62 protein-coding genes (1 of these 62 only partly in view) are annotated in these 54,486 nt (G+C 63.6%); 22 read left to right on the forward strand and 40 right to left on the reverse strand.

From position 1 onward, the window contains the following. From FJW05_RS16070 to FJW05_RS16095, 6 genes are all read right to left on the reverse strand, one after another. The coding region (locus FJW05_RS16070) for an E3 binding domain-containing protein (protein ID WP_140633824.1) at positions 1-809 on the reverse strand (809 nt) is incomplete at its 3' end. Between the two features lie 3 nt (positions 810-812). After that, a complete protein-coding gene (locus FJW05_RS16075) occupies positions 813-1,811 on the reverse strand; it encodes an alpha-ketoacid dehydrogenase subunit beta (RefSeq protein ID WP_140633826.1) in 999 nt (332 codons plus the stop codon). Beyond that, a complete protein-coding gene (locus tag FJW05_RS16080) occupies positions 1,811-2,842 on the reverse strand; it encodes a thiamine pyrophosphate-dependent dehydrogenase E1 component subunit alpha (protein WP_140541304.1) in 1,032 nt (343 codons plus the stop codon). The genes FJW05_RS16075 and FJW05_RS16080 overlap by 1 nt, the downstream gene beginning before the upstream one ends. A 2-nt stretch (positions 2,843-2,844) precedes the next feature. After that, positions 2,845-4,173 carry an NAD(P)H-dependent oxidoreductase gene (locus tag FJW05_RS16085; RefSeq protein ID WP_140633828.1) on the reverse strand — a complete coding sequence of 443 codons (1,329 nt, stop codon included), beginning with the start codon at positions 4,171-4,173 and terminating at the stop codon, positions 2,845-2,847. A 248-nt stretch (positions 4,174-4,421) separates the two neighbouring features. Further along, a complete protein-coding gene (locus FJW05_RS16090) occupies positions 4,422-4,880 on the reverse strand; it encodes a YbaK/EbsC family protein (RefSeq protein ID WP_140633830.1) in 459 nt (152 codons plus the stop codon). A gap of 203 nt (positions 4,881-5,083) precedes the next feature. Further along, positions 5,084-5,350, reverse strand: a complete 267-nt coding sequence (locus tag FJW05_RS16095) for a helix-turn-helix transcriptional regulator (RefSeq protein WP_095767666.1) — start codon at positions 5,348-5,350, stop codon at positions 5,084-5,086. Between the two features lie 301 nt (positions 5,351-5,651). Here FJW05_RS16095 and FJW05_RS16100 point away from each other — a divergent pair, with 301 nt between their 5' ends. Next, on the forward strand, positions 5,652-6,260 hold the full coding sequence (locus FJW05_RS16100; protein WP_140633832.1) for a hypothetical protein: 609 nt from the start codon (positions 5,652-5,654) through the stop codon (positions 6,258-6,260). 202 nt (positions 6,261-6,462) lie between these two features. Here the strand turns inward: FJW05_RS16100 and FJW05_RS16105 are convergent, their stop codons facing one another. From FJW05_RS16105 to FJW05_RS16135, 7 genes are all read right to left on the reverse strand, one after another. After that, entirely contained in the window at positions 6,463-6,765 is a 303-nt protein-coding gene (locus FJW05_RS16105) for a DUF883 family protein (RefSeq protein WP_140633835.1), read from the reverse strand. 93 nt (positions 6,766-6,858) lie between these two features. Then, positions 6,859-7,398 (reverse strand): MerR family transcriptional regulator, encoded by a 540-nt coding sequence (locus FJW05_RS16110; RefSeq protein WP_040983239.1) that lies wholly within the window; start codon positions 7,396-7,398, stop codon positions 6,859-6,861. Positions 7,399-7,528: 130 nt separating this feature from the next. Then, positions 7,529-7,852 carry an integration host factor subunit alpha gene (locus FJW05_RS16115; RefSeq protein ID WP_040983242.1) on the reverse strand — a complete coding sequence of 108 codons (324 nt, stop codon included), beginning with the start codon at positions 7,850-7,852 and terminating at the stop codon, positions 7,529-7,531. 104 nt (positions 7,853-7,956) lie between these two features. Beyond that, the gene (locus tag FJW05_RS16120; protein WP_140633838.1) at positions 7,957-8,928 is read right to left on the reverse strand and encodes a beta-ketoacyl-ACP synthase III; all 972 of its coding nucleotides are present in this window, start codon (positions 8,926-8,928) and stop codon (positions 7,957-7,959) included. A 9-nt stretch (positions 8,929-8,937) separates the two neighbouring features. After that, positions 8,938-10,005, reverse strand: a complete 1,068-nt coding sequence (gene plsX / locus FJW05_RS16125) for a phosphate acyltransferase PlsX (protein WP_140633841.1) — start codon at positions 10,003-10,005, stop codon at positions 8,938-8,940. A gap of 129 nt (positions 10,006-10,134) precedes the next feature. Further along, a complete protein-coding gene (locus FJW05_RS16130) occupies positions 10,135-10,683 on the reverse strand; it encodes a YceD family protein (RefSeq protein ID WP_140633844.1) in 549 nt (182 codons plus the stop codon). Between the two features lie 11 nt (positions 10,684-10,694). Next, complete coding sequence (locus FJW05_RS16135) at positions 10,695-11,237, reverse strand: ubiquinol-cytochrome C chaperone family protein (RefSeq protein WP_140633848.1); 543 nt, start codon at positions 11,235-11,237, stop codon at positions 10,695-10,697. Between the two features lie 117 nt (positions 11,238-11,354). Between FJW05_RS16135 and FJW05_RS16140 the strand changes: the two genes are divergently transcribed. The 3 genes from FJW05_RS16140 to FJW05_RS16150 all read left to right on the forward strand — a co-directional run bounded on the left by FJW05_RS16140 (position 11,355) and on the right by FJW05_RS16150 (position 13,554). Further along, complete coding sequence (locus tag FJW05_RS16140) at positions 11,355-11,879, forward strand: outer membrane protein assembly factor BamE (RefSeq protein ID WP_140541295.1); 525 nt, start codon at positions 11,355-11,357, stop codon at positions 11,877-11,879. A 138-nt stretch (positions 11,880-12,017) separates the two neighbouring features. Then, entirely contained in the window at positions 12,018-12,563 is a 546-nt protein-coding gene (locus FJW05_RS16145; protein WP_181164967.1) for a dTDP-4-dehydrorhamnose 3,5-epimerase family protein, read from the forward strand. Between the two features lies 1 nt (position 12,564). After that, positions 12,565-13,554 (forward strand): glycosyltransferase family 2 protein, encoded by a 990-nt coding sequence (locus FJW05_RS16150; protein WP_246673471.1) that lies wholly within the window; start codon positions 12,565-12,567, stop codon positions 13,552-13,554. Between the two features lie 82 nt (positions 13,555-13,636). Here the strand turns inward: FJW05_RS16150 and FJW05_RS16155 are convergent, their stop codons facing one another. Beyond that, a complete protein-coding gene (locus FJW05_RS16155) occupies positions 13,637-15,778 on the reverse strand; it encodes a sodium-translocating pyrophosphatase (protein ID WP_140633852.1) in 2,142 nt (713 codons plus the stop codon). A gap of 359 nt (positions 15,779-16,137) precedes the next feature. Here FJW05_RS16155 and FJW05_RS16160 point away from each other — a divergent pair, with 359 nt between their 5' ends. After that, complete coding sequence (locus FJW05_RS16160) at positions 16,138-16,341, forward strand: type II toxin-antitoxin system HicB family antitoxin (RefSeq protein WP_140633856.1); 204 nt, start codon at positions 16,138-16,140, stop codon at positions 16,339-16,341. Positions 16,342-16,548: 207 nt separating this feature from the next. Here FJW05_RS16160 and FJW05_RS16170 read toward each other — a convergent pair whose 3' ends face one another. The 19 genes from FJW05_RS16170 to FJW05_RS16270 form a co-directional block, all read right to left on the reverse strand. Next, positions 16,549-17,298 (reverse strand): ABC transporter permease, encoded by a 750-nt coding sequence (locus FJW05_RS16170; RefSeq protein ID WP_140633859.1) that lies wholly within the window; start codon positions 17,296-17,298, stop codon positions 16,549-16,551. Then, complete coding sequence (locus FJW05_RS16175; protein WP_140541289.1) at positions 17,295-18,233, reverse strand: ABC transporter ATP-binding protein; 939 nt, start codon at positions 18,231-18,233, stop codon at positions 17,295-17,297. Before FJW05_RS16175 ends, FJW05_RS16170 begins: the two co-directional genes overlap by 4 nt. Continuing rightward, positions 18,230-19,393, reverse strand: coding sequence for an ABC transporter permease (locus FJW05_RS16180; RefSeq protein ID WP_140633862.1), 1,164 nt, complete (start codon positions 19,391-19,393; stop codon positions 18,230-18,232). Before FJW05_RS16180 ends, FJW05_RS16175 begins: the two co-directional genes overlap by 4 nt. 210 nt (positions 19,394-19,603) lie before the next feature. Next, the gene (locus FJW05_RS16190) at positions 19,604-20,515 is read right to left on the reverse strand and encodes an ABC transporter substrate-binding protein (RefSeq protein WP_140541286.1); all 912 of its coding nucleotides are present in this window, start codon (positions 20,513-20,515) and stop codon (positions 19,604-19,606) included. Between the two features lie 159 nt (positions 20,516-20,674). Further along, the gene (locus FJW05_RS16195) at positions 20,675-21,886 is read right to left on the reverse strand and encodes an MFS transporter (RefSeq protein ID WP_140634173.1); all 1,212 of its coding nucleotides are present in this window, start codon (positions 21,884-21,886) and stop codon (positions 20,675-20,677) included. An 8-nt stretch (positions 21,887-21,894) separates the two neighbouring features. Then, on the reverse strand, positions 21,895-22,389 hold the full coding sequence (nusB, locus tag FJW05_RS16200; protein ID WP_140541285.1) for a transcription antitermination factor NusB: 495 nt from the start codon (positions 22,387-22,389) through the stop codon (positions 21,895-21,897). After that, on the reverse strand, positions 22,386-22,880 hold the full coding sequence (locus FJW05_RS16205) for a 6,7-dimethyl-8-ribityllumazine synthase (protein WP_140541284.1): 495 nt from the start codon (positions 22,878-22,880) through the stop codon (positions 22,386-22,388). The genes nusB and FJW05_RS16205 overlap by 4 nt, the downstream gene beginning before the upstream one ends. 255 nt (positions 22,881-23,135) lie before the next feature. Next, on the reverse strand, positions 23,136-23,648 hold the full coding sequence (locus FJW05_RS16215; RefSeq protein ID WP_140633865.1) for a GNAT family N-acetyltransferase: 513 nt from the start codon (positions 23,646-23,648) through the stop codon (positions 23,136-23,138). A gap of 2 nt (positions 23,649-23,650) precedes the next feature. After that, complete coding sequence (locus tag FJW05_RS16220) at positions 23,651-23,950, reverse strand: DUF1778 domain-containing protein (protein ID WP_140541372.1); 300 nt, start codon at positions 23,948-23,950, stop codon at positions 23,651-23,653. Positions 23,951-24,007: 57 nt separating this feature from the next. After that, on the reverse strand, positions 24,008-24,625 hold the full coding sequence (locus tag FJW05_RS16225) for a riboflavin synthase (protein WP_140633868.1): 618 nt from the start codon (positions 24,623-24,625) through the stop codon (positions 24,008-24,010). Between the two features lie 61 nt (positions 24,626-24,686). Continuing rightward, entirely contained in the window at positions 24,687-25,814 is a 1,128-nt protein-coding gene (ribD, locus tag FJW05_RS16230) for a bifunctional diaminohydroxyphosphoribosylaminopyrimidine deaminase/5-amino-6-(5-phosphoribosylamino)uracil reductase RibD (protein WP_181164968.1), read from the reverse strand. Positions 25,815-25,816: 2 nt separating this feature from the next. Next, the gene (gene nrdR, locus FJW05_RS16235; RefSeq protein WP_140541281.1) at positions 25,817-26,296 is read right to left on the reverse strand and encodes a transcriptional regulator NrdR; all 480 of its coding nucleotides are present in this window, start codon (positions 26,294-26,296) and stop codon (positions 25,817-25,819) included. Positions 26,297-26,437: 141 nt separating this feature from the next. Further along, entirely contained in the window at positions 26,438-27,028 is a 591-nt protein-coding gene (locus tag FJW05_RS16240) for a hypothetical protein (RefSeq protein ID WP_246673472.1), read from the reverse strand. 73 nt (positions 27,029-27,101) lie between these two features. Then, on the reverse strand, positions 27,102-28,415 hold the full coding sequence (gene glyA / locus FJW05_RS16245) for a serine hydroxymethyltransferase (RefSeq protein WP_140633871.1): 1,314 nt from the start codon (positions 28,413-28,415) through the stop codon (positions 27,102-27,104). Next, a complete protein-coding gene (locus FJW05_RS16250; protein ID WP_181164969.1) occupies positions 28,408-28,680 on the reverse strand; it encodes a hypothetical protein in 273 nt (90 codons plus the stop codon). Before FJW05_RS16250 ends, glyA begins: the two co-directional genes overlap by 8 nt. 154 nt (positions 28,681-28,834) lie before the next feature. Further along, a complete protein-coding gene (locus tag FJW05_RS16255; RefSeq protein ID WP_140633877.1) occupies positions 28,835-30,088 on the reverse strand; it encodes a L,D-transpeptidase family protein in 1,254 nt (417 codons plus the stop codon). A 473-nt stretch (positions 30,089-30,561) separates the two neighbouring features. After that, positions 30,562-31,077, reverse strand: coding sequence for a MarR family winged helix-turn-helix transcriptional regulator (locus FJW05_RS16260; RefSeq protein ID WP_040983294.1), 516 nt, complete (start codon positions 31,075-31,077; stop codon positions 30,562-30,564). Between the two features lie 301 nt (positions 31,078-31,378). Further along, positions 31,379-31,801, reverse strand: coding sequence for a DUF6163 family protein (locus tag FJW05_RS16265; RefSeq protein ID WP_140541278.1), 423 nt, complete (start codon positions 31,799-31,801; stop codon positions 31,379-31,381). Continuing rightward, complete coding sequence (locus FJW05_RS16270) at positions 31,798-32,841, reverse strand: enoyl-CoA hydratase/isomerase family protein (RefSeq protein ID WP_140633880.1); 1,044 nt, start codon at positions 32,839-32,841, stop codon at positions 31,798-31,800. The genes FJW05_RS16265 and FJW05_RS16270 overlap by 4 nt, the downstream gene beginning before the upstream one ends. A 176-nt stretch (positions 32,842-33,017) precedes the next feature. On the opposite strand from FJW05_RS16270, the gene FJW05_RS16275 reads away from it, so the two are divergent. From FJW05_RS16275 to FJW05_RS16295, 5 genes are all read left to right on the forward strand, one after another. Beyond that, positions 33,018-33,830 (forward strand): DUF2066 domain-containing protein, encoded by an 813-nt coding sequence (locus FJW05_RS16275; protein ID WP_140633945.1) that lies wholly within the window; start codon positions 33,018-33,020, stop codon positions 33,828-33,830. A gap of 82 nt (positions 33,831-33,912) precedes the next feature. Further along, positions 33,913-34,944 carry a porphobilinogen synthase gene (hemB, locus tag FJW05_RS16280; RefSeq protein ID WP_140633947.1) on the forward strand — a complete coding sequence of 344 codons (1,032 nt, stop codon included), beginning with the start codon at positions 33,913-33,915 and terminating at the stop codon, positions 34,942-34,944. A 50-nt stretch (positions 34,945-34,994) separates the two neighbouring features. After that, on the forward strand, positions 34,995-35,291 hold the full coding sequence (locus tag FJW05_RS16285; RefSeq protein WP_140633949.1) for a nucleotidyltransferase domain-containing protein: 297 nt from the start codon (positions 34,995-34,997) through the stop codon (positions 35,289-35,291). Further along, entirely contained in the window at positions 35,291-35,650 is a 360-nt protein-coding gene (locus FJW05_RS16290) for a HepT-like ribonuclease domain-containing protein (RefSeq protein WP_140541273.1), read from the forward strand. Before FJW05_RS16285 ends, FJW05_RS16290 begins: the two co-directional genes overlap by 1 nt. Positions 35,651-35,843: 193 nt before the next feature. Continuing rightward, positions 35,844-36,488 (forward strand): dihydrofolate reductase family protein, encoded by a 645-nt coding sequence (locus FJW05_RS16295; RefSeq protein WP_140633951.1) that lies wholly within the window; start codon positions 35,844-35,846, stop codon positions 36,486-36,488. 179 nt (positions 36,489-36,667) lie between these two features. Here the strand turns inward: FJW05_RS16295 and ppk2 are convergent, their stop codons facing one another. After that, positions 36,668-37,588 (reverse strand): polyphosphate kinase 2, encoded by a 921-nt coding sequence (gene ppk2, locus FJW05_RS16300; RefSeq protein ID WP_140633953.1) that lies wholly within the window; start codon positions 37,586-37,588, stop codon positions 36,668-36,670. 253 nt (positions 37,589-37,841) lie between these two features. Between ppk2 and FJW05_RS16305 the strand changes: the two genes are divergently transcribed. Next, entirely contained in the window at positions 37,842-38,885 is a 1,044-nt protein-coding gene (locus FJW05_RS16305) for an aldo/keto reductase (protein ID WP_140633955.1), read from the forward strand. A gap of 5 nt (positions 38,886-38,890) precedes the next feature. Here the strand turns inward: FJW05_RS16305 and FJW05_RS16310 are convergent, their stop codons facing one another. Together FJW05_RS16310 and FJW05_RS16315 are read right to left on the reverse strand one after the other, a co-directional pair. Then, the gene (locus tag FJW05_RS16310; protein WP_140633957.1) at positions 38,891-39,862 is read right to left on the reverse strand and encodes a glycosyl transferase family 90; all 972 of its coding nucleotides are present in this window, start codon (positions 39,860-39,862) and stop codon (positions 38,891-38,893) included. Positions 39,863-39,962: 100 nt separating this feature from the next. After that, entirely contained in the window at positions 39,963-40,628 is a 666-nt protein-coding gene (locus FJW05_RS16315; protein WP_140633959.1) for a GntR family transcriptional regulator, read from the reverse strand. 131 nt (positions 40,629-40,759) lie between these two features. Here FJW05_RS16315 and FJW05_RS16320 point away from each other — a divergent pair, with 131 nt between their 5' ends. After that, positions 40,760-42,007 carry an MFS transporter gene (locus FJW05_RS16320; RefSeq protein WP_140633961.1) on the forward strand — a complete coding sequence of 416 codons (1,248 nt, stop codon included), beginning with the start codon at positions 40,760-40,762 and terminating at the stop codon, positions 42,005-42,007. A 38-nt stretch (positions 42,008-42,045) separates the two neighbouring features. Beyond that, positions 42,046-42,420, forward strand: a complete 375-nt coding sequence (locus FJW05_RS16325) for a DUF423 domain-containing protein (protein WP_140633963.1) — start codon at positions 42,046-42,048, stop codon at positions 42,418-42,420. Between the two features lie 19 nt (positions 42,421-42,439). Here FJW05_RS16325 and FJW05_RS27930 read toward each other — a convergent pair whose 3' ends face one another. Both FJW05_RS27930 and FJW05_RS27460 read right to left on the reverse strand, forming a co-directional pair. Continuing rightward, a complete protein-coding gene (locus FJW05_RS27930; RefSeq protein WP_281405779.1) occupies positions 42,440-42,571 on the reverse strand; it encodes a hypothetical protein in 132 nt (43 codons plus the stop codon). Between the two features lie 58 nt (positions 42,572-42,629). Then, positions 42,630-42,773, reverse strand: coding sequence for a hypothetical protein (locus FJW05_RS27460; RefSeq protein WP_181164970.1), 144 nt, complete (start codon positions 42,771-42,773; stop codon positions 42,630-42,632). 175 nt (positions 42,774-42,948) lie between these two features. Between FJW05_RS27460 and FJW05_RS16330 the strand changes: the two genes are divergently transcribed. Then, on the forward strand, positions 42,949-44,028 hold the full coding sequence (locus FJW05_RS16330; RefSeq protein ID WP_140633965.1) for a LacI family DNA-binding transcriptional regulator: 1,080 nt from the start codon (positions 42,949-42,951) through the stop codon (positions 44,026-44,028). Positions 44,029-44,078: 50 nt separating this feature from the next. Here the strand turns inward: FJW05_RS16330 and opgC are convergent, their stop codons facing one another. Next, on the reverse strand, positions 44,079-45,317 hold the full coding sequence (gene opgC / locus FJW05_RS16335) for an OpgC domain-containing protein (RefSeq protein WP_140633967.1): 1,239 nt from the start codon (positions 45,315-45,317) through the stop codon (positions 44,079-44,081). Between opgC and FJW05_RS16340 the strand changes: the two genes are divergently transcribed. From FJW05_RS16340 to FJW05_RS16360, 5 genes are all read left to right on the forward strand, one after another. Continuing rightward, positions 45,310-46,182: an alpha/beta hydrolase gene (locus FJW05_RS16340; protein ID WP_348639818.1), complete on the forward strand. Its 873-nt coding sequence runs from the start codon at positions 45,310-45,312 to the stop codon at positions 46,180-46,182. The genes opgC and FJW05_RS16340 overlap by 8 nt on opposite strands. 135 nt (positions 46,183-46,317) lie before the next feature. After that, positions 46,318-47,397 (forward strand): toxic anion resistance protein, encoded by a 1,080-nt coding sequence (locus tag FJW05_RS16345; RefSeq protein WP_140633969.1) that lies wholly within the window; start codon positions 46,318-46,320, stop codon positions 47,395-47,397. A gap of 118 nt (positions 47,398-47,515) precedes the next feature. After that, complete coding sequence (locus FJW05_RS16350; protein WP_140633971.1) at positions 47,516-49,087, forward strand: VWA domain-containing protein; 1,572 nt, start codon at positions 47,516-47,518, stop codon at positions 49,085-49,087. Between the two features lie 8 nt (positions 49,088-49,095). After that, on the forward strand, positions 49,096-49,713 hold the full coding sequence (locus tag FJW05_RS16355; RefSeq protein ID WP_140541260.1) for a 5-bromo-4-chloroindolyl phosphate hydrolysis family protein: 618 nt from the start codon (positions 49,096-49,098) through the stop codon (positions 49,711-49,713). After that, a complete protein-coding gene (locus tag FJW05_RS16360; RefSeq protein WP_140633973.1) occupies positions 49,713-50,819 on the forward strand; it encodes a hypothetical protein in 1,107 nt (368 codons plus the stop codon). The genes FJW05_RS16355 and FJW05_RS16360 overlap by 1 nt, the downstream gene beginning before the upstream one ends. A 37-nt stretch (positions 50,820-50,856) precedes the next feature. Here FJW05_RS16360 and sthA read toward each other — a convergent pair whose 3' ends face one another. Next, entirely contained in the window at positions 50,857-52,245 is a 1,389-nt protein-coding gene (gene sthA, locus FJW05_RS16365) for a Si-specific NAD(P)(+) transhydrogenase (protein ID WP_140541258.1), read from the reverse strand. Between the two features lie 179 nt (positions 52,246-52,424). Between sthA and FJW05_RS16370 the strand changes: the two genes are divergently transcribed. The 3 genes from FJW05_RS16370 to FJW05_RS16380 form a co-directional block, all read left to right on the forward strand. Further along, on the forward strand, positions 52,425-53,108 hold the full coding sequence (locus tag FJW05_RS16370) for an isoprenylcysteine carboxylmethyltransferase family protein (RefSeq protein WP_246673474.1): 684 nt from the start codon (positions 52,425-52,427) through the stop codon (positions 53,106-53,108). A gap of 105 nt (positions 53,109-53,213) precedes the next feature. Further along, positions 53,214-53,684: an RDD family protein gene (locus FJW05_RS16375; RefSeq protein WP_073989170.1), complete on the forward strand. Its 471-nt coding sequence runs from the start codon at positions 53,214-53,216 to the stop codon at positions 53,682-53,684. 147 nt (positions 53,685-53,831) lie between these two features. Continuing rightward, positions 53,832-54,486, forward strand: partial view of an arginyltransferase gene (locus FJW05_RS16380; protein WP_095767708.1) — the 5' portion only. 110 nt of this gene lie beyond the right edge of the window; 655 of the gene's 765 nt are visible here — the first part of the coding sequence; its start codon is at positions 53,832-53,834; its stop codon lies beyond the right edge, outside the window.

Here is a 54,486-nt window from a genome sequence, read left to right on the forward strand (position 1 = left end):
GCGGCATTGAGCTGCGTGCGCAGCGCAAGCAGCGCGTCGAGCTCGCAGTCCAGCGTCAAATAGAAATGCGGGATGGTCGACTTCGCCTCGACCAAGCGGCGCGCGATGGTCTTGCGCATGTTGTCGTGCGGCACCAGCTCGTAGGAGCCTTCGGCGAACAGCTTCAGCACCTGGTCGTCCGACACCGGCTTGGCTGCGGCCGGAGCGGACGGGGCGGCGGCCGAGACCTCGGCGGCCGGTCGAGCAGGGACGGCAGCGCCTTTTGCGGCGACTGCGGCCTCAACGTCGGCACGCACGACGCGACCACGCGGACCGCTGCCTTGTATTTCGGCTATCTTAAGACCGGCTTCGCGAGCCAAACGGCGCGCCAGCGGCGTTGCGCGCTCGCCCTGCGATTGGCCGATCTCCCCCCTTGTGGGGGAGATGCCCGGCAGGGCAGAGGGGGGCGCGACGGGATGAGAGGTTGGCGGGACAGCGCCCCCCTCTGTCGGCTTCGCCGACATCTCCCCCACGAGGGGGGAGATTGGCGCCCCGTTCTGCGGCGTCGTTGTTCCTGATTCATAGACCTCGTCGTCTGCATAGATCCATGCCACCGGTTCACCGACCGGAATGTCGACGCGCTCCTTGCCGGTGACGTCGCGCAGCGTGCCGCTGGCCGGCGCATCGATCTCCATCGCCGCCTTGTCGGTCTCGATCTCGAAAAGCACGTCGCCTTTCTTGACGTGCGCGCCCTCCTCGGCGAACCAGCGCGAGATCTGTCCGGTCGCCATATCCATGTCGACCTTGGGAAGAATGACTTCGGTCGGCATCGCTCAGCGAACCCCTTTCACGAGGTCGCGCGCGACGGCAATGATGTCGGGAACCTGCGGCACCGTCGCCTTTTCCAGGTCCGGATTGTAGGGGATCGGCGTCTCGGCGCCGCCAAGGCGCACGATCGGCGCATCGAGATAGTCGAACGCCTCGCTTTCGGCGACGAGCGCGCTCACTTCCGCACCGATGCCGAGCGTTTTCACCGCTTCGTAGACGCAGAGCAATCTCGATGTCTTCTTCACGCTGTCGATGACGGTCTGCCTGTCGATCGGGCGGATCGTGCGCAGATCGACCACCTCGATGTCGATGCCCTCGCCTTCAAGCACAGCCGCGGCGTCGAGCGCCTTCTGCACCATGATCGATGTGGCGACGATGGTGAGGTCGCGGCCTTCGCGGCGGATCTCGGCCTTGCCGATCGGCACGGTGTAATGGCCTTCAGGCACATGGCCCTTCATCTTATAGAGAAGCTTGTGCTCGAAGATCATGACCGGGTCCGGATCGGCGACCGCGGCAAGCAGCATGCCCTTGGCATCGTGCGGCGTCGCAGGCTGGATGACCTTGAGGCCAGGCACATGGCCGAGCCAAGCTTCTAAGCTCTGGCTGTGCTGCGCGGCAGCACCCGTGCCCGAGCCCGCCGGGAAACGCATCACCACGGGTACCGAGACCTCGCCGCCGAGCATGAAGCGCATCTTGGCCGCCTGGTTGACGATCTGCTCCATGCCGAGCGTGGCGAAATCCGAGAACTGGAATTCGAAGATCGGCCGCATGCCGGTGACCGCCGCGCCCACCGCGACGCCAGCGCCGCCCAGTTCGGAGATCGGCGTGTCTATAACCCGCTCGGTGCCGTAGCGCTCGACCAGGTCGCCGGTCACCTGAAAGGCGCCGCCATAGACGCCGATATCCTCGCCCATCAGGAAGACACGTTCGTCCATGTCCATGGCGATCGCCATGGCTTCCTGGATCGCCTGGGCGTAGCTCAGTTCACGCAGCGCGGCGTCCATCACGCAGGCTCCGTGTAAACGTAGTTCTGCAGGGTGGCGATCTCGGGCGCCGGGCTCGCCTTGGCGAACTCGATGCCGTCGGCGATCTCCTTGGCGACCGCGTCGCGGATTGCCTGGATACCCTGGTCGTCGATGAAGCCGAAATCGCGCAGCTCGGTCTCGAACAACGTGATCGGATCGCGGTTCGCCATCCAATCCTCGATCTCTTCCTTGGTGCGGTAACGGTTGCGGTCGCTCTTGGAATGGCCGCGATGACGGTAGGTCTTGGATTCGATCAGCGTCGGCCCCTCGCCGGCCCGCGCCCGCTCCACCGCCTTGAAGGACGCCTCGGCCACCTCGGAGAAGATATTGCCGTTGACGATGACGCCGGGCATCGAATAGGCGGCCGCCCGTTCGGCGATGTTCTTCACCGCGGTCGAGCGCGCCGTCGAGGTCGACATGCCGTAGCCGTTGTTCTCGCACACGAAGATCACCGGCAGCTTCCAGACCGCCGCCATGTTCAGCGCCTCGTGGAAGGCGCCTTCGTTGTTGGCGCCGTCGCCGAAGAAGGAAACCACGACCTTGCCGGTCTTCATCATCTTGGACGAGAGCGCGGCACCCACCGCAATCGGGATGCCGCCGGCAACGATGCCGTTGGCGCCGAGATTGCCCTTGGCGACATCGGCAATATGCATGGAGCCGCCGCGACCCTTGCAGTAGCCCGTGGTCTTGCCGAAGAACTCCGCGAACATCCGGCTGACTTCGGCGCCCTTGGCGATGCAATGGCCATGGCCGCGATGCGTCGAGGTGATCTGGTCGTCCTCGGCGAGCGGCATGCAGATGCCCATGGCGCTGGCTTCCTGGCCGATCGACAGGTGCATGGTGCCGTGGATGAGGCCGCGCGTGTAGCACTCTTCCGCGCCCTCTTCGAAGCGGCGGATGAGGTACATCTTGTGAAGCACCTCCCTCAGCTGCTCCGGGCTGTACTGGCGATAGACGAAAGGCAGGTTGGCCCGGCTATCCACGACTGCGGCTTTGCTGGCTCCAGCCATGATCACGCCTCCACGGCGCCATAAACGAGCTTGTCCTGGCGGGCACGCAGCTCGGCGATCTTCGAGCCCGGCGCGGGCGCCGCGTTGGCATAGGTGATAAGCTCGCCCTTCTTGATGGGCGTAGTCACGGAGCCGCCCTGCAGCAGGCCGCAGGGAACGGCGCGCGCCGCATGGGCTTCCGGCGCCGTCATGATCCAGGCGCGGTAGCAATATTCGCCGATGGCGTCGAGCTTGTCGCCGGGCTTCAGATCCTTCTTGGCAACGGCGCAGACTTCGGCCACGGGCTTGGCCAGCGGCACCATGTCCGCCTTGCCGTAGAGCACGACACGGGCGCAGGTGAGCGGCACTTCCAGCGAGGTGAGGTGATAGGGACGATGGAAGGTGAAATATGGGCCCTTGCCCATCTTCAGGTCTTCCATGCGCTCCGAGATGCGCGGATGCGACATGTCGGCGACGACGAAGACGCCGGGCGCCACACCTTTGCCGATCGAATAGTCGACGACGCCGACCTTCGACAGCACGCCGCCGTCCTTCTCAGGCACCAGCACCTTCGATAATTCGCCGAGCGTCGCGGACGGGCCGTGCATGCCGGGCTTGTCGGGAACCAGCCCGGTCGCATTGGCGATCGCCGCCATCTCGACCATGGTCTTCGAACCATCGACGAATTCGACCAGCATGCGCACGTTCATGTGCCGGCGCTTGGCCTCCTCCTCATAGTCGGGAGGCGTGGCATCGATGTTGAGCGGGTTGTTCTTGCCCTTGCCGGCGGCAACGATCGGGTGGCCCATGGCGGAGACGAACTCGATCAGCTCCATGCAGGAAGACGGCTCGTCGCCGGCGCCCAGCGAGTAGGTCACGCCGAGGCGGTCGGCTTCGCTCTTGAGATAGGCGCCAATGGTGACGTCGGCTTCGACATTCATCATCACCAGATGCTTGCCATGCTCCATGGCGCGCAGGCCGATCTCGGCGCCGACGGCCGGAACGCCAGTCGCGTCGATCACGACGTCGATGAGGTCGTTGCCGATGACAAGGCTGGAATCGTTGGTGACGGCGATTTTGCCGGCCTCCATGGCCGACGTCATCGCCGAGGCACTCGAAACTTCGCGCGCATGACCGGTTGCCTGGAAGGCGATATCGACGGCCTTGCCGGCCGCCGGCAGGTTGAGTTCGGAAATGGCGCCGATCTCGATGCCGGACATGTGGGCGACGCGGGTAACGATGTCGGTTCCCATTTCGCCCGAGCCGATCAGGCCGATGCGGATCGGCTTGCCGGACTTGGCGCGCTCCTCGAGGTCACGGGCGAGGCCCGTCAACGAAATATTGGAAGCCATGCCGCTTATTCCTCCCACATCGCATGCTGTTTGATCGCTTGACGGGTATTGAACATCTGTATTTCTGTCAAGACTAATGTCCAAATCTTTGGCCGTCCTCGACGCTTTTCGAGTTGGTTGACGCGCAACGGCGAAAGGCGCGGATGCCTATATCAAACCAAATGGAAGCGAGCGGGCGGCGCCGAATGTCGGTCAAAGCCGGACCACGGCCTGCGACGAACCATGACGAGATATCTAGGCGGCAATTGCTACTGGCAAACGTCGACCCATACGGCGCCGACCAGATCGGCCATGCGCGCCGGCGTGATGCGCACCGCGGCATTGGTGGCGCCGGCTGCGGGAACGACCTCATCGAAGGCCTTGAGCGACAGATCGCAATAGACGGGTAGCGGCGACGGCAGGCCGAACGGGCAGACGCCGCCAGGCGGATGGCTGGTGATTGCCAGCACCTCCTCGCCGCCCAGCATGCGCGGCTTGCCGCCCATGCTGTCCTTGAATTTGCGGTTGTCGAGCCTGGCGATGCCGCTGGTCACGACCAGCATGGCCTCGTCGCCGACGCGCAGGCAGATCGTCTTGGCGATCTGCGCCGGCATGACACCGTGCGCCTCCGCCGCCAGCGCCACTGTTGCGGAACTTGCCTCGGTGACGATGACTTCGATGTCGGGCGCGTGCTCGGCAAAAAAAGCGCGAACCGATTCCAAACTCATAGGACCCCTCGTCAGACTGTCGAACACCGGCTCGCGAATCGCATGGCGACGCGGTCATTGACAAGAGCCACGGCCGCGCGTTGCGCACCCTTGTCTTGATGCCTGTCGTTTCCCAAAACCTCAGCGCACAGTTGGGCGACATGCATCAAAAAGCCCGCCAGGCATGCCTTGGCGGGCTTTCACATGGACGCTTGCTTGCGTCCCTATTGCTGCGTGGGCCGGTTCTCGGCGGCCGGCACTCTGATCAATTCCTCTTCCGGCACCTGCAGGGCGGAAGCGATGCGCCGAAGCTTGGCGGGGTCGGCGTCCTTGCCGTCCTCAATGTCGACGATCTCGCCCACGGCCAGGCCGCAGGTCAAAGAGAGCTCCTCGATCGTGTACCCCCTGGTTTCGCGGGCGGCTTTGAACGGGTTGAGGCCGGACGCGGCAATAATGTCGTTGGAAACAGCGTTTCGTACGGTGTTGGGCATGGCAACTCCTTGAGATGAAACAGGGTCGGATGAAATGTGGTGTTGCCTGAGACGGGCGGGAGAATGCTCGTTAACAAATGATTTGCCAAGAGCACCCATGCGGCGTCACGCCATCGTGAAGCTGCGTTTCGGCTGATGCCTCGGGCTGCGTATATGTAAGACCGCGGAGCGCTCAATCAAGTTCTTTTGAAGGTCCTCGGCCGGATCCTCCGGCATTTTCGGCGTCTCGGTTCGTTAGCTTGCCGTCACCGGTGGTGGCCAACAGACCAGCGCCGGGCGTTTCTCGGAAGGATCAGATGCCATGACTTTGAAATCGTTCGCAATTGTGCTTGGCACAGTCTCAAGCGCCATCGGCGCGACGCAAGCGTGGGCCGCAGATGCCATACGTGTTCGAGGCACTGTCGTCAGCGTTGCCGGATCGACGCTGACGGTGAAGGATCGCGATGGCAAAACCGATGCGATCACGCTCGCCAACGGATGGAAGATTTCTGGCGTCGCCAAGGCGTCGGCAGCCGATATCAAACGAGGCGATTTTCTCGGCATCGCCTCGACGTCCAAGGCCGACGGCGGCAGCGGCGCGCTGGAAGTCGTGATCTTTCCAGCCGCGCTGAAGGGTACCGGAGAAGGCGATCGCGACTGGGATCTGCAGCCCAACAGCCGCATGACCAACGGCACCGTCGCCGACGTCACCGAGATCGAAGGCCGCACCGTCACGCTTACCTATGACAACGGCCAGAAGAAGCAGATCGCTATCCCGCAGACGACACCGATCGTGACATTCGCCACCGCCACGCCGGCAGATCTCACGCCGGGCATCGCAGTGTTCGTCAATGCCGAGCGCGGCGGCGACGGCAATCTGATCGCGAAACGGATCGTTGTCGGGAATCACGGCATCGCGCCGCCGATGTGAGGCAGGCGAGCGGTTCGAACAGCTTTGGTGGCTTGAAGACTCGGCCTATCTGAGGCGGCGGTGTCGCGAAGCGAGCCGCTTCCATGCCGAGGAGCCGCGCGCCGGATGCGTGGCGCGCCGAGGAGAGCCGCGCCGGCTTTCCCAATCCGCCGATATCGCCGGCCGCAACGCGGCCGCCATTTCCATAGCGGTGCCGAAATGATCAGCGCCGGCTGATAAGGAGGCCGGCAAGCAGTCCGACCACGACCAGCCCGACGGCGGCGGCCGTCGCCGGATGATCGCGCGCCGTGCGCTCGATCGCCCTGCCCCTGCGCCTTATTGCCGGCAGCGCCTCGTGGAGGAGATCGGCAAGTTGCGAATAATAGTCGGACGCCGCCTCGCGGCCATCCTCGTAATAGGCGTCACCGCGCCTGGCCAAAACCTTCTTCAGGTCGTGCAGTTGTCGCGAAAGCGCCGCGACCTGCTTGTCGATATCAACGTCGGAGAGGGTCGAAAACGATGCCATGCTTGTTGTCCTTCTCTTCGAGAAGGCCTAACGCACGGACGAAGAGCCCGTTCCGGCCGACCGACCGAGCGCGGTCAAGTCGAATATGACCGTTCAACGAACCTGGTCGAGCAGGCGCTTGCATTCCAGCAAGTCGAACAGCGCCTCCTGCAGCAGGGCGCGATTGTCACGCGACAATTTCGACGAGTCGGGTTGAACCGGGCCTTCGTCGTCGCTCTTGCCGAGGCCGAAGAAACGGCGGCTGGGCTTCACCTTCGGCTGGCCAACCAGCGCGTCCTCGTCGCCCCGCGGCTGCGCGGCCGCCGTCAGCGGCACCTGCTCGGCCTGGCGGCGCTGGGCGATGGCCTCTACCGCGGCCATGTCGCCATTGCCGATGGCGACCAGGAAATGGTTGCCGTTCTCACGCAACAGCTTCTGCACGCCTTTGATCGTATAGCCCTGATCGTAGAGCATATGCCGGATGCCCTTGATGAGCTCGACGTCTTGCGGCCGGTAGTAGCGCCGGCCACCGCCACGCTTCATCGGCTTGATCTGGGTGAAGCGGGTCTCCCAGAAACGCAGCACGTGCTGCGGCAGATCAAGATCTTCCGCGACTTCGCTGATGGTGCGGAAAGCATCGGGGCTCTTGTCCATGGGCCAATCCTCCACACTGGACCACGATCCGGGCATGGTGCCGAATCGCATCTATTTCAGCGATTTATGAAACGATATTCAAGCCCAGCGTCAAAACCGCCGGCGGTTTTCAACCGCATTCGCCAGCAAACTACTTGCCGCCCTTGCCCTTGCTGTTCTGATGCGAACGCAGGATCCGGTTCTTGAGCACGTTCGAGGACTTGAACGTCATCACCCGGCGCGGCAAGATCGGTACTTCCTCGCCGGTCTTGGGATTGCGGCCGATGCGCTCGTTCTTGGAGCGGACATGGAAGGTGGCGAAGGACGACAGCTTGACCGTCTCACCGCGAACGATGGCTTCGCAGATTTCGTCCAGCACAGCCTCGACGAGTTCCGCCGATTCCGTTCGCGACAAACCAACCTTCCGGTAAACGGCTTCAGCAAGGTCGGCACGCGTAAGTGTCTTTCCCCCCATGCGACCGTCCCATCTGCTCGCAAAAACGTAAATCGATACAGGCAAAGGCTGAGCCTAAGTAATTGATCCGGCAAGGTCAAGGACCGAACCGGCGAGTTCGGCACTTACCAGCGGAGCAACACCGCGCCCCAGGTGAAGCCTCCACCCATCGCCTCGAGAAGAACCAGGTCGCCCTTCTTGATGCGACCGTCGGCGACGGCCACCGACAAGGCGAGCGGCACCGAAGCAGCCGAGGTGTTACCGTGTAAATCGACGGTGACCACCACTTTCTCTTCGGCGATCCCGAGCTTCTTGGCGGAAGCGTCAATAATCCGTTTATTGGCCTGATGCGGCACGAACCAGTCGAGGTCCTCGGCCGTTATGCCGGCCTCGCTGAAGGTCGCCTCGATGACGTCGGTGATCATGCCCACGGCATGCTTGAACACTTCACGGCCTTCCATCCTCAGATGGCCGACGGTTCCCGTGGTCGAAGGGCCTCCGTCGACGAAGAGCTTGTCCTTGTGCACGCCGTCGGAGCGCAGGCTTGCGGCCAGCACGCCGCGATCGGTGATCGCGCCGGCTCCGTCTTCCGCTTCGAGAACCAGCGCGCCGGCGCCGTCGCCGAACAGCACACAGGTCGAGCGGTCGCTCCAGTCGAGGATGCGCGAGAATGTTTCCGAGCCGATCACCAGGACGCGTTTGGCCAGGCCGCCGCGTATATAGAGATCGGCAGTGGCGACGGCGTAAACGAAGCCCGAGCACACGGCCTGCAGGTCGAAGGCAAAGCCGTGATGCATGCCGAGCCGGTTCTGGATTTCGACAGCCGTCGCCGGGAACGTGTTGTTGGGCGTCGAGGTCGCCAGGATGATGAGATCGATATCGGCGGGCGTCATGCCGGCGCTGTCGAGCGCGGCGCGCGCCGCATCCTCGCCAAGCGAGGCAGTCGTCTCGTCGTCGGCGGCGACGTGGCGCTGGCGAATGCCGGTGCGCTGGACGATCCACTCGTCGGAGGTCTCGACCATGCCTTCGAAGTCGGCATTCTTCATGATGCGGCGGGGCAGCGCGGCACCGTTGCCGCGCACGACTGATCTGATCAAGGCTCTTTCCTATTCCTCGGCGTCGGCGACGCCGGACTTCCTGTTTGCCTGCGCGGTCGGGTTGCGCGCATGGAACAGATCGAGGTCGGCCTCGATCCGGTCAAGCAGATTGTTGCGTACCATATCGTAGCCGAGCTCGATGGCGGCCGCGAATCCGTCCGAATCGGCGCCGCCATGGCTCTTCACGACGATGCCGTTCAACCCCAGGAAGACGCCACCATTGGAGCGACCGACATCCATCTTCTCGCGCAGCCTGTCGAAGGCGCTCTTGGCGAAGACGTAGCCGATCTTGGCCATGAGCGTGCGGCTCATGGCGGCGCGCAGATAGCCGGCGATCTGCCTTGCGGTGCCCTCGGCGGTCTTGAGCGCGATGTTGCCGGCGAAGCCCTCGGTGACCACCACGTCGACCGTGCCCTTGCCGATATCGTCGCCCTCGACGAAGCCGCGATAATTCATCGAGGCCATGTTGGCCTCGCGCAACATGCGGCCGGCTTCCTTGACCTCTTCCTGGCCCTTGATCTCCTCGACGCCGACATTGAGCAGGCCGACGCTCGGCCGCTCGACGCCAAACACCGAGCGCGCCATGCCGGTACCCAGAATGGCGAAATCGATAAGCTGATGCGCATCCGCGCCGATAGTGGCGCCGACATCGAGCACCACGCTTTCGCCGCGCGTCGTCGGCCAGAGCGCTGCGATCGCCGGACGGTCGATGGTGGCCATCGTGCGAAGGCAGAATTTCGACATCGCCATCAGCGCGCCGGTGTTGCCGGCCGAAACGCAGGCCTGCGCCCCGCCGTTCTTGACCGCTTCGACGGCCTTCCACATCGACGACTTCCAGCGGCCGTGGCGAAGCGCCTGGCTCGGCTTGTCATCCATGCGCACGGCGATCTCGCAATGGACGAACTCGCTTATCTCGGCGAGTTTCGGGAACTTGGCGAGTTCAGGACGCACCACGTCCTCGCGGCCATAGACGACGAAGCGGATGTCAGGGCGGCGGATGGCGACGGTCATCAGCGCCGGGATGACCACGCTCGGTCCGTGATCGCCGCCCATGGCATCGATGGAAATCCTGATCACGTAGTGCTTTTCTCACGGTTTGCCTGGCTTGCGGCGGACGCCTGCCGAGGTAAGGGACCTCGCGAAGGTTCGGCGAAAATAACGGTTTTGTGCCTGCGCACAACCAACTTTTCCAAAATCCGGACCACCTCAGGATTTTCCAAGCAGCGAACGCAGCTTTTTCTGGAATTCGCTCTCCTCGGTCTGATCGTCGCCGGCGACGTCGAGCGAGGCTCCCGACTTGCGCGGATAAGGGTCGATAGCCAGACCGAAAAACTGTTCGGCCAGCCCGCCGACGTCGATGGTGTCGCCGGAAAATGTCTCCGGACTGTCCGGCCCGTCGGCGTCGAGGACGATCTCGCCGCCGCCTTCGAAACCTTCGCGCCCAAGCTTCGACTGCTCGGGCAGAAACAGCGCCTCGACGGGCTCGTCAATATGCGCGGCGACCGGATCCAGGGTGACGATGCAGGCTTGCGTGATGTCGGCCGCGACGCGACCGGTGACCTTGACGCCATTGCGCTTCCAGGGGACCACAAGCAGTTCGGCGCGATAGCTCTCGACCGAAAGCAGGTCATATGCGGCGGCAAGCGCCTCGCGCTGGCGCTCATCGGCCTCGACAAGGACAGGCAGGCCCTTTTGCGGCAGGCGCGCGACATTGGCGACGAAGGATACCGGGCTGCGCAATTCGGCGTCTTTCATGCCGGCCTCCTTCACGCTGCCCCGGCCGCCGGAAACGCGGCGATGCCGGCGGCGATCGATTCGGTCGGCTGCGCGGCAAGCTTGTGCGAGGCCTCGCAGACATAGTCCGCCAGCAGCGGCGCCTGCGGCCAGGGGCCGGAGTCCGGCCTGACGTTGCGGGCGAGCGCCGCCGCAAGCGCCACCCGATCGTCTTCCTTGAACGCTTCGTCATAGGCAGCCGTACGGCCGTAAAACATCTTTGCCAGCTTCTTCATGCGTTTGGGCACGCCGACATCGCCAATGCCAAGTTCGCGCAGCGAATGCTCGACATCGAGGAAGAACTCGTCGATCAGCACTTGCGCGACCTCGGCGGCCACGCCTTGCCTGCCATGCAGCCGGTGCTGGACGAGATACATGTGCAGCGACAGCATCTCGAAGCGGCCGAGCGGCGTATCCGGCACATTCCAGTCGGAATAAAACACCGTTTGCCGCGCCGCCGCCACGATTTGTGCGTAGAGCGCGTCGGTGATAGCGCGGTTGGCATTGCGTTCGCGGCCAAAAAGGCGCTGGAACATTGAGGGCGGTCTCCCGGGGACCTGTTGTTTGATTTGGCCTTGTTGCATCGGCATGCAAGCTGGTTTACCGGTTTTGCGGCCCAGCGCAAGTTGCGGGGATGTGATGGAGAATTGTTGTTGGGTGCGCTGAAATTCAAGTCGTTCTTTGCGCCCGCCCCAGTGGGCGCGGCTTCGCTGCTGGTAATGGTGTCAGCGCTTTCCGCCTGCAATTCGTCCAAGATGTTCGGAGATCTCCATCCGAGCGAGACGCTGACGAAAGGCTACGTCATCGACCAGCAGGCGATCGATTCGGTGCCGGTCGGATCGAGCCGCGAGCAGGTGCTTCTGGCGCTGGGCACGCCGTCGACGACGGCGACCTTCGACAACGAGGCCTTCTACTACATCTCGCAAACGCGCAAGCGCTACGTCGCCTTCGACAACCCGCGCATCGTCGACCAGCACGTGCTGGCGGTCTATTTCGGCGCTGACGGCCGCGTCACCCAGATCGCCAATTACGGTCTCAAGGACGGCAAGGTCTTCGACTTCATCTCGCGGACGACGCCCACCGGCGGCAAGGACCAGAACTTCCTGAGCCAGGTCATCAGCGGCGCCAGCAAGCTGGCGCCCGGCATCCCCGGCGGCGGTAGCGGCGGTACGCCCTGAGTTCGCTCGCCCGGCAACCCGACTGAACGAAAGACTTCGATTGACGGTCTTTCGTCGCCTGCCGGCGACCGTCCGACTGCGCTTGCCTATGCCCGCATAGCCACGTATGACGCTTTGGCGATTTCCGGGGGGCTGGATATGAGCAACAACGATCGTACCGTACCGCAGGGCTGGATGGCGACCGGCACGCCTGACCAACAGACGGTGACGCCGGACTGGCTTGCCGTCGATGCGCCGCCGATCGAGGGCGTCGCATTCAAGGAAATCAGACCCGTCGCGACTTCCAACGGCTACCTGACCGAGATCTTTCGCGAGGAATGGGCTCTTGATCAATCGCCGGTCGGGCAAGTGTTTCAGCGCACCATGTATCCGGGCGCGGTGACGGGCTGGCACGCACATGCGGTGACTCTCGACCGCCTGTTCTGCTGCGCCGGCAGCGTGCGGATATCGCTTTTCGACGGGCGCAAGGCTTCGCCCAGTTTCGGCACGGTCTGGCACAAGATCGTCGGCGCCTCGCGACCGGCAATCGTGACCATTCCGCCCGGCGTCTGGCACGGTGTCGTCGCCCTCGGACCGGAGATGGCGTTGCTGCTCAACCTCGTCGACAAGGCTTACGCCTATGACGCGCCCGACCATTGGCGCCTGCCGCCCGATGCGGAACAAATCCCCTACAAGCTGGTGTAGTGTGGAACAGGCCGGTCAAAGCGCGCCAATCGGACCGATCGAACCACTTGTCTCGATCGTGATAGCGACGCACAATCGTCCGGCGGTGCTGCATCAGGCGCTGAAGAGCCTCATTGGTCAGACCCTGCAGGACTGGGAAGCCATAGTCATCGGCGACGCGTGCCGCCCTGACACCGCGGCCACGGTCGCTGCATTCGAAGACGCCCGCATCTGCTATATCGATCTTCCGGTGAACTTCGGCGAGCAGTCGGGTCCCAACAATATCGGCTTTGCCCGGGCCCGCGGCCGCTTCATCGCCATCTTGAACCATGACGATCTGTGGTTTCCCGACCATCTGGCGTCCATGTGCGGCTGGATCGACGCCACCGGTGCCGATGTGGTGATCGCCCGAGGTGCAGTCATCGAGTCGTCCGCGAGCAAAGGCTCCAGGCATATGATCCTCGGGATGGGCCGGGACGGCTTCTATGACCCAGTCACCACAGTCGGATTCGGTTCCGCGCAAATGATCCGGCGGACGTCGCTGCCAAGGCTTGGGCCATGGCGCCCGGCCAGCCAGTGCGTTTGCGAGAGTTCTCAGGACTGGCTGTTCCGTGCCTGGCGCAAGGGTGCTGTAATTGCGACAATGCCCCATCTAACCGTGCTCATGCTGCATTCGGGCAAGCGCGAAGGCAGCTATGCGCGAGACACGGCGCGGGAGCAGGAAGAACTGATGGACGCGATGGATGCGCCAGACGCGTTGCGGGTCAGGATTCTTGGCAACGCCGAGGAACCTGCCCCCCTCAAGCGCTCCCGCTATCTCAAACGCAGGCTTCTGGCTGTGCTCGGCATACATCCGCGGGCGCGGTCCTTCCGCCGCCAATATCGCCGCGGCGCGTTCATTGCCATGTTGCGCCGGACACGCGGCTTGCCGCCGATGCCCGAACGAGAACCAGACGCCGACGCGTTGCTGGCCCGCTATCGCCGTGGCGGCGAAAGGCCGGAAGCTAGTTGAGTGCCCCGGAATGCATGATGTCATGCCGAAACACAAAGCCCGCGGGAGCGATCCCGCGGGCTTTGTCCTGGAATAGCCGCAATCAGCCGTGCGCGAGCACGGCGAGCAGAAGCAGCGCGACGATGTTGGTGATCTTGATCGCCGGGTTGACGGCCGGGCCGGCGGTGTCCTTGTAGGGATCGCCGACGGTATCGCCGGTAACCGAGGCCTTGTGCGCTTCCGAACCCTTCAGGTGCTTGACGCCGTCCTTGTCGGTAAAGCCATCCTCGAACGACTTTTTGGCGTTGTCCCAGGCGCCGCCGCCGGAGGTCATCGAGATGGCGACGAAGAGGCCGTTGACGATGACGCCGAGCAGCGAGGCGCCGAGCGCCGCGAAGGCCGAGGCCTTCGAGCCCGAGATCAGAAGCACGCCGAAATAGACGACGAGCGGCGCGAGCACCGGGAGCAGCGACGGAATGATCATTTCCCGGATCGCCGCCCTGGTCAGGATGTCGACGGCGCGCGCATAGTTCGGCTTCGAGGTGCCGGCCATGATGCCCTTGTCCTCGCGGAACTGCTTGCGCACTTCCTCGACGATCGAGCCTGCGGCGCGACCGACCGCGGTCATCGCGATACCGCCGAACAGATAGGGGATCAGGCCGCCGAAGATGAGGCCGGCGACGACATACGGGTTGGAGAGATCGAACGAGATCTCGCCCATGCCCTGGAAGTAGGGGTACTTGTCGCCATTGGCGGCAAAGAACCTGAGATCGTTCGAGTAGGCGGCGAACAGCACCAGCGCGCCGAGGCCGGCCGAGCCGATGGCATAGCCCTTGGTCACCGCCTTGGTGGTGTTGCCGACCGCGTCGAGCGCGTCGGTCGAGTGGCGGACTTCCTTGGGCAGGCCGGCCATTTCGGCGATGCCGCCGGCATTGTCGGTGACCGGGCCGAAGGCGTCGAGCGCCACGATCATGCCGGCTAGCCCGAGCATGGTGGTGACGGCGATCGCTGTGCCGAAAAGGCCGGCGAGCTGGTAGGTGGCGATGATGCCGCCGACGATGACGATGGCCGGCAGCGCCGTCGATTCCAGCGAGACCGCGAGGCCCTGGATGACGTTGGTGCCGTGGCCGGTCACCGACGCCTGAGCGATCGAGTTCACCGGACGCTTGTTGGTGCCGGTATAGTATTCCGTGATTACGACGATCAAGCCGGTCACAGCCAAGCCGATCAGGCCGCAGATGAACAGGTTCTTGCCGGTGATGACGATGCCGGCGACGGTGCCGACCTCGCCCCAGCCGAGGGTGGCCGAGGTAGCGGCGGCGAGGCCGACGATCGACAGCAGGCCGGTGACGATCAGGCCCTTGTAGAGCGCGCCCATGATCGAGCCGTTGGAACCCAGCTTGACGAAGAATGTGCCGACGATCGAGGTCAGGATGCAGGCGCCGCAGATGGCCAGCGGATAGAGCATCGCGGCCCCCAGCACCGCGGTACCGCCGAAGAAGATAGCGGCAAGCACCATGGTGGCGACGACGGTCACCGCATAGGTCTCGAACAGATCGGCGGCCATGCCGGCACAGTCGCCGACATTGTCGCCGACATTGTCGGCGATGGTGGCCGGGTTGCGCGGATCGTCTTCGGGGATACCGGCCTCGACCTTGCCGACGAGATCGCCGCCGACATCCGCACCCTTGGTGAAGATGCCGCCGCCGAGACGGGCGAAGATCGAGATCAGCGAGGCGCCGAAGCCGAGCGCGACGAGCGAGTCGATGACGACGCGGTCGTTGGGCTGCAGGCCCATCGGGCCGGTCAGGATGAAGTAGTAGATCGAGACGCCAAGCAGCGCCAGGCCCGCGACCAGCATGCCGGTGATGGCACCCGACTTGAAGGCGATGTCGAGGCCGGCGGCAAGGCTGTTCGAGGCGGCTTGCGCGGTTCGCACATTGGCGCGCACCGAGACATGCATGCCGATGAAACCGGCGGCGCCCGACAGCACCGCGCCGATCAGGAAGCCGATGGCGGCGGTGATCGAAAGCAGCCACCACGCAAGCAGGAGAACGACGATACCGACGATCGCGATGGTCGTGTACTGGCGCGCCAGGTAAGCCTGGGCGCCTTCGCGGATGGCGGCTGAGATTTCCTGCATGCGCTGATTGCCCTGATCGGACGCAAGGACCGAACGTGTCGCCCAGATGGCGTACAGAACTGACAGCAGGCCGCAGGCGATGACGGCGGTAATGATGGTCATTGCCGGATTTTCCTCGATTGATGGCCCAAAAGAACCCCTCCCTGGGCCGTTGGAACGGGGACGGATGCCGCACGCGGATTCCACCCCTTGGCTGGGGTGTATGCGAAACAGGGCTTGGAACGTCAAGATATTGTTCGGTTTTTGCCCGGCTTTCGCCCAAAAGACGATGGTGCCGGCGTTCGCCCTGTCGCAGCAATGGAATTAGATCGATTGAAATAGAACGAGCGCGGCAAACCGGGCCAGCTCACCGGTGATGGCGGGCGCCGCGATCTAGCGCTCATATGCCTCGAGGGGCTGGAGCGTTCGCTTTGCAAATACTCATTGTGAGCATATCTTCCAGGCAAGACAGGAGTTAATCGATGAAATTCAAGGCTATCGTCCACGAAGCCGACGAGGGTGGATTCTGGGCTGAGGTCCCGGCCATCCCCGGATGCGCGACTCAGGGAGAAACCTTGGACGAGCTTCTGGCAAACCTGCGTGAGGCCATTGAGGGCTGCCTTTCTGTCGACCTGCCATCGTCATTCACTTCTGAGCCAGGCAGGATAGTGGAAATCGCCGTTTGAAGTCCATTTCCGGCAAGGACCTTGCCCGTATTGTCGAGCGGCAAGGCCGGCTGCTTCTGCGCATTGCCGGGATCCATCACATCTATGGAAGGAGGAAAGTATCGTACGTCTCTCCATTCCGATCCATGGCAACAAGCCTCTCAAAACCGGCCTCCTGCGCCATCTTGTGAAGATGGCGCAAATCGACGAAAACGACGTTTGAGGGCGCTACTCCGCCCCCTGCCCCATACGCCGCGCGGCGTAGCGTTCGATCGCCGACAGGCCGTCATAGATCAGCACTGCAAGCGCCGCGACAATCAGGCCGCCCTGCAGCACGAAGGCAAGGTTGTTCGAGATTAGGCCGGCGATTATCACCTCGCCGAGCGTCTTGGCGGCAACCGTCGAGCCGATGGTTGCCGTGGCGAGGCTGATGACCACCGAGAGCCGGATGCCGCCGAGGATCACCGGGGCGCTCAGCGGCAGCTCGACCTTCATCAGCCTTTGCCAGCCGGTCATGCCTGCGCCGCGCGCCGCTTCCATCACGTTGCCGGGCAGCGTGGTGAGCGCCGTCAGCGCATTCTCGAAGATCGGCAGCAAGCCGTAGAGGAAGAGCGCGATCAGCGTCGGCTTCTCGCCGAAGCCGACGGCCGGCACGGCAAGCGCCAGCACCGCAACCGGCGGGAAAGTCTGGCCGATATTGACCAGGCTGCGCGACAAGGGCAGGAACTCGGCGCCTGCCGGCCTGGTGACCAGGATGGCTAAAGCCACGGCCACGATCGTCGCCGCCACCGTCGCCATCAGCACGATCCGCAGATGCTGCAACGTCAGCGTCAGCAGGCTGCCCTGGTTGTAGATCGCCGGCGCGCCATTCTCGGTCAGCGGTTTCAGCAGCGGCTCGAACCAGTTCGGGCTGATGATGAAGACCGCCAGCAGCAAGAGAACAGCCATCCTCAGCAGCGCGGGCAGCCAGGCTTTCATTGCGGCCTCGCCGCGCGTTTGACCAGGCCTTCGACGGTGACGCGGCCGAGCAACTTGCCGTCGGCTCCTTTCACCGGCAGCGCCGGGCGGCCCGACCACAAGAGCTCGGCCAGGGCGTCGCGCTGCGTGGCTTCGCCGGGGATCGCCTCGCCTTCGGCACCGCCCGGCTCCACCGCATCGCGCACAGGCCCGAGCGACAGCAGCCGGAACGGCCTTTCGCTGGCGCCGACCAGTGTCTCGACAAAGCCGTTTGCCGGTCTGGCCAGAATCTCCGCCGGTCTTGCGTATTGCACCAGCTTGCCCGCATCCATCACGGCGATCTTGTCGCCCAGATGCACGGCTTCTTCCATGTCGTGGGTGACGAGGATGATGGTGGTGCCGAAGCGCTTCTGGATCGCCAGCAGATCCTCCTGCGCCTTGGTGCGGATGATCGGGTCCAGCGCGCCGAAGGGTTCATCCATCAAAAGCACGTTGGGCTCGGCGGCTAAAGCGCGGGCGACGCCGACGCGCTGCTGCTGGCCGCCGGAAAGCTCGTGCGGGTAACGCGGGCCATAGGCTTGGGGGTCTAGCTGGTAGAGCGTCATCAACTCGTCGACACGGGCCTTGATGCGATCCCTGTCCCAGCCGAGCAGCAACGGCACGGTGGCGATATTCTGCGCCACCGTGCGATGCGGAAACAGGCCGTGGCCCTGGATGGCGTAGCCGATGCTGCGGCGCAGCTGATAGCCGGGCACCGAGCGGTTGTCGGCGCCGTCGAGCTTGACGACGCCGGCGCTCGGCTCGACCAGCCGGTTGATCATCCTGAGCAGCGTCGTCTTGCCGGATCCCGACGTGCCGACAATGGTCGCGATGGTTCGAGGCTCGATAACCATCGAAACATTATCGACTACTGTCGTCTCGTCATAGCGCTTGGTGATGCCTTCGATCTCGATCATGCCGTTTCAACCCTGCGCTTGGTGGCGGTCATCTCGATGACGGCGTCGAGGATGATCGCCGCAGCAAAGGCCAGCGCCACGGTCGGCAGCGCGCCGAGCAGCACCAGATCCATCGCCGTCTGGCCGACACCCTGGAAAACGAACACCCCGAAGCCGCCGCCGCCGATCAGCGCGGCGATAGTGGCAAGCCCGATATTCTGCACAAGCACGATGCGGATGCCGGTCAGGATCACCGGAAAGGCGAGCGGGAACTCGACGTCGAAGAGGCGCTGGCGATCGGTCATGCCCATACCGCGCGCGGCGTCGTTGGCGGCGCGTGGCACGCCGGCGAGTCCGACCACGGTGTTGGCCACCACCGGCAGGAGGGAATATAGGAAGAGGGCAACAAAAGCCGGCGCGGTGCCGATACCCCTGATGCCGACCGCGGCGGCACCCGGCACATGCACGGCGACCCAGCCGAGCGGCGCGATCAGCAAACCGAAGAGCGCGATCGACGGAATGGTCTGGATGATGTTGAGCACATTGAGCACCCCTGCCCGCAACTTCTCGACGCGATGGCACAAGATGCCGAGCGGAATGCCGACGATCACCGCGCCGGCCAGCGAGCCAAGCGCCAGCGTGACGTGCTTGGAAGCTTCGGCCCAGAAACTGTCGGCGCGGCTGGCGTATTCCTTGAGGATGGAAAGACTGTCCCAACGTCCCGAAACGAGCAACGCGGCAATGGCTAAAGCGGCCAGCACGAGCACGCCGACGCGCGCCCCGGGCGACAGGTTCAGCCTGGTCAGCACATCGGCGAGAAGCAAGGTGAAGGCAAAGATCAGCAGCCAGAAACCGGAGGCTGGCGAGACGCGAGCGAAGGTGTTGCCGGCGGGCGTCAGAAAACCGCCGGCAACGCCGATAAGGACCGATAGCGCGACCAGCGCCACGACGCCGGCGATCAGCCTGAGCACAAGCGGCGTCCTGAGCAGGGCGACGATCGCGGCCGCTATCACTATCGCCAGCAATAGCATGCCAAGCGTGGACGGCAGCGCTTCGAGGATCGAGCGCGCCTGCCCGGGCACGATACGGTTGGCACGGAACGTGGCGAACGGGGCAAGGAACGCGGCATAGGCCACGATCGCGGCAATGACGACGCCGAGCTTGTCGAGGCGGATGGTCATGACGCGCGTTTGCGCGAGGCGCCCCCCTCTGGCCTACCGGCCATCTCCCCCTCTAGGGGGGAGATCAGATGTCGCGTGGGCCTTCGCCAATCACCAAGGCCGGAGAAGGGAGCGAGGCGCAGCAACTGCCAATCTCCCCCCTTGAGGGGGAGATGTCCGGCAGGACAGAGGGGGGCGCCTTGCACCGGCCTCTCGCTTTTCAAGACAAGGCTACTTCAAAAACCCGTTTTTCTTCAAAAAGTCTTCCGCCACGCCCTTCGCCGGCTCGCCGCCCAGCTGAACGCGGCCGTTGAGCTCCTGCAACGTGACGAGATCGAGCTTGGCGAAGACCGGCTTCAGCAGCGCCTCGATTTCGGGATGCTGCTTCAGGACCTGTTCGCGGATGATCGGTGCGGGCTGATAGACGGGCTGCACAGCCTTGTCGTCCTCGAGCACGACGAGGCCGGAAGGCTGGATGCCGCCATCGGTACCGTAGACCATGGCGGCATTGGCGCCGTTGGTCTGGTTGGCGGCGGCTGCGATGGTCGCGGCGGTATCGCCACCGGAGAGCGTGATCAGCTGGTCCGGCTTCAGCGTGAAGCCGTATGTCGTCTGGAAGGCCGGGAGCGCCGCCGCCGAATTGACGAACTCGGCGGAGGCCGCCAGCACAACCTTGCCGCCCCCCGCGACGTATTTGCCGAAGTCGGTCAAGGTGACGAGCTTGTTCTCGTCGGCCACTTCCTTGCGCAGCGCGATCGCCCAGGTGTTGTTGGCCGGCGACGGCGACAGCCAGACAATCTTGTTGGCGTCATAGTCGAGCTTCTTGGCGGTTTCGTAGGCCTTGGCGGCGTCCTTCCAGACCGGATCGTCGGCCTTCTGAAAGAAGAAGGCGGCATTGCCGGTATATTCGGGATAGATGTCGATCTCGCCGGCGGTGATCGCCTTGCGCACCACGGGCGTCGCGCCGAGCTGGATGCGGTCGGTCGTCTTGATGTTGTTGGCGTTGAGCACGAGCTGGATGATGTTGCCCAGCACCCCGCCTTCGGTATCGATCTTCGAGGAGACGACCACCTGGGCGCTGGCCGAGGCCGTCGCAATGCCGAGAGCGACGGCTGCTACGGCGAGCTTTCGGATTGAAAACATTGTGAAAATCCCTTGCTGTGGACCGATTAATCGGTGGCCGCATGTGAGCACGGCTATAACGGCCAGTCGGGGTACACGGTTTCATAATTGAGGGGATCAGCGCAATATCTTTGTTCCCGGCGCCAGGGAAGCGCGGCAGGCAGTCCCGACAGCGTGATGTCAGCTGGCGGCGCGCAAGCCCGTCAGCTTCAGGGTCCCGAGCGCCAGGAAGCAGAGCGCGACGACCGGGAAGACGATCCAGTTCAGCATGGTCCAACCCCACGCATTGTAGATCGCGCCGGACATCAGCGAAGCGAATGCGACGGAGCCGAACAGGACGAAGTCATGGAAACCCTGGACCTTGCTCTTCTCGGAGGGTCGGTAGCTGGCCGCGACCATTGCGGTGGCGCCGATGAAACCGAAATTCCAGCCGAGCCCGAGCAGGATCAGCGCCGTCCAGAACTGCCAGAGCGCCAAGCCGGAAAGCGCCACGGCAGCACAGCCGATCAGCAGGACAAGTCCTGTGGCGACGATGCGCTCGGCGCCGAAGCGATGGATCAGCGAGCCGGTGAAGAAGCTCGGCCCGAACATGGCCATGACGTGCCACGAAATGCCAAGCGTGGCATTGTCTTCCGACAGGCCGCAGCCGACCATGGCGAGCGGCGCGCCGGTCATGACGAAGCTCATCAGCGCGTAGCTGCCGACGGTGCAGAACAATGCGGCGATGAAACGCGGCTGGGCGACGATTTCAATCAGCGGGCGGGCATCGCTTGCAGCAGCTTCAGCGACGGCGCCGGTCCGGGAGGAAACCCGCAGGAACGACAGGATGAGCGCGCCAACCGCCGCCAGGGGCAGGATCGAGACGAAGGACCCGGCAAACATCACCGGAGCCAGCAATTCACGCGTGTAAATGACGATCTGCGGCCCGAGGACGGCGGTGATGATGCCGCCCGCCAGCACGAAGGAGATGGCGCGCGCCTTGAACTCGGGCGGCGCGTTGTCGGCGGCGGCGAAGCGGAATTGCTGGACGAAAGCGCCGCCGGCGCCGATGACGCAGAGGCCGAAGGCGAACAGCCAGAAGCTTGCCTGATAGAGCGCAAGCGTCGCGATCAGGCCGCCGAGCGCGGTAACGATGGTGCCGGTCATGAAGCCGCCGCGATGGCCAAGGCTGCGGATGATGGCGGCGGCCGGCAAGGACCCGAGCGCCACGCCAAGATTGAAGCCGGTGACCGGCGCCGTCGCCAGCGACTTGTCCGGGCCGAGCAGATATTGGCCGGCAAGCGCGCCGAGCGAAATGGCGATCGGAGCTGCCGAACCGACAATCGCCTGCGCAGCGGCAAGCAGCACCGCCGTGCGGCGCCCTTCCCTGCCGGTCTCGGCGATCGCGGCCATTGCGGTCGTCACGAAGCGTCCTTGCCTCGCCCCTCGCCGCGAACCCGGCGCGAGACGCGATCGAGGACGGCGTTGACCAGCTTCGGCTCGTCTTCCTCGTAAAAGGCTTTTGCGATGTCGACATATTCGGAAACGATGACGGCCACCGGCACATCCTCGCGCTTCATCAATTCGTAGACGCCGGCGCGCAGGATGGCGCGTAGCGTCGAATCCAGCCGCGACAGCGGCCAGTCCTCGGTCAGCGCCTGGCGGATGACGGGATCGATGGTCTTCTGGTTCTCGACGACGCCAGTCAGGATGGCGCGGAACCATTGCGCGTCGGCCTCGCGGTAGAGCGCGCCGTCGACTTCCTTGCCGAGGCGGAAGGTCTCGTATTCGGCCGTGATCTCGAAGACGCCGCTGCCGGCCACGTCCATTTGGTAAAGCGCCTGGACGGCGGCAAGACGGGCAGCCCCACGCTTGTTGGCGTGGCGCGCCGCTCCGGTCGAGGCGGGATCGCTCACGATTGGGCTCCGAATTTTTCTTTGAGGGCGATCATGGTCAGCGCCGCGCGTGCGGCGAAGCCGCCCTTGTCGCCTTCCGTCTTGCGCGCGCGCGTCCATGCCTGCGCGTCGTTCTCGGTGGTCAGAATGCCGTTGCCGATCGCGATCGCCTCCTGCACCGAAAGGTCCATCAGCGCGCGGCTCGATTCATTGGCGACGATGTCGAAATGATAGGTGTCGCCACGCACGACGGTGCCGAGCGCAACAAAACCGTCGTAATGCGTGCCGCCTTCGGCCGCGCCATCGAGCGCGAAGGTGATGACAGCAGGTATTTCGAGCGAGCCGGGAACCGTCACCACGTCATAGGTGGCGCCGGCCTCCTCGAGCGCGCCGGTCGCGCCTTCGAGCAGGGCGTCGGCGAGATCGTCGTGAAAGCGCGCTTCGACAATGAGCAGATGCGCCTTCGCCTTCGGGCGAATGAACGCTTTGCCATGTTGGGATGTGCCAGCCATAAAAGTCTCCGGGGGGGTTGCCGGTGACTTAGGCCGAAGCCGTGTTGACCGCAAGCGGAAGATTGGCGGGGTGCCGCTTGGTCTATCGCATCTTTATCCGAGGCGGTGGAAGCGGACAGCCGGTACCCAGGCTTTCAGCCCAGACAAGAACGGTTCCGTGATCCACCACACGGCTGGCATCCACATCGGCCATTGCTTCGCGGGTCAGCCGTTCTTTGAGCTTGGAATTCTCACCCTCCGTTGGAGTTCCCTTTCTCATCTGAACAGTTCCGCGATATCGGCCATCGGCCTAAATAGTTTCATCGGCTGATCCGGAAATGGCAAAAAACTTTCTCGCTGATAGAACCGGCGCGCGTTCTCGTCCTTTGCATTGACGATTACCGCAAACGCAGCAATCTCGCTGCGGAGAGATCGAAGCAGGGCATCGGCCAGGAGGTATCGGCCATAACCCCGGCCCTGTTGCCGTCGATCTACCGCTAGGCGCCCGAGCAGCGTCGCCGGAATCAGCGGATAACGCGGCAGCTTGCGAACCGTCTCAACAGGCCATTCACCGACACTCACCGCAGTCGATGAGAGGGTATAGTAGCCTGCAATAGCTCCGTCCGGCATGACCAGCACAAACGGTGCTGCAATGTTCTTGCGAGCGTCTTGTCCGGCCTGCATTCGAAGATATCGATCAAGTGGCTCTACGCCGCATTCGAACGAGTTTCTGTCGTGCTGCGAACCGAGCACCTCAACTCGCAAAGAGGCCTCGGTCGAGCCCGTCACCCTCAGATGCCAGTGGCTTGGCGATACCGACGCACCGTATCGCGCAGGCGATCGTTCACTGGTTTCGGATTGACTAGAGCATCCACGAATGCCCTGCTGTCGCTGACAGATAGTTCAAGGCGCTGGTGCTCTTCGATGGCCCGGCGGGCAGCCTCCTGGACGCTGCTCAGCACGAAGTCAGTCACGGTGCGGCCTTGCAGCGCTGCAGCACGCTCAATCAGGCTCTTCTGATCCGCAGTGATGCGAGCTTCTAGGCGTTCACCACGGGCGCGATTGCGAGGTGGATGTGCATGTACCGTCATCATCGTTTCTCCTGAAGACAATGTACGGCCAATGGCCGGCAACTTCAAGGCCTGTCATCAAAGCCCCTCTTTCGCTGCCTCGGCCAGGCGCGCGGCATAGCGGGCCATGGTGTCGATCTCGATGTTGACGCGGTCGCCGGCCCGGCGCTCGCCCCAGGTGGTGACGCTCAGCGAGTGATGGATGAGGAGCACGTCGAAGCGGGTCGCTTCGACCTTGTTGACGGTAAGCGAGGTGCCGTCGAGGGCCACCGACCCTTTCGGCGCGATGAACTTCGCCAGATTGCGCGGCGCTTCCAGCGTGAAGCGCACGGCATCGCCCTCCTCCTTGCGCTCGACGATTTCGGCGGTGCCGTCGACATGTCCGGAGACGATGTGGCCGCCGAGTTCGTCGCCGATCTTCAGCGCGCGTTCGAGATTTATCCTGGTGCCGGGCTTCCAACTCGACGCAGTGGTCAGCCTCAGCGCTTCCTCCCAGGCCTCGACCTCGAACCAGCGCGCATTCGAGCCGTGCTCGGGCAGCGCCGTGACCGTCAGGCAAACGCCGCCGCAGGAGATGGAGGCGCCGATCGCGATGGTCTCGGGATCATAGGCGGTGTCGATGCGCAGGCCGACGCCTTCCGCCAGCGGCTTCACCGAAGCGATAGCGCCCACATCCGTGACAATTCCTGTAAACATCAGAGAGCGTCTTTCGTTTTGACCATGATCTCGCACAAAAACCGGTTCCCACTTTTCGCGATCATGGTCTTACCCATTCGGCATAGCTGTCCTCGCCAAACCGCATGTCGCGCAATTTGCGAAAGCCTGCCGGGATATGGTCGGCGTCGATGGGCGATGCAATCCCATCCTCGCCGATTGCCTCCGGCCCCTGGAACAGGACGATGCGGTCGACTAGGTCTTCCTCCAGGAAGGCCTTGGCCACCCTGGCACCGCCTTCGACCAAAACGCTTGCCATCCCGAGCGCGGCAAGGTCTTCCAGCAATTCCGGCAGAGCGACGAAGCCATCATAGGTTTCGGTGCCGATGAAGCGCACGCCGGCGCGTTCGAGCGCTGCCCGCCGATGCGGATCGGCCTCCAGGCAAGCGGCGACATAGAGCGGCACGCGGTCGACGCCGGACACCAGCCTGGACGTCTCCGGCAACCGGATCTGCCGATCGAGGATGATACGCGCCGGCGAACGGTTCTCCAGCCCGGGCAGGCGCACGGTCAGCGCCGGGTCGTCCTCGAGCGCGGTGCCGATGCCGATCAGGATGGCGTCCGCCTCGGCGCGCATCAGATAGACATCGCGCCGGGCGATCTCGCCGGTGATGGCGACCTGTCCGGCGCCTATGCGGCCGATCTTGCCGTCGCTCGAAAGCGCAAGCTTCAGAGTCACTTCCGGGCGTTTTTTCAGAGAACGAGTCAGATAGCCGGCCATCTGCTCGGCGGCCTCGGTGGCCAGCACCTTCTCCGCCACCTGGACGCCGGCGGCGCGCAGGATGGCGTAGCCCTTGCCGGAGACGCGCGGATCGGGATCGCTCGCCGCACCGACGACGCGCGCGATGCCGGCATTGACCAGCGCGTTGGCGCAGGGCGGCGTGCGGCCGTGATGGGCGCAGGGCTCCAAGGTGACGTAAGCCGTGGCACCCCGCGCAAGCTCGCCGGCCTCGGCAAGCGCTTCGGTCTCGGCATGGGGGCGGCCGCCCACGGCCGTCACGCCAGTGCCGACAATCATCGGGCCGGCGCCGTCGTCGCGCACGATGATGGTGCCGACGGAAGGGTTGGTGGAGGTGCGGCCGGCATTGCGGCGCGACAGCCTGATGGCCGCGGCCATGAAACGGCGATCAAGGACCGACTGTGCGGCCTCATCCAGTCGCTGTCCCACCATGATCAGCCGGCGTCCTCTTCGGTCTTCTCCTCGTCGCCCTTCAATTCGCCCAGCAGCTCGTGAAAATCCTTGGCCTCGCGGAAATTGCGATAGACCGAGGCGAAGCGGACATAGGCGACGTCATCGAGCGACTTCAGCGCCTCCATCACCAGCCGGCCGACCTCACCCGAGGCCACCTCGGTTTCGCCGGAGCTTTCGAGCTGGCGCACGATGCCGGTGACGGCGCGGTCGATACGCTCGGGATCGACATTGCGCTTGCGCACCGCGATCTCGACCGAGCGCAGCAGCTTGTCGCGGTCGAACGGCACCTTGCGGCCGGACTTCTTGACAACCACAAGGTCACGCAATTGCACGCGCTCGAAGGTGGTGAAACGACCACCGCAATCAGGGCAGACGCGGCGCCTGCGGATGGCCGCGCCATCCTCCGCGGGACGCGAATCCTTCACCTGCGTATCTTCGGACTGGCAATAGGGACAGCGCATGGGAAGCTTTCGGTTTGGCGATTCTCAGGATGCGGGAAGGCTTAGTTTGTTTTGCCGTTATGGCAAAGCGCGGAGCCTTCCTATCAGAGATAGCGAGGCGCAAGCACAATTGCCAGCGCCCTGCCCCAGGGGTCGGCAGCGTCAGGGCGCGACGTCCTTGGTCAAAAACCCGCAGGACGTGCCGAGGTTGCGATAGGCCTTGGTGAAGCCATCCATCGGGATGCTGGCGACGGCCTGTTTGCCGAAGACCACATCGAGCGAGGTGACCTTGCGCATGGCGCGCAGCAAGGCCAGGCTGGTCTTGGCCTGGTTGTCGACCATCCAGCTCGGGCGGCCGCCGGCGGCGGTGTTGGAGGTGACCGTTGCGGCGACCTTCACGCCGGGGTCGCCGAAGGTCGCGGCGATCTTGTCGCCGGTCGGCAAGGTCTTGTTGTCGACGATGAACATGATGGCCGGGTAGGCATCCGGCGGCAGCGCGTCGCCGGTCGAGATCGACAGCGTCAGGGACCCGGCATTGCCGGCGCCGTCGAGGAAGGCCGTCGAGGCGGCGCAGGTCTTGTGCGCATCCTGGCCGGTATCGAGCGTGTCGATGATGGTGGTCCACCGGCCGAAGGTGCTGGTGGCGGGCAGATCAGCATCCGGCTTGGTTTCGTCCTGAGCCATCGCGGCGGAGGTGGCGAAGGCGGCAAGCGGGCCAAGCAAGGCCGCGGCGAGACGGGAAGTACGCATCATCGGATCTCCAGTAAGCCGCGCCGCCCAGAGGAGCGGCGCAAGCGCAGGATAAAAGATGACGCGTGGCGCCCGGTCAACCGAGATAGGGATAGAGCGGGAAGCGATCGGTCAGCGCCGTGACCTTGGCCTTCACAGCGGCCTCGACCGCTGCGTTGCCCTCATCGGAATTCGCCGCTTTCAGCCCGTCCAGCACCTCCGCGATCAGCTTGCCGATCTCGCGGAACTCGGCCTGGCCGAAGCCGCGCGTGGTACCCGCCGGCGTGCCGAGGCGCACGCCAGAGGTGACGAAGGGCTTTTCCGGATCGAACGGAATGCCGTTCTTGTTGCAGGTGATGTTGGCGCGGCCAAGGGCTGCTTCCGCGCGCTTGCCGGTGGCGTTCTTCGGACGAAGGTCGACCAGCATCAGGTGATTGTCGGTGCCGCCCGAGACGATGTCGAGGCCAGTCTCCTGCAGGCTGGAGGCCAGCGCCTTGGCATTGGCGACGATGCTTTCGGCATAGGCCTTGAAGCTCGGCTTCAGCGCTTCGCCGAGCGCCACCGCCTTGGCGGCGATGACATGCATCAGCGGCCCGCCCTGCAGGCCCGGGAACACCGCCGAGTTCATCTTCTTGGCGATTTCCTCGTCATTGCACAGGATCATGCCGCCGCGCGGGCCGCGCAGCGACTTGTGGGTCGTCGTGGTCACGACATGCGCGTGGGGCAGCGGCGACGGATGCATGCCGCCGGCGACGAGGCCGGCGATATGCGCCATGTCGACCATGAGATAGGCGCCGATCGAATCGGCGATCTCGCGGAAACGCTTCCAATCCCAGATACGCGAATAGGCGGTGCCGCCGGCCAGGATCAGCTTCGGCTTCGTCTCATGCGCGGTCTTCTCGATCGCGTCCATATCGAGCAGGTGATCATCCTTGCGCACGCCGTAGGAGACGACCTTGAACCACTTGCCGCTCATGTTGACCGGCGAGCCGTGAGTGAGATGGCCGCCCGAATTCAGGTCGAGGCCCATGAAGGTGTCGCCGGGCTGCAGCAGCGCCAGAAACACTGCCTGATTCATCTGGCTGCCCGAGTTCGGCTGGACGTTGGCGAAGTTGCAGCCGAACAGCTTTTTGGCGCGCTCGATGGCCAGTTCCTCGGCCACGTCGACGAACTGGCAGCCGCCATAGTAGCGCTTGCCCGGGTAGCCCTCGGCATATTTGTTGGTCATGATCGAGCCTTGCGCCTCGAGCACGGCGCGCGACACGATGTTTTCGGAAGCGATCAGCTCGATCTCATGGCGCTGGCGGCCGAGCTCGTTGCGGATGGAGCCGAAGATTTCCGGATCGGCATCGGCAAGCGTGGTCTCGAAGAAGGATTCGAATTTGGTGGAGGCTGCCGCGGCATTAGACATGGCTTGCTTTCCCTTGGGGCCGGAGGTCTGCGAGGTCGCCGCGCATTAACACAGTTGTTTTCGGCCCGCCACGTTTGCGGCGCGAAATTTGCTGGCCGGTTTGCGTCAAGCCAAGCCTGGCGGGTGCTAATCGCGCGGTTCGCGGCTTCAGCAGCGCCTCTGAGAAGGTGATTTCGGTGAACAGCTTGCGCGCCGTATGGTCGTTGATGTCGCCACGGCGAAGCATCGCCCCGCGGTTCGGCGCGCTCGGCCTCGATGCCGGCATGGCTTAAGCCCAGTTCGATCGCTGATTCAATCCGATGCGCAATCGAACGCGCGCCGTCCAGCGCCGAGGCTGTCGTTCTGCTTGCTGGCAGTTGCGGCTGATCCGACCAAAAAGACCGCTACAAGAGCGGCCTTTTTCTTTTTAGATCAGGCACTTAAAGCGCAGAGCTGATCTGCAGCTCGGCGGCGCCGTCGAGGCCGTAAATGTCGTCGCGGAACTGCACGACGCCCGGAGCCGTCGACCATGCCGACAGATAGAGGAAGTGAACCGGCACCGGGTTGACGACCTGGATCGGCGTGTTCTCGCCGGTCTTGATCGCCGCCTCGAAATGCTGGCGGTCCCAGCCGGGCGTGTCGCGCAGGATCCAGGTGACGAGGTCGCGCACGTTCTGGACGCGCACGCAGCCCGAGGAATCGAAGCGCATCAGCTTGCCGAACAGGCTCTGCTGCGGCGTGTCGTGCATGTAGACGCCGTCCGGGCTCGGGAAGTTGATCTTGACCGAGGCCATCGCGTTGTTGTTGCCCGGGTCCTGGCGGAAACGGTATTTCGCGGCGTCGTCCGTCGACCAGTCGATGGTCATCGGATCGACCTCGCTGCCGTCCGGCGCGAACAGGCGGATGTGGCTGTCCTTGAGGTAGTTCGGGTCCTTCCGCATCAGCGGAATGATGTCCTTGCGCACGATCGAGACCGGCGCGTTCCAGTATGGATTGACGATGATCTCGTTGATCTTCGAGTTCACGATCGGCGTCTGGCGGTCGATCTTGCCGACGATCGCGGTATGGCGAAGCACGACACGGTCGTTCTCGACGGCTTCGATCTGGGCGCCCGGAATGTCGACCAGCACGTAGCGGTCGCCCAGCGTGCCGGCCTTTTCCTTCAGGCGCTCCAGATTGGTCTGCAACTGGCCGAGCCGGATCTGCGCCGAGACGTTCATTGCCGTATAAGTGTATTTGCCCATGGCACCGTCGGCCGGCAGGCCGTGCCGGAGCTGGAAGCGCTTTACCGCCGAGTCGACATAGGAATCGAAGGCCGTCGAAATGCCGGCGCTCTGCGGCAGGTCGCCCGAGACCATCAGGCGCTTGCGCAGCGGGACGACATCCGGATCGTCGACGCCGAGCTGCAATTTCTTGGTCGCCGGAACCTGTTCCCAGCCGCCCTGGGAGACGATGTTCTGATACTGCGCCACCGCCTGCTCGGTGAAGGCGACCGTCTGCTGGCTGAAGATCGGCAGCGTTGAGGCGACCTTGCTTGTGTTGTTGGCGCGGGCGTCGAACTGGTCGTCCCAATTGCCGCGCGTCGAGGACTTGAGGATATCCCCGACCACATCCTGCGCGCTGGCATGGCCGGCGACAACAGCGGCGGCGAGCGCGGAGGCTCCAGTGAGGAAGAAACGGCGGCTGGTTCTCATGGCAGACATTCTTGGCTATTCGCTCTCGCTCAATTCGCTTGCCGGGCGGCTTGTCCGCACTCTAGGGGTGGCGAACTTAACAATTCGCCAACCATGACCCACATCGTCGGCCGCCAGAAACGCGCTGCCGCCACGCAGGTTCCAAGGAGCGCAAGGCGCAGGCCCGCAGCGTCACTCACAAATCGCATTGACCGCGATTATGGCGGCAACGTGGCCTTGGCCCGCGATTTGCATGCGGCGGCACGGTGAAAGGAAGGGCGGCGATGCTTTTTTGCATCGGCGGCAACGCCGGCGCGTCCTTGCGAAGTAAGCACCCTGCCCTTCAGGCGCGGAGCTTCAATGTGCAGAGCGAACTCCCGCAGATGCCTGCCTTCGCAAAAAGAATAGGACCGGTGCGCTTCAGCACCGGTCCCGTACTCTTCTCCCGGTCGCGCTTCTTCGGCGCGGCTTTCCCGTCCCCAATTTCGAAGCGCTTACATCCGGTAAGCGATCGTATCGTTCCAGAAGCGATCGAGGCGCTGTAGCGCGCGGTTCATCTGCTTGAACTCGTCGGTGTTGATGCCGCCGACCGCCTCGATCGAGCCGACATGGCGCTCGTAGAGGCCGGCGACGACGTCGGCCACCTCGTTGCCCTTCGGCGTCAGCGAGACGCGGACCGAGCGGCGGTCGATGCGCGAGCGCTGGTGGTTGATGAAGCCGAGGTCGACCAGCTTCTTCAGATTGTAGGAGACGTTCGAGCCGAGATAGTAGCCGCGCGAGCGCAGCTCGCCGGCGGTCAGCTCGGAGTTGCCGATGTTGAAGAGCAGCAGCGCCTGGATGGCGTTGATGTCGGAACGGCCGTTGCGGTCGAACTCGTCCTTGATCACGTCAAGCAGGCGGCGGTGCAGACGCTCCACCAGCTGCAGCGATTCCATGTAAAGCGAGCGGATAGCCTCGCGGCGATCGTCGGATACGTTTGCGGTCTTCGCCGCCGGACGCGAATTGATCATTGTCTTTGCCTCTCGTTTGTCGCCTTGGTGATTTTTTGTTTTTCACCTTGATCGCGACACTATCGAATACTCATAAAATTCGACTTAAACGCCAGGGCTAACAAGAGCTTACCGGTAAGAGGTTTCGGAAGACGCTTAACGATCGGTCACCCGAGCAAGAACAATTAACCTAAAGATTTAGCCAATGGATCTTGCAGTGAAACGGGGCCGCGAGATCGGCCCCGAAGGCCGGCCCTCGGCCGGCTTTATGGGTGGAGCATGATGTCGTCCGAAAACCGCTTCACACTTTTCGGCATCACGCTCATTGGCGGAGCCGGCGCTTCTGCAGCCAGATGGTGACCCGAAAGACGATGTAGAGCAAGGCCACGCAGGCGTGCGATACGACGATTAGCAGCCGATTGCCGAAGAGATCGGGGAAACCGGCATACATCACCGTCTCGGTCGCGGCGCAGATGAACCAGATCACCGGACCCCACGACGCCAGCATCCAGAGGCCGGCGGCGGCGAAGGGAAAGAACACCGCGAGCATCGCTGCCGCCACCTGCCAGTGCACCGGCATCAGGTCGAAGCGCCACAGCTCGCCCGGATAGATGCCGATGAGGCGGATCCAATAGAGGATGCCGAACAACAGGCAGTAGCCGGCGATGACGCGCTGGAACCAGGCGAAGATGACCTCAGTGGTCGAGGGCTGCAGCACCACGCGCCTGGAGGTGACCTCGCTCACAGGACAAGCTCCTTGTCCCCGAGCGGCGCGAAATAGGCGTCGATGTCGGCCGTCCGGACCTCATCCAGTCCTGCCGGCCGCCACTCGGGCTTCGACCCCTTTTCGACGATGGCGGCGCGGATGCCTTCGTAGAAATCGTGGCCGGCAAGCATGCGGTTGAGGATACGGAACTCCATCTTCATGCATTCGTCCATCGACAGTGTCGAGCCGGCGGCGATCTCGCGCCAGGCGACGTGGAGGCTGGTCGGCGAACGAGTCTTGATCGCGGCAAGCGTCCTGGCGGCGAAAGCGTCTCCGGCGGCGGCCTCCTCGAGGCTGGCGATGATATCGGCAAGCGAGCCTTGCGAAAAATGGCGAGCGATCGAATCCAGGTCCTGCCGCTCCGTCTCGCGTTTTGCCGGCACGAAGAAATCGCGCAGCTCGGCATCCGGATCGTTGCTGGTCGCCAGCTCGCCGAGCAACCCCGCCTGGTCCTGCGCCTTGATCGTGTGCGTGGCAAGTCCCGACCAAAGCGCATCGCCGTAGCGGATGCGATTTCCGGTCAGCCCGAGATACATGCCGAAGGAGCCGCCGAGATCCGGCAGCAAATGGCTGGCGCCGACATCGGGGAAAAAGCCGATGCCGACCTCCGGCATGGCGAACTGCGCGTTTTCGGTCAGCACCCGATGCGAGCCATGGAAGGAGACGCCGACGCCGCCGCCCATGACGATGCCGTCGATCAAAGCGATATAAGGTTTCTTGAAGCGTGCGATGCGGGCGTTGAGCCGGTACTCGTCGGCGAAGAAATCGACCGGCGGTTCGCCGGCGCGGCCGGCCTCGTAGATATGCAGGATATCGCCGCCGGCGGAAAACGCCCTGCCCTCGGCCTTGACGACGACGAGACCGACGCCCGTGTCCCGCTCCCAGGCGTCGAGCGCCCTGTCGAGCGCCTTGACCATGTTGTGCGTAACGGCGTTGAGCGCCTTGGGGCGGGTCAAAGTGACCACACCCGCCTTGCCCAGCCGCTCGAAGCGGATCTCGTCGCCTCCGCCAAAATCCATCACCAGAGAATCCCTCTCTCCGCCCGCCGGGGGAGAGAAGTGCTAAAGGCGGCACGGAGACGCGTCAATGGCGGCGGTTACTGGGAAGCGCTCCTTGCGCTGGCGGGCGGCAGCGCCAGATGTTAGGTAACCGGCAAAGCACTGTGCCCCGCCCGACAGGTTTCGAACAGATCGACATGCCTGGAATTTCCCGCTTCGCGGTTGGATTGGTCGGTCTCCTATGTCTGGGACTGCCGGTCCACGCCGCGACAATCGCCGAGCTCTACCAGGCGCAGGCGATCGTCACCGGCACCGGCGAGGCAAATCGCGCGATCGGCTTCAAGGATTGCCTCGACAAGGTTCTTGTCAAGGTCTCGGGCGACCAGCGCCTGACGCAGAAGACGGAGATGCTGGCTCTGCGCGACAAGGCGGCCGACTTCGTGCAGTCCTTCCACTATCACGACCGGCTCGAAGGCATCCCGATCCATGACGAGCAAGGCACGCATGACCGGCCGCATGATCTCACCTGCCTCTACAAGCCGGCTGTCATCGACAAGCTCCTGGCGCAGCTCGGCAGCAGGCCCTGGCTCGGCGAGCGGCCGCTGATCGCCGTCTTCATGACCGCTGAGCAGGGCTCGCGGCATTTTATGCTGACGCAAGACGAGCAGCGCGGCGACGCGATGCGCGAATCCTTCGCCAATGCTGCCGGTCCGCTGCTGATGCGCGTCACCTTTCCAAAGGCCGGGCAGCTTGGCGGCCTGGATGAAAAGGCGCTTTCCGGGGCCGATATGGCAAGACTCGACAAGCTCGCAAAAAAAGCGGGAGCGGCCCGGGCGCTAGCCGGCAGCATCGTGTGGAGCGACAAGGAACTTGGCTGGATCGCCGACTGGCGGCTGGACGATCGCGGCAGGACCTACCGCTGGCAGGCGCGCGGCGTCAGCTTCGACGAGGCGTTCCGTGTGGCGATCAGGGGCGCGGCGCAGATCTTGTCGGGACACGGGCCGCCGTGAGGCGCGTGCCTGGCACAATCGTGTCGCATTGGTCAGCGGCGGAGACGCATGGTAAAAGCCGACGCAAAAGAGAGTTTCGGCTATGGACAAATTCACTCCCGCAAAGCCCGCCGGCGCGCGCAGCGTCGACGAGATCACCGGCAGCCGGCGGCTGCGGCGCATGCGCAAGGCCGACTGGTCGCGACGGCTGGTGCAGGAGAACCAGCTTTCGGTGAACGACCTGATCTGGCCGATCTTCGTCATCGACGGCAAGAACACGCGTGAGCCTATCGCCGCGATGCCCGACGTCTATCGCCTTTCCATCGACCTCGCGGTGAAGGAAGCTGAGCGCGCGGCCAAGCTGGGCATCCCGGCCATCGCCACCTTCCCCAATGTCGAGCTTGCGCTGCGCGACCAGATCGGCTCGCACATCCTCGACCCCGACAATGTCATCAACCGCGCCACGCGCGCCATCAAGGACGCGGTGCCGGAGATCGGCATCATCACCGATGCCGCGCTCGATCCGTTCACCAGCCACGGCCATGACGGCATCCTGCGCGACGGCATCATCGTCAATGACGAGACGGTGGAGCAGGTCGCCGCCGCGGCCGTCATCCAGGCGGCGGCGGGCGCCGACATCATCGCGCCGTCCGACATGATGGACGGCCGCATCGGCGCCATCCGTGACGCGCTCGATGCCAACGGTTTCCAGGACGTGGCGATCATGTCCTACGCGACGAAGTTCGCCTCGGCCTTCTACGGACCGTACCGCGAGGCGGTCGGCACCGCCGGCTTGCTCAAGGGCGACAAGAAAACCTACTATATCGACCACGCCAATTCCGACGAGGCCGTGCGCGAGGCCGAGCAGGACCTCGCCGAGGGCGCCGACATGCTGATGGTCAAGCCCGGCCTGCCCTATCTCGACATCATCCGCCGGCTGAAGGACGAGCTGCGGATGCCGACCTTCGCCTATCAGGTGTCGGGCGAATATTCGATGATCAAGGCAGCCGCCGTCAATGGCTGGATCGACGGCGAAAAGGCGATGCTGGAATCGCTGCTTGCGCTGAAGCGGGCGGGCTGTGACGGCGTGCTCACCTATTTCGCGCCGGTGGTGGCGCAGATGCTGAGGGGGTAGGGCTCGCCTCGCGATTTTGGAATTCTAACGAGATCCGTTAGAATGGACCCATGAGCCGGAATGAAGTGATCGAACGCTTGCAGAAGAACGCAGACGCCATCAGAGGCATGGGCGCGACTTCGCTTTATCTGTTTGGGTCGGCCGCGCGCGGCGACGCACGTTCGGACAGCGATCTTGATCTCTTCATAGACTACGATCCGGCGCGGCGCTTTTCCTTGATCGACCTCGTCGGCATCAAACAATTTCTCGAAGAGAAAATGTCGGCCGAAATCGACATTACTACGCGGGATAGTCTTCATCCGATGTTGAAAGCTGATATCGAACGATCGGCCGTGCGTATATTTTGATGGCTCCGCGTCGGATCAAGCCGATCCTCGCCGAGATCGTTGCGGCTCTGGATGGTATCGATGCTGCGACGACCGGCAAGACACTGGAAGATTTCCGTAGTGATTGGCTGCTCCGCCACGGCATCGAGCGCGGTATCGAGATTATTTCCGAAGCCACCCGGCACATTCCTGACGATCTAATCGCTCTTGCCCCAGAAATTTCCTGGAAACAGGTTCGTGGCATAGGCAACATCCTGCGTCATGAATATCACAAGACTTCCGAAGCCATTGTCTGGGCTGTCGTGACAGACAACTTGCCGGCGCTACGCGTTGCCATTGAACGCATCCTTGATGCAGCCGACCGAGAGTTGCCCAGCTAATCGCGTTTCTCGACGAAAATTGCGACGGCATCCCTTACCGCCTTTCGCACCAATATTCCCGGGCAGCTACCATTCCTGCGACGATCCCGACAATGCCCGACTCGATGGTGCCAGAAAATACCGCTTGCATTTCGCAATCAGTCAAGCTACTCCAAAGACTGATTTCAAATTACAACTGGTCTAGGAGGCAGTCATGTCCAAGTTGCGTGTCAACGCTTTCACCTTGTCGCTCGACGGTTACGGCGCCGGTCCCGACCAAAGCCTCGACACACCGCTGGGCGTCGGCGGCGAAAATCTGCACAAATGGATGATCAAGACCCGCTCTTTCCACCAGATGATCGGCAAGGATGGCGGGACCACGGATACCGACAACGATTTTGCGGTCCGCAGCTTCGAGAATGTCGGCGCGTGGATCCTCGGCCGCAACATGTTCGCGCCGAGCCGTGGCGAATGGCCGGACGACAACTGGAAAGGCTGGTGGGGCGACAACCCGCCCTATCATGTTCCGACTTTCGTGCTGACGCACCACAAACGCGCACCGATCGAGATGGAAGGCGGCACGACTTTTTACTTCGTTACTGACGGCATCCATTCGGCGCTCGAACAGGCGAAGGCAGCGGCCGGCGGCAAGGATGTGCGGGTCGGCGGCGGCGTCTCGACCGTTCGGCAGTATCTGCAGGAGAGCTTGATCGACGAGATGCATCTGGTCATCTCGCCTATCCTGCTCGGCTCAGGGGAGCATCTGTTCGCAGGGCTCGACATGCTGAAGCTGGGGTATCAGTGCACGGAACAGGTTGCGACCTCCGATGCGACGCATGTGATGATTGGGCGGGCGTAGGCCAGGCTTCTCCTTCTCCCCTTGTGGGAGAAGGTGGCCTCGCGAAGCGAGGTCGGATGAGAGGTGCTCCAGCTTGGCAACGAGCTGGAAATCGTCACCGCCTCATTTCTTCCAACACCCCTTCCGTCTCGGCGCTGCGCGCCGATCCACCTTCTCCCACAAGGGGAGAAGGAAGGCGCTCAATACTTCTCGGGCACGTAGAGTTCGCGCGGCAGGACCTGGCGTTCATATTGCGGGTTGAAGACGCGCTCCGGCAGCGTGATTTCCTCGTGCGGAACCTCCTCATAGGGCATCTGCTGCAACAGATGATCGACGCAGTTCAGCCGCGCCCGCTTCTTGTCGTTGCCCTCGACGATGAACCAGGGCGCTTCCGGAATGTTGGTGCGGGCGAAGGTCTCTTCCTTGGCCTTGGTGTACTGCTCCCAGCGCACGCGCGACTGCAGGTCCATGGGCGAGAGCTTCCACTGCTTCATCGGATCGTGGATGCGCATCAAGAAGCGCATCTGCTGCTCCTCGTCGGTGATCGAGAACCAGTATTTTACCAGGGTGATTCCGGAACGGACCAGCATGCGCTCGAATTCGGGCACGTCGCGGAAGAACTCCTCGACCTGGTCCCCATTGGCGAAGCCCATTACCCGCTCGACGCCGGAGCGGTTATACCAGGAGCGGTCAAACAGCACGATCTCGCCGCCCGCGGGCAGATGCGGCACGTAGCGCTGGAAATACCATTGCGACTTCTCGCGCTCGGTCGGCGCCGGCAACGCCACGACACGGGCGATGCGCGGATTGAGCCGCTGCGTGATGCGCTTGATGACGCCGCCTTTGCCGGCGGAATCGCGGCCTTCGAAGACCACCACCAGCTTCTTCTTGTGGTAGGCGACCCAGGACTGCAGCTTGATCAGCTCCGACTGCAGCCTGAGCAGCTCGCGAAAATAGGTCATGCGCTCGATGGAGGGCGGATGCGACTTCTTGTAGATCTTGGCGATCTCGAGCGAGAGCGCCGGCTCGGACAGCTCCAGCTCATAGTCCTCGTCGAGCGTATCCTCGAGCTCGGCCTCCAGCCAGTCCTTGGCCCCGGAATTCGGTTTCAGTTCATTCATCGCGCTGCTCCGTCTGCCTGTCAGCCATCACCGCTTCGGAAGCCCCGGCCGGACACTCCGTAAGCCGACTGAGATACAGAGGCGCAATGACGGTTTTATTGCAATCGCCCGGCAGTTGCATCGATATGGAAGATATGTGATCGACCGCGTATCGATAGCGGGGCGACAAGCGGCGGGAATTGTCCTACAAATCCCTCGCCTCTTTTCCGGCGCTCGCCACGGCGCTTCTTCAAAACAAATTGCGAGGACCGACATGGAATACCGCACGCTCGGCCGATCCGGCTTGAAAGTCTCGACATTGACGCTTGGCACCATGACCTTCGGCGGCACCGGTCCGTTCGCCGCCGTCGGCAATTCGGATCTTTCGGAAGCCAAACGCATAATCGACACCTGCATCGATGCCGGCATCAACCTCATCGACACCGCAAACGTCTATTCCAACGGATTGTCGGAAGAGATCATCGGCGAGGCGCTTGGCGGTAAGCGCAAGAACGATGTGCTGATCGCCTCGAAGGCGCGCATGCGTATCGGCACCGGCCCCAATGACGAAGGCCTGTCGCGCCATCATCTGATCCGCGAGTGCGAAAAGAGCCTGAAGCGGCTCAGGACCGACGTCATCGACGTCTATTTCGTCCACCAATGGGATGGGCTCACCCCGGTCGAGGAAACGATCGCGGCGCTCGACACCTTGGTCAATCAGGGCAAGATCCGCTATATCGGCTGCTCCAACTGGTCGGGCTGGCAGGTGATGAAGGCTCTTGCCGTCAGCGACAGCCGCCATCAGGCCCGTTTCATCACTCAGCAGATCCACTACACGCTGGAAGCGCGCGAGGCCGAATATGAATTGCTGCCGATCTCGCTCGACCAGGGCCTCGGCGTGCTCGTCTGGAGCCCGCTGGCCGGCGGGCTGCTCTCCGGCAAATACCATCGCGACAGCCCGACTGCGCGCCAGATCGGCGGCTGGACGGAACCGCCGATCCGCGATGAGGATCGCCTGTGGCGCATTGTCGACGTGCTCAACTTCATCGGCAAGGCACGCGGCGTTTCGGGCGCGCAGGTGGCGCTTGCCTGGCTGCTCGGCCGACCGGCCGTAAGCTCGCTGGTGATTGGCGCGCGCAACGAGGCGCAGCTCAAGGACAACCTCGCCGCGGCAAGCCTGTCGCTCACCGAGGACGAACGGCAGCGTCTCAACGTCGTCAGCCGGCCGCCGGTGCTTTATCCTTACTGGCACCAGCAGTTCACCGCCAGGGATCGTTTCGGGCCGGCCGATCGGGTGCTTGACCGCTCCCAAGCTTAAAGCATTCAGCCAGCGATAAAGCGCCAGACTTCCGCGTCGGGCTTTATCTGTCCGCTCAGCACGAAATATTTATAGAGGACGAGCAGCGAAATCGCCTGCTCGTCCTGCTCATTGCCGAATTTGCGGCAATGGGCGTTGGCGGCGGCGGTTATGCGTCCCGCCTCGTCGGGATGTTTTTCGAAATAGGCCACTTTGTCGACTAGGTCGGAGAAATCCGACTGCAGCGGCACGTAATGGACGTTGGGCTCGACCTGGGCTTCGGCGAACCAGGTTTCGTAGGTCGGTTCCGGCATGAGGCAGAGTGAATTGGAGCTCATGATCCATTTCAGGTTCGTCGCGACATCATTGCCTTCGAGCGAGACGATGTAGCGATACTGTCGCTGCTGCTCGATGTTCAGGAATGGCTTGCGGTATCCGTCCGGCGCATCGGCCCTGTGGGAACCCGCATCGCAAATCGGCAGGTCGGCGGCTTTTTCGACGAAGCGGGTGCGAATCGGATTGTTGAGATGACCGCGCCACACCACCATCGGACGCTTGGCGGCGAAAGACAGGTTGTCGGGCGGCATGTAGAAATGACGGAACTTGTTCAGCTTCATCAGCACGCCGTTCGCATTGTCGTCGCCGATGGGCCGGTCCTTGACGATCCTCGGGAACTCCGGGACGCCGACGACGTCGCCGAATTCGAAATCGATCAGCAGGCCGGGATCGAAATAGCGCGCGAATTCCTTGAGGTCGTAATAATACATGCTGGAAGAGGACGGCAGCTTGCCGACGGCTATGGCGTCGGGACTGGGCACGAACGGGTGTTCCAGCTTGTTGTAGTAGTTCAGCCGCTCGCGAACCGTCTTGCCCGAAAGCATGGCCTGTTCAAGCCGGCTGGCGAGGCGGTCGCGAAACAGGGACTGCGGTGCGCGGTCGCGCGCGAAATTGCGCGCGTAGTAGAACAGCTTTGCGGCGGTTCGAGAGAGTGTGGCCATGCGTCCGCGAGTTCAGCAAGTCCCCCCTCGTCTCCTACAGCATTCTCCCGGCCATGTTGCAAGCCCGCTAATGCAACCGGCATTGTGTCGACGCTTTCCCTCAAGCCGCGACCACGGCAAATCCGCGTGCGCGCAAACCGCGCCGGTCGTCATGCAATGAGGTGACCAGCCGATCTCGGCTGCCGGCGATGTGAGCGGAAAGCAGCCGCGCCGCTTCATCGGCATCGGCGCTCCTGACGGCGGCGAGGATGGCATGATGTTCGGCCCAGGCACGGCCGAGCGCCTTCTCATCGCGCACCTCCAGCCAGCGCGCACGCGACAGCCTGGTTATCGCGTCGCGCACGGCCCTGAGCAGAAACTCGTTGCCGGAAAGCCTTGCCAGTTCGATGTGGAAATCCAGGCCGACGCGATGCCACTCCTCGCGCGGCGTCTCAGCATCGCAGGATTCGAGCATCGCCGCGATCACGTCGATGCCGCCGCGGTCGTCGAGCGCCGCCGTCAGGCGAACCGCCGCGACTTCGACCGCCTCGCGGTAGACGGCGATCTGCCCGAGTTCGGCAAGGTTGATCGGCGCCACCGTCCAGCCGCGGCCGTCGCGGGCGATCAGCCCTTCCGTCTCCAGGCGCAGCAATGCGGCCCTCACCGGCGTGCGCGACACGCCGAAGCGGCTCTCGATCCAGCGCTCGGTCAGCCGCTCGCCCGGGCCGATCTCCAAACCGAGGATCATCTCGCGAAGCTGCCTCTCGACATTTTGCATCTGCGACATTTGTCGTCCTGCTTTTCCAAGCCGCGTTGACGGCGCCCGCATTGACAGCGGCGAGTGTCAGGTCCATGACGGATACCAGCTTGGTATCCCAAATTGGTATCCGTAACAACCCCAGCATTGGCACGCATGACATGACGCCCAAGGAATCCGAACAGAGCGGCTTCAATATCCATTGGCGACGCAATCTCGCCGTCTGCTTCGCCGGCTCGTTCAGCACGCTTGTCGCCATGACGCTGCTTCTTCCGTTCCTGCCGCTTTACGTCGAGCAGCTCGGCGCCGAGGGCCACGCGGCGATCGTGCAGTGGTCGGGCATCGCCTATGGCGCGACCTTCTTCGCGGCCGCGCTGGTCGCGCCTTTGTGGGGACGGCTTGGCGACCGCTACGGCCGCAAGCTGATGCTGGTGCGCGCTTCGTTCGGCATGGCAATCTGCATGTCGCTGACCGGCATGGTTGAGAGCGTCTGGCAGTTGGTGCTGCTTCGATTGCTGATCGGTTTTGCCGGCGGTTATTCATCGGGTTCGACGATCCTGGTGGCGATGCAGACGCCCAAGGAGCGCTCCGGCTGGGCGCTGGGCGTGCTGGCGGCGGGCATCACGGCGGGCTCGCTGGTCGGACCGTTGCTGGGCGGTCTGCTGCCGCCGCTGATCGGCATCCGCGCGACCTTCCTGCTGTCCGGCGCCGTCATCTTCCTGGCATTCCTGGCGACGACTTTCCTGATCAAGGAGAACCCGCCGGCGCCCAAGCTCGCCTCGACGGCGGCGCCGAAAAGCGGCTGGTCGCAGATCCCCGACAAGCGGCCGATCGTCGCCATGCTGGCCACCGGCATGCTGCTCGCCTTCGCCACCATGTCGATCGAGCCGATCATCACCGTCTATGTGCAGCAGCTCGTCGAGGACCAGGGCAAGGTGACCATGGTTGCGGGCGTCGTCATGTCCGCGGCGGCGCTGGGCACCATTCTCTCCTCATCCTGGCTGGGAAAACTCGCCGACCGCGTCGGCCACTGGAACGTCGTGGTCGGCGCGCTGGCGGTCTCGGCATTGCTGCTCATTCCGCAAGCCTTCGTCACCAACGGCTGGCAATTGATCGGCCTGCGCTTCCTGATGGGCTTGGCGCTGGGCGGGCTGTTGCCCTGCATCACCAGCGTGATCCGCCACAACATCCCTGACGGGATCGGCGGCAATGTGCTTGGCCTGGCGATCTCGGCGCAATATGTCGGCCAGGTCGCAGGACCGATATCCGGCGGCTTCGTCGGCGGACATTTCGGCATGCTCTCGGTTTTTTTGGGCACAGCGGTGCTTATGGCGCTCGGCGCGTTCTACAACTGGACTGTCCAGTCGCGCCGGGCGCGGCATATGCTGCTCGAAGCCGGCGAATCCTAACCGGCGCCTCTACCTCAACCGCAGCATGGAGATCCAGGATGAGCCTTACCGGGCACACATCAGACGGCGGGAGCCGCATCCTCGTGCTGGTAGCCGGCCTCGTCGGCGCGGCCGGCGTGGCGCTGTCGGCGGCGGCCGCGCATCGCGGCGGCGTCTTCACCGGCACGGCGGCCAATTTCCTGCTGATGCATGCGCCGGCGTTCCTTGCCATCGGCCTTGCCGGCGGCAACCGCTGCCTCAAGATCGCCAGCCTTGTCCTGCTCGCGGGCCTGCTTCTGTTCTGCGGCGATCTGCTCGCCCGCGACTTTCTCGGCTCGCGGCTGTTCCCGATGTCGGCGCCGATCGGCGGTACACTTTTGATCGCCGGCTGGGTAGCGATCGCCGTCTCGGCGCTGTGGCGTCCTCGACCGTAGGTATTTCCGGCGAACGTTTTTAACCGGCGCGCCGCTTACCCTTGCGTGCAGGCAGGTCGTTGGCGCGCCGCCGCTCTGGCTGCTCGGTTCCGCGCGTGATGCCCCAATAGTTGCGGTAAATGTCCTGGAACAAATGACCAATCGGATGCATGACTGCTTCTCCTCAAGTTGAATCGATCCAATGCGTGGATGCGAAAAATGGCTGAGGTTCAGCCGCGCTTGCGCTCCACGAGGAAGCGGAGCTCTCGGCGCCAGGGACCCGCTCTGCCGCGCCGCTTCTGGCTAATGGCGGCCGAGGCGATGCCCCAGTCGTTGCCGTAGATGTCCTCGAATAAGTAACTCACCGGATGCATGGCACCCTCCTGTTGGAACCGCTCCGTCAAAAAGCGGATGACTTGGATCGATTCAAATCATAGGCCACAATCACGCGACGTCAAGCGAAATTTGAATCGATCCAACAAAAATGTTAGATGACCAGCAGCAATTCAGCGGTCATGTTCTCCGCGTGACCGGATTCGGAGGAACGACATGGCATCACTCCTCGAAGGCCAGGCAAGACCGATCAGGCTGGCCGACATCGCCAAGGCCGCCGGCGTCTCGCATGGCACGGCCTCGAATGTTTTCAGCCGCCCCGAGATCGTGCGTGCCGAAGTGCGCGAGCGGGTCAAGGCGGTGGCGGAGCAGATGGGTTATGCCGGTCCGGACCCGAAAGGTCGCCTGCTGCGCGCCGGCAAGGTCAACGCCATCGGCGTTGCCACCACCGAGCCGCTCTCCTACTTCTTCGACGATCCGTTCGCCCGCGTGATGATGGCCGGCATCTCCGAAGCCTGCGACGCCACCGGCGCGGGCATCGCGCTGGTCTCGGCCGCCAACCAGGAAAAGCTCGCCTGGAATATTCAGAGCGCGCTTGTCGACGGCTTTGTGCTGTTCTGCATCGAAGGCGGCTCGCGTCTTGTCGATCTGACGCGAGAGCGCAGGTTGCCCTTCGTTGCGCTGGAACTCGGCTTCCAGGACGAGACCGTATCGGCCATCGGCGTCGACAATGTCGCCGGCGCCAGGCTCGCCGCGCGCCATCTCGCCGAGCTTGGCCATCGCCGCTTTGCCGTCCTGTCGCTGGGCTTTGCCGACAATCGCACCGGCTTCGCGACGCCGGAGGCGGTGCGCAGCGCGGTCTACACCGGCACGCGCGATCGCCTTGTCGGCTATTTCGAGGAGCTATCCCGCTTCGGCATCGATACGGCGAAAATCCCGGTCTATGAGACCGAGAACGAGGAAAAAAGCACCAGGGCCGGCCTCGAGGCGATCTTTGCCAAGGGGGAGCCGCCGACCGCCATCCTGGCAATGTCGGATCGCATGGCCCTGATCGCCATCGACTGGTTGAGGGCACGCGGCCTCAACGTTCCCGGCGATGTCTCCATTGTCGGCTTCGACGGCGTGCCGGACGGCGCGCTGAGCACGCCGCCGCTGACCACCATCGCCCAGCCGATCACCGAGATCGGCCGCCGCGCCGCGCGCATGATCCTCGATCATGACGGCGCGGTCCGGCGCGAGACGATGGGCGTCGAGTTCGTCGTCAGAGGTTCGACCGGGCCGGCACCGAAAGCCTGAGCGGGCTCAGGCAATTCCGGATAGATCGCAGGCGTTTCCTTGCCCTGCGGTTAGTAGCCGCCCGCCCGCGCCGGCATCGGGGGCGTTCCGAATGTCGCACGCGCAGGCTCCTCGCGCACCGGCTTGGCGCGGGATGGGCCGAGGCTGGCAAGCCATTCGAGGTAGAGCGCAAGCGCGAGCTGCATGGCGATGCCTGCCGCGATCAGCAGCGTGTCGTAGGCCGGGCCGCCCGGATTGATCAGCTTCAGCACCTGCGCCGCCATGGCAAGCAGCGTGCCGGCGATGAAAACCGGCAGCGAGCGCTTGCCCAGGATCGCGAGCGGATTGTCTGGTCGGACGCGGAAGAGGTTGGAGACCGCCGGCAGCCCGACGACCAGATAGCTGACCGCAAGAATGTGCAGGAGCCGCGGCAGCGACAGGAAGGTCTTGTCGAAGCCGCCGATCACCACCGGCAGGTTGAACCAGGTGATCTGACCCCAGAGCGGAGTGTGCACCCAGATCGCCGCGCCGACCACATAGATGCCGGCGGCGCCAAGCAGCCACGGATTGACCGGGATGCGCCCGCCGCGCTTCACATGCAGCATGGCGGCAAGGCCGATGTTGAACAGGAACTGCCAGGACAGCGGGTTGAGGAACCAGAGGCCGGGCTCCGGATAGTTCGGCGGCGCGATCTGCCAAATGCCGGCGACGAGCCACAGCAGGCCGGACGCGATCAGCGCCGGCACGGGCCGATAGCTGACGAGCAGCACGAAAGCAGGCGCCGCCAGAAGCAGCGCCGCATAAACCGGCAAGATGTTGTTGTAGCCGAGCTGGTGGCCGAGCGTGACGATGCCGAGCAGCGCCTGCGGCGTGTTGCGCATCAAGGGTTCTATGTTGATCATCGCCAGCATTTCCGGCCGGTGCGCGAACAGCGCGGCGGCGCAAAACAGCGCAATCACCGCCATGGTGATGACGATATGAGAGATGTAGAGCACCCCGGCGCGCCGCCACATCTTCAAGGTCGCGAGCAATCGGCCGCCCGGCTTGAACTTCGTGCCGTAGGCCAGCGCCACCGAGATGCCGGAAATCAGCACGAAGGCTTCCGCCGCGTCGGAGAAGCCGAAATTCTTGTAGGTCCAGTTCTCGAAGACGGTGCCAGGCACATGGTCGACGAAAATGGTGAGCAACGCGAGCGCGCGCAGCACGTCGATACGCGTGTCACGATCGTTGATACGTGTGTCACGATCGTTGATGCGCGTATCGCGCTCTCCGACACGCTTGTCGCGGTCGTTAGGGACAGGGGTGGTCATCGACAAAAGGCCTCAAAGCTGGTTGTTCATAGCCAGCAAATGCGACCCCCGGGGCGCACCGCTTCGATTCCTGCCACGGGGAGTGTATCGGCGGAAAAACGGCCCGAATTGCGCCTGGTTCAATCAACTTTCGCGGAGCGCGAAAATATTCCGTTTTGAAGCCGGCAAATCAACGAATCTCTCATGGAATCAAATGGATATGAGCGCTCCCGAATATATCGAGAAAAACAGTATCCTGCGCAAGGACCTCACCTTCCCTTACCGTCTGCTGAGGCCGGCAAACGCAAGCGGCCAGTGCCTGTTCGTGCTGCACGGCTCGGGTGTCGATGAGACCACAATGCTGCCGCTGGCAAGGCAGATCGCGCCGCGTTCGATGATCGTCGCGGCGCGCGGCCGCATTCCACAGGAGGACGGATTTCGCTGGTTCGAGCGAATCACGCCGACCAGTTTCGAGCAAACCTCCATCCGTGCCGAGACGGCCGCTTATGCCCAGTTCGCAACGGAAGTGTCGCGCCAACATGGGCTCGATCTGCAACGCGCGACCTTCCTTGGCTATTCGAACGGCGCCAATGTCGTCTCCAGCCTAATGCTGCTCCATCCCGGCCTGGTCCGACAGGCGGCGCTTCTACGGGCGATGCCTGTTCTCGACGCCTCCCCGATGACCGACCTCGGCGGAACGCGTGTCTTGATCGTCGCCGGCGCCGCCGACCAGACCTATGGCCCTTTCGCCCCTGCCCTTGTGACACTGTTCAGCGAGCGCCGCGCCGAGGTCGACGCGCGCATTGTTGCCTCGGGCCACGAATTCGGCGATGCGGACGCCGCGATCCTGCGGCAGTGGCTGGCAGCGCCCGCGCCGGCTGCCTGAATCGTGCGCCAGCCTCTCGCAGGTAAGAGCTGAAAATGTGAGGCACTTCACACTCCAAGGCGGCATACCGCCCTACTGTCATATGTCTGTCACACACTGTCTATCGAGATACTGTTCACCGAGGGGGAGGTCTCAATGGCCGACGAGAACAGCATCACTCTGCTCGACGACACTTCGAAGTTGCCCGCCATTGCCGCCAGCCCAGGCGAGGTCGCCAGGATTGAAGGCGGCATCGATATTCGCGACCGCGCGGCGATTTCGGTCTTCGGCGACCGCGCCCAGCAGGCGGTCAGCGACTATGCCGACAAGATCCTGTCGCAGATTCGCAACCGCGATCTCGGCGACACCGGCACGCTGCTGACAGACATCATCATGAAGGCCAAGAACCTCGATCCGGCTTCGCTGAAGGAAGCAGGGTTTTTGAGCAACCTGTTCTCCTCGTTCAAGGCACGGCTCGAGCGCTTCAAGGAAAAGTATGAGGATGTCGCCGGGCAGATCGACCGCATCGGCCTCGAGCTCGACCGCCACAAGGACACGCTGCGCCGCGACATCGCCGTGCTCGACGACCTGCATGAGCAGACCAAGGATTCCATCCTCAATCTCGACGCCTATGTGCAGGCCGGCAAGAAATTCGTCGATGAATACCGCACCAACGAGTTGCCGAAGCTGAAAGCCGCGGCCGACGCCAAGGCCAGCGATTCTGCCGGAGCGCTGGAGGCGCAGACCTATCAGGACGCCGTGCAGGCACTCGACCGGCTGGAAAAGCGCATCTTCTATCTGGTGCAGGCGCGCCAGCTCGGCATCCAGCAATTGCCGCAGATCCGCATCGTGCAGTCGGGCGACGAGACGCTGATCGAGAACCTGCAGGCGACCTCGGCGCTGACCGTGCCGGCCTGGAAGCAAAAAATGGTCATCCTGCTTGGGCTGACCAACCAGAAGTCGGCGCTGGAACTGCAAAAGACCGTGACCGATGCCACCAACGAGATGATCCGCCAAACATCGAAGATGATGAAGGATCAGGCCATCTCCATCGAGGAGCAGGCGCAGCGCGGCATCGTCGATGTCGAGACGCTGGCCCAGGCCAACCGCGACCTGATCGACACGGTGCAAGGCGTGCTCAAGGTGCAGGAGCAAGGCCGGCAGAGGCGGGCCGATGCCGAAAAGCAGATGGACCAGATGACGGCCGACCTCAAGAAAGCGCTCACCGGAGCATGATGCCGAAAAGTGTGAAGCGGTTTCGGACGACATCATGCTCAATCTCTTTGATTTGGAGCCGGACGATTTCAGGTCGAGTGGACCTGAATCGTCCGGCTCGAGGGCTGACGGAGCCTCGATGCCAATGAAGCTTTCGTCCGTTCTTGCGCTGGCGGCCGCACTGCTGCTGGCGGCCTGCAATTCGAGCAACGTCAAATTCTCGATCGTCTCCGGTTCCGAAAACACGGTGCTGGAGCCGATCGTGCAGGAATTCTGCGCCAAGCAGGGCGCGACCTGTACCATCTCCTACCAGGGCTCGCTCGACATCGGCCTCGGCCTGCAGAAGGCCAGCGGGCTCGATCAGGACGCGGTCTGGCCGGCATCGAGCGTCTGGGTCGACCTGTTCGATTCCGGCCGCAAGGTCCGCAACCTCACTTCGATCGCGCAGATGCCGGTCATCCTCGGCGTGCGCAAATCCAAGGCCGCCGAACTCGGCTGGATCGGCAAGGACGTGTTCATGAAGGACATTCTTGCCGCGGTGAAGGACGGCAAGCTCAAATTCCTGATGACCTCGGCCACGCAGTCCAATTCCGGCGCCAGCGCCTATCTGGCGATGCTCTCCAGCGCGCTTGGCGGCAAGGAAGTGATCCAGCCCGGCGACCTCGACAGTCCCGCTGTCCAAGACACCGTCGGCGCGCTGTTGCAAGGCGTCGAGCGCTCTTCGGGTTCTTCGGGCTGGCTGGCCGACCTCTATGTAGATTCCGCGCGCAAGGGGACGCTCTATGACGCGATGTGGAATTACGAGGCGACGCTGAAAGAAACCAACGACAAACTGAAGCAGATGGGCGACGAGCCGCTCTATGCGGTCTATCCGGCCGACGGTGTGGCGGTCGGCGATTCCCCACTCGGCTTCATCGATCACGGGCGCGGCGCCGACGTCGAAAAATTCTTCACCAACCTGCTCGCCTATCTGCAGTCGGATGCGGTGCGCAAGCGCATCGCCGACACCGGCCGGCGGCTGCCGCTGGGCGGCGCCGCGGCCCAGGCGACGGCCGAACCCGACTGGAATTTCGACCCCGCCAAGCTAGTGACCTCGATCCGCATGCCGGAGCCGGCGGTAATCCGGACGGCGCTAAACCTCTATCAGGAGGCGCTGCGCAAGCCGTCGCTGACGGCGCTGTGCTTCGATTTCTCCGGCTCGATGGAGGACCAGGGCGAAAAGCAGCTGCAGACGGCCGCGCAGTTCCTGTTCACGCCGGAAAAGTCGAGCGAAGTGCTGGTGCAATGGACGCGGTCCGATCACATCTTCGTGCTGCCTTTCGACAGCACCGTGCGCGACATTTTCGACGCGACGGGCGATCCGGCGGGCCAGAACCAGCTGCTCGGTGACGTGGCGCAGCAGCGCGCCGGCGGCGGCACGGACATGTACGCCTGCGCCTCGCAAGCGCTGCAGAAGATCCTGGCCACCCCGGATCTGCCGAAATACCTGCCGGCCATCGTCATCATGACCGACGGCCGCACCGACGGCAGCGCCGAGCCGTTTTTGGCTGAGTGGCGCCAGGCGCCGGTACGGGTGCCGGTGTTCGGCATCACTTTCGGCGACGCCGACAAGAGCCAGCTCGACAGCTTGGCCAAAGCGACCTCGGCGCGCGTCTTCGACGGCGGCGGCGACCTTGCCGGTGCCTTCCGCGCCGCGCGCGGCTACAACTAAGGCCAACGATGCGCGGTTTGTTTGGCAATGACTGGAACTGGATCGTGGCGGGGCTGGTGTCGGCCGCGCTGCTGATTGGTCTCAGCACGCTCACCCACTTCCCCTTCCTGGTCTCGGCCGTGATCTCGGTTCTGGTCTTTGCCGGATTGATCTTCGTGCTGGCGCCGCGCCAGCTTTTCGAAGGGCTCGACCTCGGCTCGATCGGCGGCGGCCAGGTGGCGTTCGCGCGCGAATTGCTGGCGCAGGCGCAACCGGCGGCCGACCGCCTGGCGGCGGCAGCCGGCTCGATCGCCGACAAGGATATGAAGGCCAAGGTGAGAAACCTGTCCGACATTGCCACCGACGTCATATCCAAGGTCGAGGCGAAGCCGGCGAGCGCTGCTTCCGTCCGGCGCTTCCTGACCTATTACGTGCCGCAGGCGGCGGAAGTCGCGGAAGGCTATGCCGCGCTTGCCGATCGCCGCGCGCCAAGTCAGCAGCGCCTTGCCACTATCGGCGCGGTGATCACCAAGCTGCAGGATGCTTTCGTGCATTATGCCGACAGCCAGGCCGATTCCGAGCTTGGCACGCTCGACGTTGACCTTCGGCTCATCCAGGAGTCGCTGAAAGAGGATATCGGTCGCTGATGGCCCTTTCTCGTCGCGCTTTCGGACTGGGACTGCTTGCCGCCGCCGCGGCCGGAACGGGCGGCTATCTGACGCTCAAGGACCGGCCGGAATTCCGCGGTTATCTCGGCAACCGCGCGCATCTGTTCGGCTTCGTCGGCGGCGAGAAGCAGGCTTTCCTTTCCGACCCCGATGTCGTCAGCGCGCTGGCTGGCTATGGGCTGGAGCTCGACGCGCGTGTCGCTGGTTCGGTCGAGATGGTGCGCGAGCCGGCGCTCTTGACGCAGAAGCCGCAATTCCTATGGCCCTCCTCGTCGATCATGGTCGATCTCGCACGTAAGAGCGGCGTCTCGATCCGCAACGACCAGGTCGTTCTCAATTCGCCGATCGTCGTCTACACTTGGGGACCGGTGGTCGAAGGTCTGAAGAAGAGCGGCCTGGTCACCGTCGCGGCCAAGGGCGGCTACAACCAGCTCGACCTCAAGGCGTTGCTCGATGCCATTCTTGCCGGCAAGAACTGGTCGGATCTGGGCATCTCCGAGCTCTACGGCCGCGCCCGTGTCGTGTCCACCGATCCCAACCGCTCCAATTCCGGCTTCATGTTCGCAGGGCTGGTGCTCAGCCTGCTGAGCGGCGACGTGGCGACGCAGGAGCTGTTTGCCCAGCATGGCGAGGAGGCAAAGTCGATCTTCCGCAGCATGGGCCTGAAATCATCCTCGTCGGGCAAGCTGTTCGACCAGTATATAGCCGGCGGCCTCGGCGCCGAGCCGATGGCGGTGGGCTACGAGAACCAGTTGGTGGAATGGGCGCTCGCCGACCCGGCGCGCTGGCAGCGCGTGCAGGCCGGCGCCGGCGCCAAGCCGGAAATCCTCTACCCGCGTCCTACCGTCTATTCGGCGCATCCGCTGATCGTCATCGATCCGGCGGTCGATCCGCTGCTCGAAGCGCTGAGCAGCCCGAAGCTGCAGCAGCTTGCCTGGTCGAAGCATGGGTTCCGCGGGCCGCTCGGCACCGTGGCGGGCGATGCAGACGCCATCGCCGGCGTGCGTCCAGCCGAGATCGAGGCGGTGCTGCCGATGCCTTCGGCCGACGTGATGCTTTCGCTGCTGTCGCAGATGGAAGGTTAGCCGGCCGGCCTGGCCGGATTCCGCAGCGCCAATCCCCTCACCCCTGCCCCATCCTGTTCCAGGCATCCAGACCGGCGATCTTGTAGGCCTCGGCCAGCGTCGGGTAGTTGAAGGTGTTGTTGACGAAGAAGTCGACCGTGCCGCCGAGATTGATCACCGCCTGGCCGATATGGATGAGCTCGGTGGCGCCTTCGCCGACGATGTGGGCGCCGAGCAGACGGCGCGTCTCGACCGAGAACAACAGCTTCAGGAACCCGCTAGAGACGCCCATGATGTGGCCGCGCGAGGTCTCGCGAAAACGCGCCAGGCCGACCTCATAGGCGGCGCCGCTGTCGCGCACCTGCTCTTCCGACAGGCCGACCGTCGAAATCTCGGGCACGGCGTAGATGCCATAGGGAAAGCTTTCCGGCGGCGGCGGCAGGTGAACCCCGAAGGCGTGGCAAGCCGCCACCCGGCCCTGCTCCATCGACGTCGAAGCCAGGCTCGGGAAGCCGATGACATCGCCGGAAGCATAGATGTTTGAAACCGTGGTCTGGAAGGTATGCGGATCGACCTTGATGCGGCCGCGGGCGTCGGCCTCGATGCCGACCGTGTCGAGGCCGAGGCTGGCGACATTGCCGGTGCGGCCGGCGGCGTAGAGCACCATCTCCGAGCGGATGGTGCGGCCGTCGGCCAGCGTCACTTCGGCGTGGTCGGGTTTCGAGGCGATCTCCTTCACCGTGCTGCCCAGCCGAATGGTCATGCCGCGGTCGCGCATCTGGTGGATGAAGTCGTCGACGATTTCGCGATCGATGAAGTCGAGGATGGTGTTGCGCGGTTCGACCAGTGTCACCGGCACGTCGAGGGCGGAAAAGATGGTGGCGTATTCGACGCCGATGACGCCGGCGCCGATCACCGTCAGCGTGCGCGGCAGATGATGGAGCTCCAGCATCTCGTCGCTGTCGAAGACGCGCTTCTTGTCGAAGGGCACGTCGGCCGGGCGGTGCGGCCTGGTGCCGACGGCGATCAGCGCGTTGGCGAATCCGACTTCGCTGTAGTCGCCATTGTCGGCGGTCAGGCTGACCTTGTTCGGCGTGAGGAACTTCACCGCGGCGCGCGCGCTCTTCACCGTGTTGCGCATGAACTGGTGCTGCAGCACCTCGACCTCATGGTCCAGCGTCTTGTGCAGCCGGTCGACCAGGTCCGAGATCGAAATGTCCTGCTTGACCCGGTAGCCGCGTCCGTAGAAACCGCGTTCGCGCCAGCCCGAGAGGTTGAGCACCGTCTCGCGCAGCGTCTTCGACGGGATGGTGCCGGTGTGCACCGAGACGCCGCCCAGGCGCCGGCCCCTGTCGACCACCAGCACCGACTTGCCGAGCTTGGCCGATTGCACTGCGGCGCGGCGCCCCGAAGGGCCGCTGCCGATGACCAGCATGTCGTAGTCCATGTCCCGTCCCCTTTGTGCGCCGCAGCAAGCTAGACCGGGAAGAATGTCATGTTCAACAGGCAACACCATTCCCTCGGCTGGCGAATCCGCCGACGCAACCAAAAGCATGCGAAACCTTAACCGGACGGCAAGGCTTGCGTGCAATGGTCCATGTCGAGGGGACCACCGGGGCAACAGAGTTGGCGATTTCCAAAAGCGATGCGCTGCCTGGCGCAGAGACCGGTTTCTGGTCCGGCCTTCAGAGCAGCGCGGTTCTCACCGACCTGCGCGAGGGCCTGTTCCGTTTCATCGCGCTGGTGGTCGCCGCGGTCTTCGTCTATCGCGGTGCGCGTCACCTCGTCATCGATCCGGGCCGGCTGAACATCCTGCTGCTCATGATCTCCGACGTTCTGACTTTTACCTGGCTGCTGCTGGCGCGCCGACCGATTGTCCGCGACTGGAGCCCTTTCACGGTATTCATCTCGGTGACGGCCGCTTTCGGTTCGGGTTTCGTATCGCTCCAGGACGGCATCGCCGTCATCCCGCTCTATATCGCGGCGCCGCTGCAATTCCTGGCGCTGTGGCTGGTGATCTGGGGGAAGATGTCGCTCGGCCGCTCCTTTGCCATCCTGCCGGCCAACCGCGGCGTCGTCACCGGCGGCGCTTACCGGTTCGTGCGACACCCAATCTATGCCGGTTATCTGGCAGGGCACATCCTGTTCCTGCTGTCGAGCTTCTCGCTCTACAATTTCGCCGTCTACGCGATCATCACCCTGTTCCAGGTCCATCGCATCCTGCGCGAGGAGCGCATCCTGGCGCTGACCGAGGAGTATCGCGACTATCTTGGGCAGGTTCGCTACAGGCTCTGTCCCGGCATCTTCTGACGTCGCGCCCGGCGGTGGCGGGCACATTCCTTGAATTCCAGGCCGCCCTCACCATTTGAAAGGCGGCAGGCATTCCCATGGGGGTGCTGCGATCGAGGAACGGATATGAACGCACGCGTATTGGACGGCGAGATCATCACGACCAGGTTCGAGGACACCCGCGCCTATCGCGGGGTGCGGACAAGGCGCATTTTCGCCTTCCTGCTCGACTATTTCTTCGTCGCGCTGCTGACCATTCCCTTCGCCATCCTGGTCGCCATTCTCGGCCTGTTGACCTTCGGCCTCGGCTGGGCGCTGTTTTCGGTGCTGGTGCCGATGGTCGCCATCCTCTACATCTGGAACACGCTGGGCAGCCGCGACCAGGCGACGACCGGCATGAAGATCATGGGCATCCGCCTGGAGAAGCTCGACGGCAGCCGCATCGACGGCATGACGGCCGTGGTGCACTCTGTGCTGTTTTGGGCCGGCAACGTTATCCTGACGCCGCTGGTGCTTCTGGTCACGCTGTTCTCCGACCGCAAGCGCACGCTGCACGACCTGCTGCTCGGCACCGTGGTAACCCGCACCGATATCTGACGGATTCACGGCCGCGCGCATCAAACCGCCGCGTCGCCTGTGCTTAAAAATGAACAGGCCAAGGCCATCGCGGCAGCATAATCCTGTTGAATTTTTCGGCGACCGGGCCAAAGGTAGGGCGATTCGCAGGAGCGTTTCCAAGATTAGATGACGCAGCATCCGACCCAGTCGCCGCAGTTCTTCCTGACCGCGCCGTCGCCGTGCCCCTACTTAGAGGGACAGTTCGAGCGCAAGGTGTTCACGCACCTTGTCGGCGACAAAGCGCCAGAGATGAACGACCTCTTGACGCAAGGCGGCTTTCGGCGCTCGCAGAACATCGCCTACCGTCCGGCCTGCGAGTCGTGCCGCGCCTGCGTGTCGGTCCGCATCCTGGCACAGGAATTCAGCCCCAGCCGCAACATGCGTCGCGTCATCCAGCACAATGCCGACCTCGTCGGCGCCATGCATGACGCGCAGCCTTCGACGGAGCAATACTCCCTCTTCCGCAGCTATCTCGACGCCCGGCATCGCCGCGGCGGCATGTCGGACATGACCGTGCTCGACTATGCGATGATGGTGGAAGACACGCATGTCGACACCAAGATCATCGAATACCGGCGTCGCGGCCCCGACACGTTTATCACCGGCAAGGGCCATGGCGAGCTGATAGCCGTCGCGCTCACCGACAAGATGGCCGATGGCCTGTCGATGGTCTATTCCTACTTCAATCCCGACTTCGAGGACCGCTCGCTCGGCACCTTCATGATCCTCGATCACATCGCCCGCGCCAAGGCGATGGGACTGCCCCACGTCTATCTCGGCT

It is taken from the genome of Mesorhizobium sp. B2-9-1, from assembly GCF_006439455.1.
Classification (GTDB): Bacteria; Pseudomonadota; Alphaproteobacteria; order Rhizobiales; family Rhizobiaceae; genus Mesorhizobium.

What these genes read in the sequence shown, in the direction of transcription:
- FJW05_RS16095 (WP_095767666.1), bottom strand. Translation starts at nt 5,350, where the DNA reads ATGCCCAACACCGTACGAAACGCTGTTTCCAACGACATTATTGCCGCG.
- FJW05_RS16135 (WP_140633848.1), bottom strand. Translation starts at nt 11,237, where the DNA reads ATGTTCCAGCGCCTTTTTGGCCGCGAACGCAATGCCAACCGCGCTATC.
- FJW05_RS16240 (WP_246673472.1), bottom strand. Translation starts at nt 27,028, where the DNA reads ATGATGCGTACTTCCCGTCTCGCCGCGGCCTTGCTTGGCCCGCTTGCC.
- FJW05_RS16330 (WP_140633965.1), top strand. Translation starts at nt 42,949, where the DNA reads ATGGCATCACTCCTCGAAGGCCAGGCAAGACCGATCAGGCTGGCCGAC.
- FJW05_RS16190 (WP_140541286.1), bottom strand. Translation starts at nt 20,515, where the DNA reads ATGTTTTCAATCCGAAAGCTCGCCGTAGCAGCCGTCGCTCTCGGCATT.
- FJW05_RS16260 (WP_040983294.1), bottom strand. Translation starts at nt 31,077, where the DNA reads ATGATCAATTCGCGTCCGGCGGCGAAGACCGCAAACGTATCCGACGAT.
- FJW05_RS16305 (WP_140633955.1), top strand. Translation starts at nt 37,842, where the DNA reads ATGGAATACCGCACGCTCGGCCGATCCGGCTTGAAAGTCTCGACATTG.
- FJW05_RS16250 (WP_181164969.1), bottom strand. Translation starts at nt 28,680, where the DNA reads ATGCCGGCATCGAGGCCGAGCGCGCCGAACCGCGGGGCGATGCTTCGC.
- FJW05_RS16355 (WP_140541260.1), top strand. Translation starts at nt 49,096, where the DNA reads ATGCGCGGTTTGTTTGGCAATGACTGGAACTGGATCGTGGCGGGGCTG.
- FJW05_RS27930 (WP_281405779.1), bottom strand. Translation starts at nt 42,571, where the DNA reads ATGCATCCGATTGGTCATTTGTTCCAGGACATTTACCGCAACTATTGG.
- sthA (WP_140541258.1), bottom strand. Translation starts at nt 52,245, where the DNA reads ATGGACTACGACATGCTGGTCATCGGCAGCGGCCCTTCGGGGCGCCGC.
- FJW05_RS16285 (WP_140633949.1), top strand. Translation starts at nt 34,995, where the DNA reads ATGAGCCGGAATGAAGTGATCGAACGCTTGCAGAAGAACGCAGACGCC.
- FJW05_RS16100 (WP_140633832.1), top strand. Translation starts at nt 5,652, where the DNA reads ATGACTTTGAAATCGTTCGCAATTGTGCTTGGCACAGTCTCAAGCGCC.
- FJW05_RS16345 (WP_140633969.1), top strand. Translation starts at nt 46,318, where the DNA reads ATGGCCGACGAGAACAGCATCACTCTGCTCGACGACACTTCGAAGTTG.
- FJW05_RS27460 (WP_181164970.1), bottom strand. Translation starts at nt 42,773, where the DNA reads ATGCATCCGGTGAGTTACTTATTCGAGGACATCTACGGCAACGACTGG.
- FJW05_RS16255 (WP_140633877.1), bottom strand. Translation starts at nt 30,088, where the DNA reads ATGAGAACCAGCCGCCGTTTCTTCCTCACTGGAGCCTCCGCGCTCGCC.
- FJW05_RS16180 (WP_140633862.1), bottom strand. Translation starts at nt 19,393, where the DNA reads ATGACCATCCGCCTCGACAAGCTCGGCGTCGTCATTGCCGCGATCGTG.
- nrdR (WP_140541281.1), bottom strand. Translation starts at nt 26,296, where the DNA reads ATGCGCTGTCCCTATTGCCAGTCCGAAGATACGCAGGTGAAGGATTCG.
- ribD (WP_181164968.1), bottom strand. Translation starts at nt 25,814, where the DNA reads ATGGTGGGACAGCGACTGGATGAGGCCGCACAGTCGGTCCTTGATCGC.
- hemB (WP_140633947.1), top strand. Translation starts at nt 33,913, where the DNA reads ATGGACAAATTCACTCCCGCAAAGCCCGCCGGCGCGCGCAGCGTCGAC.
- FJW05_RS16275 (WP_140633945.1), top strand. Translation starts at nt 33,018, where the DNA reads ATGCCTGGAATTTCCCGCTTCGCGGTTGGATTGGTCGGTCTCCTATGT.
- FJW05_RS16195 (WP_140634173.1), bottom strand. Translation starts at nt 21,886, where the DNA reads ATGGCCGCGATCGCCGAGACCGGCAGGGAAGGGCGCCGCACGGCGGTG.
- opgC (WP_140633967.1), bottom strand. Translation starts at nt 45,317, where the DNA reads ATGACCACCCCTGTCCCTAACGACCGCGACAAGCGTGTCGGAGAGCGC.
- FJW05_RS16080 (WP_140541304.1), bottom strand. Translation starts at nt 2,842, where the DNA reads ATGGCTGGAGCCAGCAAAGCCGCAGTCGTGGATAGCCGGGCCAACCTG.
- FJW05_RS16325 (WP_140633963.1), top strand. Translation starts at nt 42,046, where the DNA reads ATGAGCCTTACCGGGCACACATCAGACGGCGGGAGCCGCATCCTCGTG.
- FJW05_RS16360 (WP_140633973.1), top strand. Translation starts at nt 49,713, where the DNA reads ATGGCCCTTTCTCGTCGCGCTTTCGGACTGGGACTGCTTGCCGCCGCC.
- FJW05_RS16315 (WP_140633959.1), bottom strand. Translation starts at nt 40,628, where the DNA reads ATGTCGCAGATGCAAAATGTCGAGAGGCAGCTTCGCGAGATGATCCTC.
- FJW05_RS16090 (WP_140633830.1), bottom strand. Translation starts at nt 4,880, where the DNA reads ATGAGTTTGGAATCGGTTCGCGCTTTTTTTGCCGAGCACGCGCCCGAC.
- FJW05_RS16290 (WP_140541273.1), top strand. Translation starts at nt 35,291, where the DNA reads ATGGCTCCGCGTCGGATCAAGCCGATCCTCGCCGAGATCGTTGCGGCT.
- FJW05_RS16295 (WP_140633951.1), top strand. Translation starts at nt 35,844, where the DNA reads ATGTCCAAGTTGCGTGTCAACGCTTTCACCTTGTCGCTCGACGGTTAC.
- FJW05_RS16105 (WP_140633835.1), bottom strand. Translation starts at nt 6,765, where the DNA reads ATGGCATCGTTTTCGACCCTCTCCGACGTTGATATCGACAAGCAGGTC.
- FJW05_RS16375 (WP_073989170.1), top strand. Translation starts at nt 53,214, where the DNA reads ATGAACGCACGCGTATTGGACGGCGAGATCATCACGACCAGGTTCGAG.
- FJW05_RS16220 (WP_140541372.1), bottom strand. Translation starts at nt 23,950, where the DNA reads ATGACGGTACATGCACATCCACCTCGCAATCGCGCCCGTGGTGAACGC.
- FJW05_RS16075 (WP_140633826.1), bottom strand. Translation starts at nt 1,811, where the DNA reads ATGGACGCCGCGCTGCGTGAACTGAGCTACGCCCAGGCGATCCAGGAA.
- FJW05_RS16145 (WP_181164967.1), top strand. Translation starts at nt 12,018, where the DNA reads ATGAGCAACAACGATCGTACCGTACCGCAGGGCTGGATGGCGACCGGC.
- FJW05_RS16170 (WP_140633859.1), bottom strand. Translation starts at nt 17,298, where the DNA reads ATGAAAGCCTGGCTGCCCGCGCTGCTGAGGATGGCTGTTCTCTTGCTG.
- FJW05_RS16270 (WP_140633880.1), bottom strand. Translation starts at nt 32,841, where the DNA reads ATGGATTTTGGCGGAGGCGACGAGATCCGCTTCGAGCGGCTGGGCAAG.
- ppk2 (WP_140633953.1), bottom strand. Translation starts at nt 37,588, where the DNA reads ATGAATGAACTGAAACCGAATTCCGGGGCCAAGGACTGGCTGGAGGCC.
- FJW05_RS16175 (WP_140541289.1), bottom strand. Translation starts at nt 18,233, where the DNA reads ATGATCGAGATCGAAGGCATCACCAAGCGCTATGACGAGACGACAGTA.
- FJW05_RS16350 (WP_140633971.1), top strand. Translation starts at nt 47,516, where the DNA reads ATGCCAATGAAGCTTTCGTCCGTTCTTGCGCTGGCGGCCGCACTGCTG.
- FJW05_RS16160 (WP_140633856.1), top strand. Translation starts at nt 16,138, where the DNA reads ATGAAATTCAAGGCTATCGTCCACGAAGCCGACGAGGGTGGATTCTGG.
- FJW05_RS16310 (WP_140633957.1), bottom strand. Translation starts at nt 39,862, where the DNA reads ATGGCCACACTCTCTCGAACCGCCGCAAAGCTGTTCTACTACGCGCGC.
- FJW05_RS16085 (WP_140633828.1), bottom strand. Translation starts at nt 4,173, where the DNA reads ATGGCTTCCAATATTTCGTTGACGGGCCTCGCCCGTGACCTCGAGGAG.
- FJW05_RS16225 (WP_140633868.1), bottom strand. Translation starts at nt 24,625, where the DNA reads ATGTTTACAGGAATTGTCACGGATGTGGGCGCTATCGCTTCGGTGAAG.
- FJW05_RS16115 (WP_040983242.1), bottom strand. Translation starts at nt 7,852, where the DNA reads ATGGGGGGAAAGACACTTACGCGTGCCGACCTTGCTGAAGCCGTTTAC.
- FJW05_RS16130 (WP_140633844.1), bottom strand. Translation starts at nt 10,683, where the DNA reads ATGAAAGACGCCGAATTGCGCAGCCCGGTATCCTTCGTCGCCAATGTC.
- glyA (WP_140633871.1), bottom strand. Translation starts at nt 28,415, where the DNA reads ATGTCTAATGCCGCGGCAGCCTCCACCAAATTCGAATCCTTCTTCGAG.
- FJW05_RS16155 (WP_140633852.1), bottom strand. Translation starts at nt 15,778, where the DNA reads ATGACCATCATTACCGCCGTCATCGCCTGCGGCCTGCTGTCAGTTCTG.
- FJW05_RS16205 (WP_140541284.1), bottom strand. Translation starts at nt 22,880, where the DNA reads ATGGCTGGCACATCCCAACATGGCAAAGCGTTCATTCGCCCGAAGGCG.
- FJW05_RS16110 (WP_040983239.1), bottom strand. Translation starts at nt 7,398, where the DNA reads ATGGACAAGAGCCCCGATGCTTTCCGCACCATCAGCGAAGTCGCGGAA.
- FJW05_RS16320 (WP_140633961.1), top strand. Translation starts at nt 40,760, where the DNA reads ATGACGCCCAAGGAATCCGAACAGAGCGGCTTCAATATCCATTGGCGA.